The following is a 56,866-nucleotide window of genomic DNA, read 5'->3' as shown; positions in this document are numbered from 1 at the left end:
GAGCTGGTCGTGGACGGCCGACATCTTCGCCGACGAGCGGCGCCTCAACGAGTTCGGCGGGCAGGGCTGGGAGGTCGACCGGGTCGACCGGCGCGGCATGTTCGTCAGCCACCGGGACCCCGAGCGGCCGCAGCGCTGGGAGTACCGCCGGGAGACGGTGTGGCCCGAGGGCAGGCGCGCCGTGACCGAACGGCTCGCCCCGGACGGCTGGGAGCCCTGCGGCACCTGGTTCCTCTACGAGTACTTCAAGCGCCCCGGGGCCGCCTCCGCGGGCCCGGCGGCCGAGATCGGCTCACCGCCCCCGGCGCCCGGCGGACGGTTGTTCCTCAGCGTGCGGTTCCTGCTGCTCCTGGCGGCCTGGCTGCTCCTCGTGATCGCCGCCGGATGGGCCGTGCGGGGCGGTTTCGGCGGCGACGACGGCGCGGATTTCGCCGTCGGCACGGCGACGGGCGTCGGGGTGGTCGCGGGAGCCGCCCTCGCCCTGTGGGGGCTCGCCCGCCGCCGCTGACCGTCCGCCCGGCGGCTGTCCGGGTCGCGGAATCCGCCTGAGAGACCGCGGGCGGGGCCGTCAGCGGGGACGGTGGGACACGGGCTCCGCGTCATGGGGAAGGATCCCGCCGGCCGTCCCCACCCCGGAGGCGTCCGCGGCGAGGTCCGCGTCGCGGGGAAGGACCACCGTCACGACCAGGCCGCCGCCCTCCCGGGGACGGGCCGTGACGTCGCCGCCGTGGGCGAGGGCCACCGAGCGGACGATCGACAGGCCCAGCCCCGCGCTCCGCGCCGTGACCACGCGGTCGGCGCCGAGCCGGCGGAAGGGCTTGAAGATCGCCGGGACGTCGTAGGGCGGTACGGCGGGCCCGCTGTTGCCGACCTCCACCTCCACGTGCCCGGCGGAGACCGTACGGCTGGTCACCCGCACCCAGCCGGAACCGTCGCCGACGTTGTGCCGGATCCCGTTCTCGACCAGGTTGTGCACCAGCCGTTCCAGCAGCAGGGCGTCCCCCCGGGTGGGCGCGGGGCCCGCCGCCTCCCGTACGGTGACCCCCGCCCGTTCCGCCTCCACGGCGGTCTGCGTCACCACGTGGGACACCACGTCGGCCAGGTCCACCGGCGACCGGTCCGCGATCTCGTGCTCGGTGCGTGCCAGCAGCAGCAGCCCCGAGATGAGCTGCTCGTGCCGGGCGCTGATCTCCAGCAGGCTCTCGCCCAGCCGTACGACGTCCGCCGAGGCGGATCTGCGGTGCATGGCGAGTTCGACGAGGGCCCGGGTGAGCGTCAGCGGGGTGCGCAGCTCGTGCGAGGCGTTGGCGACGAACCTGCGCTGCCCGTCGAAGGAGCGGTCGAGCCGCTCGACCATGGTGTCGAAGGTGTCGGCGAGCTCCTTCACCTCGTCCCCCGGCCCGCGCAGGGCGATCCGCTCGTGCAGGCCGTGGTCGGCGACGGGGGCGGCGGCGATGCGCCGGGCGGTCTCGGTCACGCGGCGCAGCGGGGCGAGCACCCGGCCGGCGATCACCCAGCCGAGGCCCGTCGCGGCGGAGCCGACCACGGCCAGCGCGACGGCCCCCTGGGTGAGCAGCGACGTGACGGCCGCGTCGTTCAGCCTGTCCTTCTGCTCCCGCAGCCACTGCTCCGCCACCGGGCCCGTCAGCACGTCGCCGTCCTTGGCGATCAGCAGCATCCGCCGCTGTCGGCCGTCGGCCGAGGTGTACCGGTCGTCGAACGACTGTGAAAGCTGCTGGTCGAACAGCAGGTAGGTGACACCGAGCAGGGTCAGCCCCGCGACGAGGAAGACGGCGCCGTAGACGAGGGTGAGCCGGGCCCGCAGCGTGGGCGACCGGCGCGGCGGCGTACGGAAGATCATGCGATCCGGTATCCCGAGCCCGGCACCGTACGGATGACCTGTGGTTCGCCCAGTTTGCGGCGGAGCTTGAGGATGGTGAGACGCACCGCGCCGGTGAACGGGTCGGCGTACTCGTCCCACGCCTTCTCCAGCAGCCGCTCGGAGGAGACCACGGCCCCGTCGGCACGCAGCAGCTCGGACAGGACGGCGAACTCCTTCTTCGAGAGCGGGATGTACCGCTCGTCCCGGAAGACCTCCCGCCGCGCCGGGTCCAGGGTGATCCCGCCCCGTCTCAGGACCGGAGGGGCGGCCGGCCGGGAGCGCCTCCCCAGCGCCTGGACACGGGCGGCGAGCTCGGCGAACGCGAACGGCTTGGCCAGATAGTCGTCGGCGCCCAGGGACAGGCCGGTCACCCGGTCGCCGATCTCCGCGGCGGCGGTGAGCATCAGCACCCGCGTGGTCGACTCCGACGCGACCAGTTCACGGCAGACGTCGTCACCGTGCACGAGCGGCAGGTCCCGGTCGAGGACGACCACGTCGTAGTCGTTGACCGCGATGCGCTCCAGCGCGGCCTCGCCGTCGTGCGCGGTGTCGACCGCGTGCGCCTCCTCGCGCAGCCACTCCGCTATCGCGCCGGCCAGCACGCGTTCGTCCTCCACCACCAGCACCCGCATCGCGGTCTCGCGCCCCTCTCGTCGCCTACGGGGGAGATGGTGGCGCACGCGATGTTTGCTCGGCGTTAACGCCTGCCGCCCGGGGCCGATGGAAACGGCCCGGAAACGCGCCTCGCTGTTGCATCTGCTGTCGAACGCTCCGCCCCGGAGGCGGACGTTCCCAACACACCCGGCATCCCGGATGGCCGGCGCGGAGACGCCGGCTCCGGCGAGGAGGACGACATGCGATTTCCCGGCGCGCTGGCGGTGGTCCCGCTGGCGCTCACCCTGACTCTCACCGGTTGCGCGGCGGACGGCGACGACGGTCCAGGAGTGGCGTCCGCGAACGGCGGGGGCACGGCCGCCACCGACGCGCCCGCCGCCCGCCAGGCCGCCCCCACCATGGGGAAGGACGAGCGGAACGTCAGGTTCGCCCGGTGCATGCGGGAGAACGGCGTCCCCATGGAGGACCCCCAGCCCGGCAGGCCCGTCCTGATCAGGGGCGACGCGGGCGACAGGGGGACCGTGAGGAAGGCCGTGGAGGCGTGCAGGGAGTTCCAGCCGGCGGGCGGCACCGGAGCGGCCGGCGCCGACGCGTCCGAGAAGCTGCGCCGGCTCGCGCGGTGCATGCGGGACAACGGTGTTCCGGACTTCCCCGACCCCGAGCCGGGGGATGGCATACGGCTCGACAAGAAGCTCGCCGAGGACCCCGACTTCCCGGCCGCCCAGCGCAGGTGCGAGCTGGAATCGGGCGGCTCCTGATGGACACGGCCGCCACCGGCGACGGACCGGGCGCGACCACCGCCACCGGCGAGGAACCGGGCGCGGACACCGTTCTCCGGGAGGGGACCGGCGCGGACACCGTCCCGGGCGAGGGGCCCGGCGCGGGCGCCGGTCTCGGGGAGGGACCGGGCGCGACCACCACCGCCGCCCGGCCGCGCCGCCGGGGCGGGCGGCTCGCCGTACTGCCGGTTCTCGGGCTCGTCCTGGCCGGCGCCGCGGTGGCCGTGAACGGCGCGGGCCGGCCCGGCGGAGGCGGCGCCACCGGTACGGCGGCCGCCGCCCGCCCCCCGGCCACCGCCGTGGTGACCAGGGAGACGCTCCAGGAAACGCGCGAAGCCGACGGCGAACTCGGCTACGGACCCGCCACCGCGGTGGTGAGCCGCAGGCCGGGCACGGTCACCTGGCTCCCGGACAGCGGAGCCCGGATCACCCGGGGCCGCTCGCTGTACCGGATCGACGACGACCCGGTGGTGCTGATGTACGGCTCGCCCCCGGCGTACCGCGATCTGCGGCCGGGCGTCGAAGGACCGGACGTCGAGAGCCTGGAACGCAACCTCAGGGCGCTGGGCTATGACGGCTTCACGGTGGACGACGAGTACACCTCCGCCACCGCCGCCGCGGTCACGCGCTGGCAGGAGGACCGCGGCCTCGCCGGGACCGGCGTGGTCGAGCTGGGCCGGGTGGTCTTCGCCCCGTCCGCGGTCCGGGTGGAGAGCCTGGACGTCCAGGCCGGCCAGCCCGTCGCCCCCGGGCGGAAGGTGCTCTCCCACACCGGCACCGCCAAGGTGGTCACGGTGCGGCTGAAGGCGGAGGACCAGCGGATGGCCAGGAAGAGGACGAAGGTGTCGGTCGCCCTGCCCGGCGGCGGCACCGTGGGCGGCCGGGTCACCGAGGTCTCCACGGTCATCGTCCCGGGGGAGGGGCGGGACGCGGAGCCGGAGACCGAGCTGGAGGTGCTGGTCTCCCTCGACGGGCGTCGGGCCGCCGAAGGGCTCGACCGGGCGGCGGTGGACGTGACCTTCACGGCCTCCCGGCGGAGGAACGTGCTCGCCGTACCCGTCGCGGCGCTCGTGGCGCTGCGCGAGGGCGGCTTCGGCGTCGAGGTGGTCGAGGGCTCCGTCTCCCGCCACGTCGCGGTGCGGACCGGGCTGTTCGCCGGCGGCCGCGTCGAGGTCTCCGGTGAGGGCCTCGCCGAGGGCATGACCGTGGGGATGCCGGAATGATCTCACTGACCGGTGTGTCGAAGACCTACGCCGACGGCGTCACGGCGCTGGCCGAGGTGTCCCTGGAGATCGCCCGCGGCGAGCTCGTCGCCATCGTCGGCCCCTCGGGCTCCGGCAAGTCGACGATGCTCAACATCATCGGCACGCTCGACCGGCCCACCTCCGGAGAGGTGCGCATCGACGGGTACGACGTGTCGAGGCTGCCGGACCGGCGGCTCGCCGCGCTGCGCGCGACCGGGATCGGCTTCGTCTTCCAGCACTTCCATCTGGCCGCGGGGGTCTCCGCGCTGGACAACGTGGCCGACGGTCTCCTCTACGGCGGACTCCGCCGCGCCGAACGGCGGCGCAGGGCCGCGGCCGCCCTGGAACGTGTCGGGCTGGGGCACCGCCTCGGCCACGAGCCGCACGAGCTGTCCGGCGGCGAGCGGCAGCGCGTCGCCATCGCCAGGGCCGTGGCCGGGGATCCCCCGCTGCTGCTCGCCGACGAGCCGACGGGCGCGCTGGACTCGGTCTCGGGGACCGGGGTGATGGAGCTGCTGCGCGCGCTCAACGCCTCCGGTACCACCGTCGTGATCATCACCCATGACCGGGAGATCGCCGCCGCGCTGCCCCGGCGGGTGCCGATGCGCGACGGCCGGGTCGTCCCCGTTCCGGACACGGACACGGACACGGACACGGACACGGACACGGACACGGACACGGACACGGACACGGACACGGACACGGACACGGACACGGACACGGACTCGGACTCGGACACGGGCTCGGGCTCGGGCCACCGTACGGGCGGTGACGCGGGTCGTGGGGCCGGTCCGGGGCGGCGGCACGCCGGATCGGGGGCGATGTGATGATGGCTCCCGCCCCCGGCCGCGTGGAGCGGCCCGGCTCTGGCCACGCGGCCCGCCCCGGCTCCGGCCCTGTGGAGCGGCCCGGTCCGGTCCCGGCCAGGATGCGGCCCGGTGACGTGGCGCGGGTCGGCGCGGTCGGACTGCGCACCCGCCCGGCGCGGGCGCTGCTGTCGGCGCTCGGCATCGCCATCGGCATCGCGGCGATGATCGGCGTGGTCGGCATCTCGTCGTCGTCGGGAGCCGAGTTGGACAGCCGCCTCTCGGCGCTGGGCACCAACCTGCTCACCGTCTCGGCGGGACGGACCCTCCTGGGAGAGGAGGCCGAGATGCCCCTGGACGCCGAGGCGATGGTCGAGCGGATCGGGCCGGTGGAGTCGGTCTCCGCGGCCGGATATGTCGATACCGCCAAGGTCTACCGGAGCGAGGAGATCCCCGAGGCGCAGACGGGCGGGATCTCCGCCTACGCCTCCCGCCTCGACCTGCTCACGACGGTGGGCGCGACGGTGCGCAGCGGCACCTGGCTGAACGAGGCCACCCAGCGCCATCCGGCCGTGGTGCTCGGGGCGACCGCGGCCAGGCGGCTCGGGGTCGCCGGGGCGGGACCGGACACCCAGGTGGTCATCGGGGGCGTGCGGTTCACGGTCGTCGGCGTCCTCGACCCGGTGCCGCTCGCCGCCGAACTGGACAGCGCGGCGCTCGTCGGCTGGCCGGCGGCGGAGTCGGCGCTCGATTTCGACGGCCACCCCACGATCCTCTACACCCGTTCGGCGGAGTCGGGGCTGAAGGATGTCAGCGCGGTGCTGGCCGCCACGGCGAACCCGCGGGCGCCCAACGAGATCGACGTCTCCCGGCCCTCCGACGCACTCGTCGCCAAACAGGTCGCCGGTCAGGCGTTCGCCGGGCTCCTGCTGGGGGTCGGCGCGGTCGCGCTGCTCGTCGGCGGGGTCGGGGTGGCCAACACCATGGTCATCTCGGTGCTGGAACGGCGTGCGGAGATCGGGCTGCGGCGTGCTCTCGGCGCGACCCGCGGCCAGATCCGCACGCAGTTCCTCACCGAGTCGCTGTTGCTGTCCGTGCTGGGCGGGGCGGGCGGAGCGCTGATCGGGGCCGGCGTCACCGCGGGCTACGCGCTGTACCGGGGCTGGCCGGCGGTGGTCCCGGCCTGGACGGTGGCCGGCGGCCTGGCGGCGACGCTGGTCATCGGCGCGCTGGCAGGCCTCTATCCGGCGGTTCGCGCCTCCCGCCTCTCCCCGACGGAGGCCCTGGCCACGCCGTAGCCGGGGAGCTTCACCTGGGAATCCGCACCCGAGGAGCCGCCCTTCAGAAGTCCAGCCGGTAGTAGACCGACATCCGCCGCATCACGGGCAGGAGCCGGGCCGACGCCACGAGCGCCCGGTATCCCCGGCTCAGCCCGGTGTATCCGGGGTCGTCGAAGACACTCATGGACATCGTGCACCGCAGGCCCGGAGCGATCGTCTCCAGCTCCGCGCAGCCGTCGATGCCCCAGTGGAGGGTGGCCCCGGCCTTCCGGACGATCCGGTTGGCCCGCTGCATCCGGACGCCGAGCCTGCTGAAGCCGTCGAAGACGAACCGTCCGGAGGGGAAGCGGTCCACGACGCGCCGGAAGAGCGCCCGGCCCTCGTCCTCCTCCAGATACATGGTCAGGCCTTCGGCGACGACGAGGACCGGACGGTCGGCGGGCACCTCCGCGAGCCAGGCGGGGTCCGTCACGGACGCGGCCACCAGCTCGTAGCCGTCGCGCGTGGGATAGAGGTCCCGCTTGAGATCGATCACGGCGGGCCGGTCCACGTCGTACCACCGCACGCCCGGACCGGGATCGACGCGGTGCACCCGGCTGTCCAGGCCGCAACCGAGGTGCAGCACGGTCGCCTCGGGGTGGCCGGCGAGGAAGTCGCGGGTCCAGGAGTCGAGGAACCTGCCCCGGAGCGCGATGGTGACGTGGTCACCGCGGCGGACCCCTGTGTCGGCGGGGTCGAACTCGATCTCCCGCAGGGCCGCCACGGCCAGCGTGTCGCCCAGCATCGGACGCGGCGACCGGGCGTCCAGGGCCCTGCAGTACAGCGTGGCCAGCATGGTGGCCTCCGCACCGGAAAGGCGTGCCTTCGGCATGGGTTCACCGTACGCCCGCCTTCTCACGGACGCACGGTTTCCCGTACGCCGTCCGTGACGGTCACCCCGGCTCGCCGGTACGGACGACACGGCGCGGTGCGGTTCCGCGGGCGGGGGCGCCGGTCATGGGGCGTGAGAGCCGGCCACCGGACCGCAGAAGCGGAACCTGCGGAATTTCCGTGACAATTCACTGAAAACGCATGCGTAACCGTGTTCGCTCCCTTAACCTCGGCAAGGTCGAAGCGTCCATATGTCAAAGGAAAACGGCGTGGCGCAGTCGTGGACCGAAGTGCCGATGCGACATGTCGTCCGGGTGCGCCGGATGGATTCCGCGCCCGTGGAGGTGGCGGCGGACGCGCTCCCCGAAGGACTTCCCGCCGTTCTCACCTGTTCCGCCGACCAGGCACGGATCACCTGCGCCGCCGACGGGGAACGGATCACCCGTTTCCCCGAGACCGCCCGTTTCCCCGAGCGGGAACGGACCGGTCGTTTTCCCGGTGGGGAACGGGCCGGTCGTTTCGTCGACGAGGCGCGAACCGCGAGTGAGATCGTCGGCGCCGTCCTCGACGAGCTTGAGCGGGCCGTCGTCGCCCTCTTCCCGGCCTGGCCGCCCGGCGCCGAGGGCGTGGGCGGCGCGGGAGGCGCCGCGGTGCTCGCCGTACGGGAGCTCGCCGGGCGGATGGCGTCCGGCAGGCGCGCTCTCGTCCCCTTCCTGGCCGATCTCGCCGCGCGTTCTCTGATCGATGGAACGTTCCGAAATCCTCACCGGACGCCCGCCGAGGTGCGCGCCGCCGGTCTGGCCCTGGCGTACGCCGCGAGCTTCGGGCGTCCGCGCACGGCGGTCCTCGTCCGGGTCCCCGAACGGCTCTCCCTCGCCGGGGAGGAGAGGTTGGTGGAAGCCGGGGAATGGCTCATCCGTCATGGTGACCTGGGGTTCTGGATCACCGGGGCGAGCCCCGGGTCCCCGGGCAGGGTCCCGGCGGTGACCGTGGACCGGGGACCGTACCCGTCATGGGACACATCACCCGCGCCGTCCGTACGATCCGCGCCTGTCGTACGGCCCACACCACCCGCGCGGTCCGTGTCGGCTCCGGGCCTCTCCCCGTTCCACGGTCCGGGGGAGGCGCCCGTACGGCCCGCGCGACCGGCCGGATCCTCCGCCGAGGGGCGGCCGCACCCGGGCAGCACGGTGGAGTCCGCGCTGGAACGGGCGCTCGGCTCCTGCGCCTGGGCCGCGGGGCGGGCCTGGAACCAGACGTACCAGCCGGGGCCGCTGCTCAACCCCATCCGGGTGGACCTGCTGTGGCGGGCGGAGCGCTGCGTCGTCGAGCTCGACGGCCCGGAGCACCGCGGTCCGGAGAACCGCGCCCGGGACCGGGCGCGGGACGCGCGGCTCCGCGGCGACGGCTACGCGGTCCTGCGTTTCGACAACGACCGCGTCATGAACGACCTGCCCTCCGTACTGCGTGAGCTGAAGAAATTCCTCCAAGCCCGCCGTGGCCCGTCAGAAGGATGAGGACATGACCGAAAAAGAATTCCAGCTTCCGGAAATGGCGGTGCTGGTGGTGCTGATGGCGGAGACGGAGGGGATTTCCAACCCCGAACTCCAGGAGCGCTACGGCCTCAAACTCGACGGGAAATCACGTAAGAAGCTGAACGACCTCAAGCTCGTCGAGAGCCGCAAGCAGGGCCGCGCCTTCGTCCACACCCTGACCGACCACGGCTGGGCCCGGATGGGGGAGATGATCGAGGCGGGCATCCCGCTGCCCAGCGGCTCGGCCGGGGCGATGTGCCGCGTCCTGCTGACGGGGCTGAGCCGGTTCCTGACGCGGACCGGGCAGGCGCCGGCCGACTTCTTCCACCCCGGCAGCGACCTCTACCCGGGCGGCGACGAGGACGGCCCCTTGGAGGAGGCACCGGACGGCGCCGGACCTCCCGCCGGGGAGGCGGACGTCACCGAACGCATCCGCGCCGCCTACGCCGAACTCGCCCCCCGGCCCGGCGCGAGGGTCGGCCTGGCGCGGCTGCGGCCGCTGCTCGGCGGGTTCACGCGGGACGAGGTGGACCGCGCTCTCAAGGGGATGATCCACCTGCCGGAGGTCAGCATCGTGCCGGAGAACAACCAGAAGACGCTCACCCCCGAGGACAGGGCCGCGGCCGTGGTCATCGGCGACCAGGACAAGCACCTCATCTCGATCGGGGCGCGATGAGCGGCCGGGAGCTGGAGGCCCTCCAGGCGCTCAGGTTCAACTGGGCCGAGGGGCCGGAGGACGTCTGGAGCCCCTCGTCCTTCCACGTCGAGGCCCTGAACCCGGTGGTGGAGCGCCGCATCCTCGGCGGGCTCGCCGACGTGGTCCGCGGCGGCGCCACCAGCCCGATCGGCCTGGTCCTCCGGGGGCAGCGCGGCACCGGCAAGACCCACCTGCTCGGCTGGGTCCGTGAGCGGATCCAGCGGGAGGGCGGTTACTTCTTCCTGGTCGGCCTGCTGGACGCGCGGACCTTCTGGGAGAGCACGCTGCTGTCCATGCTGGACGGCCTCTCACGGGACGGTGACGAGGGGGAGAGCCAGCTCAAGGTCCTGCTGCGGCGGCTGACCGAACTGGCCGACGTGCCGCGCGGGGTCCGGCGGGAGGTGATCGGGAACCGCGGGGTGACACCCGGAAGCCTCGACGCCTTCGCCGACGCGCTGCGCCGGTTCAACCCGCACGTCGGCAAGGACGCCAAGGACACCCTGCGCGCCCTCGTCCTGCGCGCGGGCGCCGACCACCGCGCGCAGGACGTCGGCGAGGGGTTCCTTCAGGCACTGCCCGAGGAGGAGCCGGGCGGGCGGGCGGCCTGGGGCATCCGGCGGCTCCCGAAGACGCCGCAGGAGATCGTCAGGGACCTCTCCCGTCTCCTCGCGCTGACCGGGCCGTCCGTCATCGCCGTCGACCAGATCGACGTCCTCGTCGCGCAGTCCGCGATCTCCGGTGACAGCACGGCGGTGCACGACTGGCGCGACCTGATCGTGGCGGACCAGGTGGCGGGCGGCCTGATGGCGCTGCGCGAGGTCACCCGCAGGACCCTGACCGTCGTCTCCTGCCTGCCGCACACCTGGGACCTCATCGAGAAGTACGCCACCGACACCGCCCGCGACCGCTTCCGGCCGATGCCGGACCTCAAGCCGCTGCCCGACGCGGGCACCGCCCGCGCCCTGGTCGAGAAGCGGTTCGCCGCCCGGTTCGCCCAGCTCGATTTCACCCCGCCCCACCCGACGTGGCCCGTACGGCCGGCCGCCTTCGACGACGCCGGCGAGTACACCCCCCGGCAGCTGCTGATCAGGATCGACGAGCACGTCACCGGGTGCGTGGTCGACCAGGAGGTGCGCGAGCTGGACCGGCTCGACCGGACCGGGACTCCGCATCGGGAGCCCGTACGGCGGAGCCACGACTTCACCGGCATCGAGGCCAGGTTCGCCGAGCTGCGCCAGAAGGCTCATGTCCTCGACGCGCTGGACGCCGACGTCGAGGACGCGGTGATGCCCGCGCTGCTCGCGGCGGGGTTGTCGGCGTGGATCGACGGGCTCGGTGACGCCGGGCGACGGTTCAGCGTCGATCCGCCGCCCAGCAAGAGGCCGCCGCTGCACGCCCGCCTCCGGCTCACCCTGGACGAGGAGACCGAGGACGAGGCGCACTGGGCGTTCCGCGCCATCGCCGCCCCCCACCCGGTGGCCGCGCTGAGCCGCCTGCGCGCCGCCGCCGTGATGGCCGGGCTGACCGCGGAGGTCCCCCGCAGGCGGCTGTTCGTGCTGCGCGGGATCCCCTGGTCGAAGGGGCCCCGTACGGTCGCCGCGCTCGCCGAGTTCGAGCGGGCGGGCGGCAGGGTGCTGGACGTGGACGAGGAGGATCTCAGGATCCTGGCCGCGCTGCGGGAGCTGTACGCGGAGAACCCGCCGGACCTGCGGGCCTGGCTCGCCGCCCGGCGACCGGCCCGGGAGGTGGGGCTGCTGGCCGAGGCCCTGGACGACGCCGGGACGGCGCCCGCGCACACCGGTCCACCGGCCCCGGCTCCCGTGACCACCGGCCCCATGACCACCGGCCCCATGACCACCGGCCCCATGTCCCCGGCCCTCGTGACCGCCGGTCCCGGAGTCCCGGAATCCGTGATCGTCGAGACTCCGGCCATCGGAGATCCGACCGCTCGCGTGCCAGTCGCCGCGGCCGCCGGGCCCGCGACCGGCTTCACGGCCACCGTCCCCGTGACGGCCACCGCCCCCGCGACGGTCACCGCGGCCGACGGACCCGTAGGCGGGAGCATGGTCCCAGGGGCCGGGGCCGGGGCCGGGGCCGGCGTGCCGTACATCCCGCTCGGGGTCGCCGTCCTCGGGGGACGGCCCGTCGGGATCGAACTGGAGGCGCTCAGGAAGCACGCGGTGGTCTTCGCCGGTTCCGGCTCGGGCAAGACCGTCCTCATCCGCCGCCTGGTCGAGGAGTGCGCGCTCCAGGGCGTCTCTGCGATCGTGCTCGACCCGAACAACGACCTGGCGCGGCTCGGGGACGGCTGGCCGGAGCCGCCGGAGCGGTGGGGCCCCGGGGACGCGGAGAAGGCGGCGGAGTACCTCGCCGCCACCGACGTCGTCGTCTGGACGCCGGGCCGGGTCGCCGGACGGCCGCTCAGCTTCCAGCCCCTCCCCGACCTCGCGGCCGTCGCCGGGGACGCCGACGAGTTCACCGCCGCGGTGGACGCGGCCGTCTCCTCCCTCGTGCCGCGTGCCAAGCTCGACTCCAAGGCGAAAGGGGCCCTGATCGGGCAGGCCGTCCTCCGGGAGGCCGTCGCGCACTACGGGCGCGCGGGCGGTCAGGGCCTGCCGGGTCTCGTCGAGTTGCTGGCGGACCTGCCCGACGGGGTGAGCGGGCTCGGCGACGCCGGGCGCATCGCCGCCGGCCTGGCCCAGACGCTGAGGGCCGCGATGGTCAACGACCCGCTGTTCGCCGGCGCCGGGACCCCGGCCGATCCCGGCGTCCTGCTCACCCCGCCGCCCGGCAGGCGGGCGCGTGTGTCGGTGATCAGCTTCGTCGGCCTGCAGTCGGACGAACAGCGGCAGGGGTTCGTCAACCAGCTGCAGCTGGCGCTGTTCGCCTGGATCAGGAGGCACCCGGCCGGGGACCGCCCGCTGGGCGGGCTGTTCGTGATGGACGAGGCCCAGACCTTCGCGCCGTCGGGCGCGATGACCCCCTGCACGCGGAGCACGCTGGTGCTGGCCGCCCAGGCGCGCAAGTACGGGCTCGGGCTGGTGTTCGCCACCCAGGCGCCCAAGGGGCTGCACAACCAGGTCCCGGGGAACGCGGCGACCCAGTTCTTCGGCCTGCTCAACGCCCCCGCCCAGATCGAGGCGGCCAAGGAGATGGCGCGGACCAAGGGCGGGCAGGTCACCGACGTCTCCCGCCTGACGGCGGGCCAGTTCTACCTGGCCCCCGAGGGGAGGGCGTTCAGCAAGACGCGGGTCCCGATGTGCCTGACCCACCACCCCAGGGCCCCGCTCACGGCGGAGGAGGTCATCGCCAGGGCGAGCGGCTGAGAGCCGGCCCCCTCGTCGAGGCGCGCCCGTGCCTTTCGCTCGGGGTGCCGGGCCGGCTCCGGGACGAGGCGCGTCCCCGCGGACCCTCTCCCGGGCCGCGGGGACGCGCCCGCCGGAGCGGCGCCCCCGGGTTCCACTCCGTGGATCTCCGCCGTGCGGGGCGTTCAGGGGGCCGGAGAACGGAACCTACTCGGCCATGCCGGTCTCGACCCACCGCTCGAAGGCGGTGACCCACTCGGCCGGCCACGCCCCGTCACACGGCATGGTCCCGCCGCGCAGCCGCTTCAGGATCTCCTCCGCGTGCGTCCGCACGTCCTCGCAGGACCACAGGTCGAACGCGAACCGCATGGCGTTGCGGTCCTGCGGCCGGAACAGGGACTTGATGTGGGAACCGTAGGAGACCGCCTCGCCGTCGGCGGGCAGCGCCACCGGCTCCTTCTCCTCCTGTACGGCGAGGGCCGAGACGCGGGCTCCCGGCGTGGCGTCGCACACCCACCACCAGCGGGGCACCGGCATGTGCGCGGGCGGTTGCGCCTGCTGCTGGGAGTTCTCCAGCGCGATCCGCGACCCCCACTCCAGGTAGGCGACGAAGGCGGCGCGGAACTCGGCGTCCTGCGGCACCCCCGCCTGGTCCGCGGCCCGGCACATGAGCGCCACCCAGCGCGCCCGCTGGTCCTCGGTGAGGCACCTCCCCACGTGCTGGGAGATCATCCGCTCGTACCCGCCGTACCCCTCGCTGTAGGCGCGCGGGCCGCCGAAGACCTCGCCGAGCCATTTGGCGACCCTGACCGGGTGGTCGGGTGACATGCTCGCGAACAGCGGGCCGATCAGCGGGTCCTCGGGGACGAGTTTCCCGTAGAACAGCCGGGTCATCCGGGTGAGCGCGGGCAGCCCCCCTGCCCACTCGAACAGCGTGACCTCGGCGTCGGGGTCCGGCACCGGGTCCTTGAACGAGGTGTTCCAGTGCATGCCGCTGCAGAACGGCTTGTTGAGCGAGTGCCCGCACCGGCAGAGGCTGTAGTGCTCCAGCGAGGCGCCCTGGTTGCGCGGTACGGCGGCGCCGCCCTCACCGGTCAGGCGGACGCCCCCGGTGACGCGGTACGGCCCGTCCTTGGACACCTCGACGGCCGGTTCCCTGACCGGGTCGGCCACCTCGCGTGCCTCCTGGCCGTCGATCGAGAGGCCCAGCGCGCCCGACGGGCAGGCGCGCACCGCCGCGATGATCTCGTCCACCCGCCCGCCGCTGGGCGCGACGAAGGGCTCCTGGCCGAGCCGGAACACCGAGGAGATCCGGTCGGTGCAGAAGCCCGAGTGGGCGCAGATCCCCCGGTTGTCCAGCACTGTCACGCCGACGCCGGGGTAGGAGTCCTGGCGGTCGGGCACCCGCTTGGGGTCCTTGGCGCCGGAGAAGCCGATCCGGGAGTGGCTCCCGTCGCACAGGGGCTTGGTCTCCGACGTGCCGCACCGGCACAGGGCGACCTGGGGGCACGTGGCGATCCTCTCTCCCAGCCAGGAGTAGAGGGTGACGTTGGCCGCGAGGTAGGGGCCGTCCTCGGCCACCTCGATCCCGCTCTCGACCCCGGCCATCAGGCGGCGCAGCTCCGCCAGGCGCTCGGCTGCGGCGTCGGCTCCGGTGCCGCTTCCCGCGCCGCCCCCGCCTCCGCCCCCGCCCCCGCCTCCGTTCCCGCCTCCGTCCCCGCCCCCGCTTCCGGCGGCGGTCAGGAGGGAGAGCGCCTGGAGCGCGGCGGTCGCCTCCTGTAGCCCGGCGTCCGCCTCCCCCGCGGCCCGTGCCCGCTCCTCGGTCGCCGCCAGGGTGAGGATCCACAGCCGTTCCGAGGGCGTGCCGCCGGCGCCCTCGCCCGCGCCGCCGCCATCGCCCCCCGCCCCGCCGCCGTCCACACCGCCGCCGCCCGCGCGCACACCGTCGCCCGAGCCACCGTCGCCCGAGCCGCCCGGCCCGCCGTCCCCGCCCACGGTCCTCCGTAAGGGGGTGATCACGCTGTCGCGCAGTCGCCGTGCGACGTCCTCGCCGAGATCCGGTCCCTTCCCGCTCCGGATGTCGTGTTCGAGGCGGGACGCCTCCCGCAGCAGCGCGCTCAGCCTGTCGTGCGTCATCAAGTGACCTCGATCCTCAAGTCAGGTCTCTTGTCAGGAGATGAGTCAGGTCTCCTGCCAAGGAGATTTCACGTTCCTTGTCGTGGCGGCGCCTCCGGCCCGGGGGGTCTCGCCCAGCAGCGTGTGCAGCCGGTTCAGGACGATGAAGGCGTGCGCGGCCGACACGAGGGTGACGTGCCGGTGCCAGCCGCCGAACGACCTGCCCTCGAAGTCGTACAGGCCGACGAGCCTGCTGATGCGCTCCTGGTCCCGGTAGACCTGGCGGCCCAGGTTGGCGCAGGCCAGGAGGGACGGCACCGACATGCGGGTGAGGTTGGACACCCAGAAGCTGGGCCTGCCCTGGACCGAGTCGCGCCACTCCGCGATGAGGACGAACGCCCGCCGTCCCGGCGGCAGGTCGGTGCTGACCGGCGCGAAAGGGGAGACGGAGGGGTCCGGCTCCGTCTCGGCGCCGGGCACGTCGACGTGCATCGCGGCGGCCAGCACCCCCTGGTTCGCGTTCTGCTCGGTGTCCTGCCACTGAACCACCCTGCGTTGTTCCTTGAGGTACCTGGCCAGGGACTCGGCCGACTGCCCGGTCTCCTCGTGCCGCCGGCCGTCGCCCCATCCCGTGCGGGTGAACCGGGTCGCGCGGTTCACCCGGACGATGAACGGGATGCGCAGCCGGTGGAGCTCGGCGATCGCCTCCGCGGCGTCGGCCTCGCGGGCGTCCAGGACGACGGGCCGCACCGGCAGCCCCCAGTCGTTGATGATCGTGACAAGCGCGTCAAGACCTATCCCCCAAGGTGAGCCGCTCTTGACATCCGACGGAATGGCGGCGGAACGGCGCCGGAAGGCGTCGTCGGCCCAACTCGGCGGCAGGACGAGATGCCAGTCCATCGGGCAGCTCATCCCGGGCTGCGCCAGCCATATGCCGAGCGCGCGCTGACAGTTGACAGATTTTCCTAAATGAGAGACAAACTGTGTGTCAACTCCGACGGTATTGCTGCCCGCCTTGGGAATGACAAGCGGTGAGATGACCCACGAGGAGACCTTGAGATTTCCGCAGATAATCCTCGCCAGCCGACGGCGGACTTCCATCCATTGCCAGGTGGAGTTGCTGACGAACTGCTGGAGGTTCTGCTGGGAGGCGGGCTGGCGACAGGTGGCGGCTATGCTGCGCATTGATTTCCGCCCGTCGGAGACGAGAAGTCCTCGGATATACATCCACCCCCACCTGCGCTGATCTCGCCGGCTCAGTGAGCCCAGAAGTTCTCTGCAGAACTCCTCCAAGATCTCCTCCCTTACCAGGGGGGCGATATGGGACGATGATCCAAGCCGGCTTTGCCCCTGTTTTGTTGACGGCACCCGTGACCCCTTCCGTGCCCTTTGGTGCGTCTTGCCGATGCCGGATCGGCCACAGATCAAAGTACATCTGCGGTCTGTCCGTGTCGAGAAGCGCGAAAAATTTTCTAAATCGATCACCGATTGTCACCGCGACCGGAGAAGGGTGGCGCTCCGTTGTTTTGGGCCCTCTTGCGGACGGAGAACCGGCCCGGCCTTATTCTCCGGGAAATGCAGAACAGAACCGGTTCGCCGTCCATGACACGGACGGTGACAACCGGATGAACAAATGATGTGAATCTTTTTTCAGGGAAGCCGCTGCCCGGTCAGCGCCCGCGTGAGCGCCCGGATCCGGGAGGACAGCCCGTGCTCGGGGTGGGCGGTGACGAACGCCTCCCCGTCGCCGGCGAGCGCGAACTCCGCGAGCTCCGGGGAGTACGGCAGGACCGCCATGGGCACGTCTCCGTGGACCGACCGGGCCTCGTTCAGGATGCCGGGCTCGGCCAACGACACGGGCACCATGTTGACCACCAGGAACGAGGGCGACAGCCGCAGGGGCGGCCTGCCGCGGATCCGGTCCACGTGCAGGCTGACGTCGGCGATGCCGGCGCAGACCACCGCCTCCGTGGTCAGCCCGGCGGGGGTGTCCAGCAGGAGCAGGTCGAGGTCGAGCGCGTCGACCAGCCGCCGGCACCCCTCCACGAGCAGGCCGGGGTCATAGCCTCCGACCAGCGCGCCGGCCGCGTCCTGGGGACCGCGGATCGCGGCCACGGCGAACAGCGCGCCCTCGCCCCCGGCCGCCCCCGTCGGCAGGTGGTGGGCCGCGCGCGCGATGTCGCAGTCGCCGCACAGGTAGTCCGCCAGCGACCACGTCGCTGGCACGCCGAGCGCGTCGGCCAGGCCGGGCGACTGCATGGCGGTGTCCACGATGGACACCCGCAGGCCGCTCCGCGCCGCCGCGGCCCCGATGTTCACCGCCAGCGTGGTCTTCCCCGTCCCCCCGTACGAGGAGGAGACGCTCACGATCCGCATCCCCGTCACCGGCGCCTCCGCAGCGCCAGCATGGTGATGTCGTCCGACTGCGGCGCCCGGCCGGTGTGCGCCTGGACCTCCGCGAGGGTCCCGCCGACCATGTCGGCCGCCCCGGCGCCGGGCATGCCGCTCAGCAGCCGCACCAGGCGGGGCAGGCCGAACAGCTCCCCTTCTCCGTTCCTCGCCTCGGTGACGCCGTCGGTGTAGAGGAAGAGCGTGTCGGACGGCCCGAGGGTGACGCCGGCGATGGTGAAGGCGGCGTCGGGCCAGAGCCCGACGGCCGGCCCCGTCGTCCGGAGCAGCCGGTGCCCCCCGGAGCCGCGCAGCAGGATCGGCGGGTTGTGCCCGGCGTTGATGTAGAGGAGCCGGCCGGAGCCCGGGTCGGTCACGCAGAAGAACAGCGTGACGAAATACGCCTGCTGGAGGTGGTTGGCGGTGAGGTAGCCGTTGGCGGCGTGCACGGTGGACAGCAACGGCAGGGCGCCGATGCTGGGCGAGCTGAGGAAGACCTGCTGGCTGGGCAGCAGGAACGGCGCCAGGGCCCCGCCCGCCCACGGGTTCTGCGCCGAGAACCGCAGCAGGGTGCGCACCAGCGCCATGAACAGGGCGGCCCCGATGCCCTTGTCGCAGACGTCGGCGACCAGGAACGCCGTCCGCCGCCCGTTGGCCATGGAGAACCCGTCGTAGAAGTCGCCGGAGACCTCCCGGGCGGGCTCGAACCCCGCCGCCACCTCCCAGCCGTCGGGGCAGGGCAGCTCCGGCGGCAGGAACCCCTGCTGGATCTGCCTGCCGATCTTCAGGTCACGGTCCTGCTGGAGGAAGCTGAAGGCGGGGAAGGGACCGAGCTCGGCGGCGGTGCGGACCAGCAGCCTGCGCTGGTGCTCGCGTTCGAGCCGGTTGCGGACCAGCGCCGGGGTGAACGGCGGGACGAGGAAGCCCAGCTCGTGGCCCAGGTGCGCGTCCAGCGGGACGTGGTCGGGCCCGCAGAACAGCAGCACCCCCGGAGGTGTGCGCAGGTGCTGCCACTTCTGGCCGACCAGCGCCACCTCCTGCGCGGTCAGCGAGGCGTGCAGCAGCAGGAGGTCCGGTTCGAGGGCGTCGTGCGCCCCCGCGAGGACCTCGGGACCCGAGGAGAGCACTGGGCGGTTGCCGCACCCGGCCAGCGCGCCGGTCAGCTCGTGCGTCGCGCCGTCGGCGCCCTCCTCGGGTCCTCCCACGATCAGGAGCGTCAGCTCATCCATGGCGCCCGGCGGTCGTCGTGGGCGACCAGGTCGCGACCGGAGCGGCGGACGACGACGATCGTCCGGTTCAGCTCTCCGACGCGCTCGTAGATGAGCCGGTCGGCGCTCATCCTGGCGAGGCTCAAACCGAACCCTCCCACGGGCAGGTCGTCGGGGTCGACGACGGGGATCGGACGGTGTCCGGACGTCGGGTCGAACTCCGTCCCGAAGTCGACGATGAGGAACAGCACCCAGCCGTCGCTGACCGAGGAGTGCAGTTCGATCTCACCCGCCGAGGCGGGCGGGTAGCCGTGCGTGATGACGTTGGTGATCAGTTCGTCGACGGCGAGCCGCAACCGGTAGGCGTCCTTGTCGCCCAGGCCGGCGACGGACACGGCGCCGCCGACGAACTCCGCGACCGCCGCCAGCGAGGCGACGGTCGCGGGCACCCGTAGTGTCTCCATGCGGGCGGCGGGTCAGGCGGAGAACGACTCTCGGATCGTGATGGCGTGCTGTAATCCCGTCATCCGGATGGTCTCGGCGACGTTCTCGTTGGCGCCCTCGACGATCACCTCCATGTCGTCGCCCATCTTCTGCCGGGCGAAGACGAGCCCCCGCACCCCCGCGGAGGATATGTAGGAGAGGCCGTGCATCGCCAGGCACAGCTTCTTGGGCGAGCGGGTCGCCACCTGCTGGAGGATCTCGTGGAAGCTCGGCGCGGACAGCGCGTCGAGGTCGCCGCTCATCTGGATGGTGACGGTGTCGCCACTGGTGATCAGATCTGCCTGGAACATCTCGTATCCCCTGTCATCCGGTTCGTCACACGGTCTGCGCGCAGAGCACGACCGTCGAGCGGGGTCCGACGCGCAGGACGTGCTGGTCGTCCAGGGCCGGCTCCTCTCCCAGCGGGAAACTGCAGTCGACCGCCCCGGTGTCGGCGGCCAGGCGCCACAGCGCGCCGTCCGGCAGCAGGGGCAGCTCGACGTCGTGCTGCTCCCAGTGCGCGTTCGCCACGACGTACACGCAGTCGACGGCGTCGCCCAGCGGGGCGCAGCGCATGACGGCCATCAGCCGGCTGCCCTCCGACCAGTCGGGCGCGTAGGCGGTCACCCCGTGCCAGCTGATCTCCGGCAGGCCCGGCCGTACCTCGCGGCCCGTCGGGTGCTCGGCCGTGCGGACGGCCGGGTGGGCCGCGCGGAACCTGGCGAGGTCGCCGGTGAACCTCACCAGCTCGTCGGTGAGCGGGTTGGGCGTCCAGTCGACCCAGCTCAGGTCGCTGTCGTGGCAGTAGGCGTTGTTGTTGCCCCACTGCGTGCGGCCCCGCTCGTCCCCGGCCAGGATCATGGGGATGCCCTGGCTGGTGAGCAGCAGCGCGAGGAAGTTCTTGACCTGGCGGCGCCGCAGGTCGTTGATCTCCTTGTCGTCGGTCTCGCCCTCGGCGCCGCAGTTCCAGCTGTTGTTGTCGTTCGCGCCGTCCCGGTTGTCCTCTCCGTTGGCCTCGTTGTGCTTCTCGTTGTAGGAGACCAGGTCGTAGAGGGTGAAGCCGTCGTGCGCGGTGACGAAGTTGATCGACGCGGCCGTCGCCCGCCCGGCGTAGAGGTCGGGGGAACCGACGTAGCGGGTGGCCATCTCCCCCGCCACGCCGGTGTCGCCCTTGACGAACCGGCGGATGGTGTCGCGGTAGCGGCCGTTCCACTCCGACCAGCGGTGGTAGTTGGGGAAGGACCCGACCTCGTACAGGCCCGCCGCGTCCCACGCCTCGGCGATGAGTACGCAGCCGCGCAGCACCGGGTCGAAGGCCAGCTCCTGAAGGATCGGCGGGTTGGGCAGCGGGGTGCCGTCCACGTCCCTGGACAGGATGGCCGCGAGGTCGAAGCGGAAGCCGTCGATGCGGTACTCGACGGCCCAGTAGCGCAGGCAGTCGAGGACGAACTTGCGGACCACCGGGTGGTTGCAGTTCATCGTGTTGCCGGTGCCGCTGAAGTTGTAGTAGTACCCCTCGGGGGTCATCATGTACCAGACGTCGTTGTCCAGTCCCTTGAACGAGATCGTCGGTCCGTCGTGGTTGCCCTCGGCGGTGTGGTTGAAGACCACGTCGAGGATCACCTCGATGCCGTTGCTGTGACACTCGCGGACCAGCGCCTTCAGCTCGTCGCCGGCCATGCCGTACTTGCCGCTGGCGGCGTAGCCGGACTTCGGGGCGTAGAAGGAGACGGTGGAGTAGCCCCAGAAGTTGTACAGCCGCTCGCCGGTCTCCGCGTTGATCCGGCTGTTCTCGAACTCGTCGAACTCGAAGATCGGCATGAGCTCGATGGCGTTGACGCCGAGCGACTTCAGGTAGGGGAGCTTCTCTCGCAGCCCCGCGTACGTCCCCGGCGCGCTCACCCCGGAGCTGGGGTGCCGGGTGAACCCGCGGACGTGCGCCTCGTAGATGATGAGCTCCTCGCGGGGGATGCGCGGCGCGACGTCCTCACCCCAGTCGAAGTCGTGGAACATCAGCCGCGACCTGTGCTGGTAGGGCTCGGACCAGTCGGGCTCCCGGCCCCAGACCTCCCGGCCCACCACGAGCTTGGCGTAGGGGTCGGACAGGACCCGCTCCGGCTCGCCGGCCGGCCCCTTGCAGCGGAAGCCGTACTCCAGGTCGTCCAGGCCGTCCAGGTCGTAGACGATGAGCGCCCAGATGTGCCCGGTGCGGAAGGAGTCGGGGATCGGCAGCTCGGCGTACGGCTCGCGCTCACCGTGGTGGTAGAGCACCAGGCTGACCGCGGTGGCGTTCTCGGAGCAGACGGCGAAGTTCACCCCGCCGTGCAGGAAGGTCGCTCCGGGCAGCAGGGGGTTGCCGTGCCGTACGGGGAACCCGGAGATGCGGTGGGTGGGGTAGGAGTCGATCCGGTCCAGCATCGGACTGGTCATGGTGTCTCCGTCAGCAGTTCGGCCGCCTTGCCGAGGTCCTCGGCGACGGTGAAGAAGTTGAGGAAGCCGACGGCGCTCATGAGCATCCGGAGTTCCTCCGACAGTCCCACCACGGCCATCTGGCCGCTGGCGCACTGCGCCTGCCGGTAGGACAGCAGCATGACTCTCAGGCCGGCGCTGGACATGTAGCGCAGGTTCGACAGGTCGAGCGCCAGCAGCCGGTGCTCGGCCAGCGCCCTGCCGACATGTTCCTGGACCACGGGGGCCGTCCTGCTGTCCAGGTCGCCGGTGAGTGCGACCACCGCAAGCTCGCCCTCTTTCGAGACCGTGACGTCGAGTGTTCGCGTGGGCATCTCGTCTCTCGTCCTTACTTCTCGGACACGGGGGTCAGGGTGACGCGGATCGGAAGCCGATCCTGCGTGTCGGGGAGGTCCACCTGGAGCTCCTCGGCGTCGAACCGGTGGTACGGGTTCCCGTCGACCTCCACGGACTCGATCCGGATCGAACCCTGCGGCAGCAGGTCGGGGGCGACGCGCAGCGTGCGGTCGGGGAAGGCGCCCGGCACGGGCTTGAACCACAGGTTGAGCGGTTCCTTCTCGACGAGGAGGTTCGTGTAGACGGTGGCCAGGTAGCACAGCTCGGAGGAGTGGTACATGCTCATCGAGTGGCTGCCCTTGAACCGCTCGGTCCCGAGGAGGTACGGCATGCCGTCGGCGAGCACGTTGAAGTAGACGGCTCCCTCGTCGTGGTCGAGGAAGAAGGTGTTGTAGAAGGCGGAGGCGCGCCGGGCCTCCTGGAGGAAGTCCCGGTCGCCGGTGACGCCGGACAGGATGAGGTAGGCGAGGATCGCCTGCTCCTGCTGCCACCAGGCCTTGCGGTCGTGCCAGGCGAACCGGTGCCACCGGTCGCCGGCGGCCTTGGTCCGTTCCACGACGTCGTACCAGCCGCCGCGCTGCTGGTCGCTGCCGACCTCGGGCATGCGCCGGGCGATCCGCTCGGCCAGCTCCCGGTAGTCCTTCTTGCTCCGCAGGGAGTTCATCCGCATGAGGTTCCATGCGATCTTGAGGTTGTGGCCGACGACCGCGCGGTCCTGCTGCCAGGTGTGGCCGCGGTCGGGGCTCCAGTCCTCGTTGAAACGTTCCTGGACGAACGGGCTGTAGTCGTCCTCGGGGAAGTGCTCGGCGATCGTGTCGAACGTGCGCTCCAGGAAGTCGGCGTACTCCTCGCGGCCCGTCGCGAGGTAGAGGTTGATCAGGTAGGCGGGCGCGTGGTCGCCGACCGAGTTCCAGTTCTTCCTGGCGTCGTTGGGCGCGATGGAGGGGTGCCGCGGGTCCATGAAGATCGGGTCGATGTGGCTGAAGTAGCCGCCGCCCTTGGTGTCGCGGAAGTGGTTCTCGAACAGCCTGATCGTGCCCTCGGCGTCGCGCAGGATCGCCGGGTCCCCGTTGACCCGGTAGGTCTGCGTCGGCCCGGCCAGCGCGTAGATCTGCTCGTACATCGGGATCGCGTCGTAGTCGTCGGAGAACTCCGAGGTGAAGAGCTTCTTCTCCGGCCGGTCCTCCTGCACCTCGATGCCGTGGTACCAGTAGGTGACGTCGTGCATGGGGTCGGCGAACCGCATGTGCTCGCGCAGGTAGTCCACGCCGCGCTCGGCGGTGTCGAGATAGTCGTCCTTGCCGGTGAGCATGTACGCCGAGGCCATGCCGTACACCAGGCGGGAGATGGTGTCGGTCTCCTGCACGTGGCTCGACGTCTTGCGCCCGTCGAGCCGCAGGACGGTGCGGTAGTCGCGGTAGTCGACGGGGCCGGAGCCGAACTGCGCCTTGCGGTAGAAGGCGGCGATCCGGTCGAGCTGGTGGATCCACCAGTCCGGCTCCTCGAAGCGGTACTCGCCGGGCCGGCGGCCCACGAAGACCAGCCGCTTGGCGTCGAACTCCCAGCCGCGGTCCTGCGGGGCGTGCACGCCGTAGGCGAAGAGGTCCTGACCCGGCCTGATCATGTCGTCGCGGTGGTCGGAGGCGTCGAGGTAGGGGTATTCGAGGTTGCGCAGCACCTCCGCGGAGGTGGTGTCGTCCACGGTGACGTCGAACTCGCGGCCGTCGGCCGTGACGAGCCCGAACGTCCCCTTGTCGTCCATGGGGGTGGTGACCCTGCCCGCGATCAGGTCGCTGAACCGGAAGCTCACGTCACTCGGCATCTGCTCCGCCTTCGGAAGTCTGGTCCTTGAAACCTTGCGTTATCTCCACGACCGTGCCGTCGGGGTCCTTCACCCACACCGTGCGCCAGCCAGGGATGAAGTCGTCGAAGCACAGCGGGCCCAGCGACACCTGGGCCTGCGGGCCCATCCCGGCCAGGGCCTCGTCGATGTCGTCGGTCTGCAGGGCGATGTGCCGCAGCGTGCCGGCCGCGGTCGGCCCGTCGCCGCCGGGCGCGCCGTCCCCGGCCTGGAACAGCTCCAGGTAGACGTCGCCCTTGCGGAGGAAGAGGATCTTGGAGTCGCCCACGGGGAAGTCGGCCGCGCGGGCGAAGCCGAACCACCGGCAGTAGAACTCGGCGGTCACGTCCACGTCGTTGCAGTTCAGCGCGGTGTGAGACCACCTCATGCGGTCCTCCGCGGGTCCGTGCGCGACCACCTCATGCGGCGCTCCGTGAGGTCCGTGCGCGACCACCTCATACGGCTCGCTCCCCGCTCCTGCGCGCCGCCAGCTCGCCGAGCAGGGCGCGCGCGAACAGGTGGCAGTGGGCGCCGCTGCGGCCGGTGACGAGGTCCCCGTCGACCACGACGTCCTCGTCGCGGTATTCGGCGCCCATGTTCAGCACGTCGCCGACCAGGTTGTTGTGGCAGGTGACGGGGCGTCCGCGGACCGTCTCCGGCGCCTTGGCCAGCAGCCACATGCCGTGGCAGATGACGCCCTTGAGCACCTCGGGCAGGGCGAACGCCCGCCGCATCAGCTCGGTCGCCGGGGACGGGTCGAGCGGCTTCTCGCTGAAGCGGAGCCGGTCGGCGACCATGCCCGACGGCACGACGATCGCGTCGTAGGAGCGCAGCGCGTCGTCGTCCAGTCCCTCCAGCGACCCGTTCACCGTCAGCGGCGCCCGGTACTCGTGGCCGGTGAAGGTGATCTCCTGCTGTCCCCACAGCCGGGTCAGCAGGTCGAGGCGGATGCCCTCCTCGGCGAAGCGGCGCTGGTAGTAGAAAATCTCGGGCTCGTAGTAGTCGCTCTCCATCAGGACCGCGACGCGCGCTCCGCGCAGGTCAGCCACGGGAACCTCCCAGAATGAAGTCGGCGCACCGCTCGGCGATCATCTGGATCGCGGCGTGGGTGTTGCCCGAGGTCACCGCCGGCATCACGCTCGCGTCGGCGACGCGCAGCCCCTCGATGCCGCGCACCCGCAGCCTGGGGTCCACGACGGCGTCGTCGTCGCTCCCCATGCGGCACGAGCCGACCTGGTGGTGGTAGGTGTCGGCGCGCTCGCGGACGAACGCGGTGAGCGCCTCCCGGTCGGCCGTCGCCGGGCCGGGCAGGAGCTCGTCGCCGAGGACCTCGCCGAAGGCGCGGGTCGCGAAGATCTCCCTGGCCAGCTCGACGCCCTGGACCAGCCGGTCGACGTCGGAGCGGTCGCCCAGGTAGTTGGGGTTGACCAGGGGCGGCGCGAACGGGTCGGCGGAGGCCAGCCGGACCCAGCCGCGCGAGGCGGGCCGTACGACGCCCGGCAGGATGCTGACCGCGTTGGGGTGGCTCTGCCCGACGATGATGTCGAAGGGCACGTGGACGAACGCGATCTGCAGGTCGGGGGCGGGCAGGCCGCTCTGCGAGAAGGTGAACAGCGCGGCCTCGGACAGGTTGTTCGCCCCCGGCGGGACCGCCTCCCTCGTCTCCCGGATGACGCCGGTGAGCACGTGGTTGTGGAAGTTCGCCCCGACGCCGGGCAGCGGGAGGCGCACCTCGACGCCGGCCTCGCGCAGGTGGCCGGGGTCGCCGATGCCGGAGAGCATCAGGAGCTTGGGGGACTCGATCGCCCCGGCGCACACGATGACCTCGCGGCGGGCGCGGACCCTTCGCGGGCCGGTGCCGCCGGACTCGTCGAGCGCGCGCCCGGCGAGCCTGCGGCCCTCGCCGCTCTCCGGGGCCGGCGCCTCCTGGACGTACTCCACGCCCGTGCACCGCTCGCCCTCGAAGAGCAGGCCGGTGGCCCGTGCGCGGGGCCGCAGGGTCAGCCGCCCGTCGTTGAGGATCGGCTCGACGAAGCAGTGCATCGCGCCCCGGCGGCGGCCCCCCTCGGCGTTGATGTGGTGCCAGCCCGCGCCCGCCATGGCGGGCCCGTTGAAGTCGGGGATGATCGGGTGGCCCAGCTCGGCGCAGGCGTCGAGGAAGGTCCGGGAGTAGGGGTTGGGGTCGTGCAGGCCGGCGTTGGTGACGGTCTGCGGGCCGCCGCTGCCGGTGCCCTCCCAGGTCTTGTCCTCCTGGTCCTCCAGGCGCTGGAAGTACGGCAGGACGTCGGCGTACGACCAGCCCGCGGCGCCCTGGTAGGCCCAGTTGTCGAAGTCCGACTGGTGGCCGCGGATGTGCATCATGATGTAGAAGTTGCTGCTGCCGCCGACGACCTTGCCGCGCGGCTCGTGGGTGCTGCGCCCGCCCAGTCCCGGCTGGGGCACGCTGCGGTAGTCCCAGTCGATGTCCGAGCCGAGCAGCGTGAACCACAGCGGCGCGGCGTCCACCCCGGAGGGGATCCAGCTCCCGCCGGCCTCCAGCAGCAGCACCGAGCCCGCGCCCGACTCCACCAGGCGGCGGGTCAGCACCGAGCCGGCCGCCCCCGCGCCGACGACGACGTAGTCGAACTCCTCCTCCGCCATCAGCCCTCCATCCCGAGGGGCCCGCGGAAGGGCAGCGTGTCGTGGAAGTTGGCCATGTAGGAGATCCGGCCGTCCTCCAGCCGGAAGTAGTTCATGACCTCGGCCTCGATGGGCTCGCCGCCGGCGGTGACCGCGCTCAGGTGGGACACCACGCCCGCCTGGTCGCCGTCGACGACGACGTGGCGGGGGACGTTCCTGAACGAGCGGTACATCGCGGGGAAGCCGGCGACGGCCTCGCGCAGGGTGTCCTGGCCCTCCAGGCGGCCGGCGAGCTGCTCGTCGACCACGGCCTTCTCGGTGAACAGGTCGCACCAGCTCGACCAGTCGCCGGCGTTGGCGTACTCGTAGTAAAGGTCGATCGTCTCTCGTGTGCTCACAGCTCGGCACTCCCCGGCATCGGCTCCAGACGGTCCACGACGTACTTCCTGATCCGCGGGTGATCGGGTCCGTCGGCGGTGACCTCCCAGGTCTGGTAGGCGTCGAAGCCGATCCAGAGGCTGGTGGGCGCCGGCGGGTTCCAGACGCGGGCCTGCCAGTTCACGACGACCTGGAGGGTGGCCGCGCCGTCCCGCCACGCGCCGACCTTCACCGAGGTGACCCGGTGCTGCTCGTCGAAGAAGCGGTTGGTGACGGTCTCGTACCACTTGCGGAAGTCGTCGTGCCCGCGGGCGGTGGCCTCGGGGAAGACCATGACGAGGTCCTCGTCGCCGGCGAGGTAGTACCAGAGCCGCTCGATGTCGTCGTGCCGGTCGAGGGCGCGGTACCAGTTGGCCACCCATTCCTCGACCACCCAGTCGGGCGGGGTCATCTGCTTCACGTGCTCAGTCCTTTCCGTTCGGCGGAGGGGGGACGTCCACCGCGACGTCCACCAGGAACGGCTCGTCGTCGGCGAGCATGCGCTTGACGGCGGGGCCCACGTCCTCGGGCTCGGCCACCCGTACGGCCTGCACGCCCATGCCGCGGGCGAGGTCGGTGAACCCCAGGGGCAGGCCGCTCAGGTCGAAGGAGGAGGGGAAGGGGTGCGGCGCGACGCCGCGCTCCCTCCAGTACACGGAGATGTTCTCGTTGAGCAGTTCGTACCTGCCGTTGTTGCAGATCACGAACTTCGCGCCGATCCGCTGGTGCGCCGCGGTCCACAGCGCCTGGATCGTGTACATGCTGCCGCCGTCGCCGGTGAAGCCGATCACCGTCTCGTCCGGCATCGCGAGCTTGACGCCGATGGCGCCGGGGATGCCGACCCCGAGCGATCCGCCCCGGGTGAGGAAGTAGTGGCCGGGGCGGCGCGGCGGGAAGTGCCGCACCAGCGCGGGGCTCGACGTGAGCGCCTCGTCGAAGACGACCGCGTCGGGCTGCTGCGCGGCCAGCTCGGCGAGGAACAGCTCGTAGACGCTGTCGCCCCTGGCCGGGGCGGCCTGGACGCGGGGGCGGGCGGGCGCCGGGGGCGCGCCCCGCCGTACCAGGTCGGCGGCGAGGGCGGTGAGGGTGGCCCGCGGGTCGGCGACCAGGCCGAGGTCCACGGGGTGGTTCTTTCCGATCTCGTAGGCGTTCAGGTCGACGTGCACCACCCGCGCGCCCGCCGCGAACGGGGAGCGCATCGAGGGGAAGACCTCGGGGAAGACGTAGGTGCCGACGATGAGGACCGCGTCGGCCTCCCGGACGGCCGCCTCGCTCGCCTCGCCGAACATGTGCCCGAGCTGCCCCCGGTACAGGGGGTGGGCGGCGTCGATGTTGACGACGGAGCTGTCGGCCAGCCAGACCTCGGCGCCGAGCAGCTCCGCGACCCGGGTCAGCTCGTACTGGGCGCCGGCCTCGGCCACCCCGTCACCGGCCACGATGATCGGCCGTTCGGCCCCGGCCAGCAGGCCGGCGGCGCGCGCGACCAGCTCGGGCACGGGGACCGTACGGGTGTCGGGGATGACCGTGGGCAGGGCGGGCTCGTCGTTGGGCGCGTCCAGCACGTCGAGGGGCAGGGACACGAAGACGGGGCCGCACGGGGGAGTGGCCGCGATCTTGACGGCCCGGCGGAGGACCCGCAGCACCGACCCCGGCTCGACGACGCGGGTGGCGAACTTGGTCACCGGCCGCGCCATGCCGACCAGGTCAGCGGCCATCTGGGCGTCGAAGGCGTCGTAGCGCACGCCCGCCTCGCCGGCGATCACGACGAGCGGGGCGTGGCCGCGCATCGCCTGGTACATCATGCCGATGCCGTTGCCGAGTCCGACGCCGGAGTGCAGCTGCACCAGGGTGGGCCTGCGGGTGGCGCGGGCGTAGCCGTCCGCGAGGCCGACGACGGGGGCCTCGGCCAGGCCGAGGACGTAGCGGAAGTCTCCGGCGGAGCTCAGCGCGTCCAGGAGACCCTGCTCGACCGTGCCGGGATTACCGAAGACCGTGGTCATCCCGTCGGCGCGGAGCTGCTCCAGGAGCGCTGAGGTGCCGGTTCGCGTGGCGGCCACGGGCTACCAGCCGTAGCGCCGCAGGCCGTGCTCCAGGACCGCCACCATCTTCTCGCCGGTGGTGATGGAGTCCGGGGTGGAGCGGCCGGTGACGAACGGGTAGTCCACGATCACCGAGACGGGGTGGCCGACGTTGCCGTGGTAGCGGCCCTCGGGACCGGTCGCGTCGCGCAGGATGTACTCCAGCGGGTACGGCGGCGGCCCCATGTTGAAGTCGACGCCGATGAAGCCGGTGCCGTCCTTGTAGTCGTACTCCTTGCAGTGCCCGGTGACGTGCTTGCCCCAGATGATGCTCTTGCGGTCGTCCCAGTCGCGGGCGAAGGCGAGGCAGGCGACGCCGTAGCACTCGGCGCCGACGGGCTTGCCGGCCTCCAGGAAGGCCAGGATCAGGGCGTGCACCCGCTCGTTGTTGGCGAGGTCCACGATCGGGCCGCTGCCGCCGACGATGAGGATGGCGTCGTAGTCGGCGACGGTCGCCTGGAGCTCGGTGCGGGCGCGGTGGTAGGCCTCCAGTTCGCGCAGGTAGCCGGGCGAGCTGAGGTAGGGGCGCTCGGGCACCCAGGAGGAGATGTCGACGGGCTTGGCCAGCCGGTCGGACTCGTCCACCTCGCGGACGCGGCGGGCCATGTCCTCGGTGGTGACGGACCGGCCGAGCGGCGGGTCGAGGAAGCCGGGGTCCATGCTGGGCGGCAGCGCCCGGGGCCGCCCGCCGGTGGGCGTCGCCATCACGGTCTCGTACCCGTGGTCGTCGAAGACGCCGAGGGGTCCGACGAGTTCCTCGCCCCAGTAGCCGTACTCGGAAAGGATGATCAGGATCTTCTTGGTCACGGTGGACTCCGCGTGTCGGGGGACTTCCGGGCAGGGCTCACCAGGCGGGGCCGCTCACGCGGTCCCGCCCGGAGAGCGGGGTGGGGGTTCCTGCTGCTAGTCCTCGGAGACGAGGACCGCGGTCTGCCGCCAGATCAGGCCGTCCCTGAGCACCCAGGTGCCCACGTCCTTGTGGGACTGGTCGCCGATCCTGATCGTCGCGTAGTAGAGGATGATGTCCTCGCTGCCGTCGGCGGTCATGATGTCCTCGATCTGCGGGTTCATCTTCAGGTATTCGGCGAAGAAGTCCCTGATCTCCTCGCGGCCCCGGGCGACGGCGCCGGGCCGCATCACGACGGCGTCCTCGTGGTAATTGTTCATCATCGCGTCGAGGTCGTGCGCCTTCAGCTGTCCGATCTGCTTGTCGAGCAGCGCCGGAAGTTGCGTAGCAGACATTTCTCTCCCCTACCTGTCAGTGGGTAGCGCGCTTCACGCCGGTTGAGACCCGAACCGGCGGCGCTTCGAGATGACCGTTTTTCGCATCGGTCGTGCTTCCTCACGGAAACGCGGTTTAGGGGAGCTTGTCTAGAAATAGGGGGATACTTCTGGAGGTTTGCCCCTACACTCACGCGGGTTGCAGGTGGCCGGCCCTCTCCTCGATGACGAGCGCGGCCACCAGGAGCACCGCGAGGAGGCTCAGCTGGAGCACCGCGGACACCCCGCCGACCGGGATCGTGGCCAGCGCCAGCAGCGCGGTCAGCGCCCGCGCCAGACCGCCCGGCAGGCCCAGGATCATCCGGAACGCCGCCGACCCGAGCAGGAAGGCCGCCACCCCACCGGCCAGGGCGAGCTCCGCGCCGACGGACAGCGGGTCGCCCGGGTGCGCGACCGCCTTCTTCACCCCGGCCGACACCGCGATGATGCCCAGCAGGATCGGCATGTGGGCGTAGAAGAAGCCGAACAGCACCAGGCGGGTGCGCCGTACCTGGTCGGTCACCATGACCAGCGCGTTCTCCGCCCGTTCCAGGTCGGCGTGGAAGTACGCCCACCACAGGCTGGCGCTGAGCGCCAGCCCGATCAGCGCGGTCCCGATCGTCGGCGCGTCCAGCGGGCCGTGCCCGTTGCCGATGCCGACCGCGATGGCGACGACGGACTCGCCCAGCGCGATGATGACCACCAGCCCGTGCCGCTCGGCCACGTGGCCGGGGTGCAGCGGGAACCCCTCCTGGCCGGTCAGGTACGGCGAGATCCACATCACGAGCAGCGCGGCCCCCCACAGCGCGTACTTCAGCCCGCCGTCGGCCCCCGCCGCGAACAGGATCAGCACGGCGCCGGCGAGGTTCGTGGTGAACATCCGCAGGAAGCGCCAGGTCGACTGCAGGTACAGCAGGCCGTGCACGACGACGACCACGAGCAGCCCGATCGCGAAGCCCGTGCCCTTCTCGGCGAAGGCCCCGGGCACGGCCAGCGCGATGACCAGCCAGCCGGCCATCGCCAGCAGCATGAAGAACCGGCGGACCACCCGCAGCGGGGGGACGGCGTTGGTCACCCAGGCATAGCTGGCGAACATCCACCAGAGGACGCCGAACATCAGCAGCACCTGGGGGATGCTGCCGAAGTCGGCGGCCAGCAGGACCGTGAGCTGGGTGGCCGTGAAGACGAACACCAGGTCGAAGAAGAGCTCGATCGTGGAAACCCGCAGCTCTTCGTGGTCGGGGACGGGGTCCACGCGTTCGGTGAACCATTGGGGGAGCGAAATGTTCATGGGGACGATTGTCGGGGGAGTGTTCCCCCGGGTCCAATCCCGCCCAGGTCATTCATGGGAGTATCTTGCCGAGGTCATAAAGTCCGGCGTTCTAGATAATCAAGTGCGCCCGCCGCTCCGTCCCGCCATTGCCGCCTTCCGGAACTGCCGCCATCGTGTGCTTGAAATGCCCGGAAAGAGAAGGAGTGACCGAGATGGCCGACGTCCTCATTCTGATGACCAAGGCGAAGACCCTCGGCTTGCTGGACGGCAGACAGCACGCTTCCGGGTTCTGGGCCGAGGAGTTCGTCGTACCGTACGAGCGCCTCGTGGCCGAGGGCCACAACGTCGACATCGCCACGGTGGGCGGGGAGGCGCCCACCCCCGACGAAGGCAGCCTCACGCCCTACGTACTGGGCCTCACCAGGCCGGAGGGCTCACCCGACCACGACGAGGAGAACGTCGAGCACTACAGACAGGTGATCGGCTCCCTGCCGGCGCTGAAGGCGCCGATGGACGTCGGGGACATCACCCGGGAACGGCTCGCCGGATACGCGGGCGTCTACATCTCCGGCGGCCACGGCGCCATGGAGGACATGCCGCACAGCCCCGACCTGACCCGCGTGGTCCGCTGGATCCTCGAACTCGACCTCCCGCTGGCCGTCGTGTGCCACGGCCAGTCGGCGCTGCTGCCGCTGCGCGACTCCCACGGCCGCTGGCCGCTGGAGGGCTACCGGATGACCGCCTTCTCCCACGACGAGGAGATGGTCACGGACATGGCCGGCCAGCTCCCCTTCGTCCTGCAGATGGAGCTGGAACGGCTCGGCGCCCGCTACGAGAAGGCGGAGGTGATCTGGGACTCCCGCGTCGTCGAGGACCGCAACCTCATCACGGGCCAGAACCCCTACTCGTCCACGGCGCTGGCCGACGCCTTCGCCAAGCGACTGTCCACGGCGCGGTGACGGCCGTGCGGATCACCCTGACGGTGAACGGAGACCGCGTCGAGCTGGACGTCCCGCCGAACGTCCTCCTCGTGGACCTGCTCCGCGACACCTGCGACCTCACCGGCGCGAAGGTCGGCTGCGACACCGGCCAGTGCGGCACCTGCGTCGTACGACTCGGCGACCGCTCGGTCAAGAGCTGCCAGATGCTGGCCGTACAGGCCGACGGGACCGAGGTCACCACGGTCGAGGGCCTCTCCGAGGGCGGCGAGCTGACCCCTCTTCAGGAGGCCCTGTGGGAGGAGCACGGAGCGCAGTGCGGCTTCTGCGTCCCCGGCATGGTCATGTCCCTGACCGACCTCCTCGAACACGACTCCGCACCGGACGAGCAGGCGATCCGCGCCGGGATCGCGGGGAACCTCTGCAGGTGCACCGGGTACGGCGCCGTCGTGCGCGCCGTACAGAAGGTGAAGGACAAGTCATGACCACCGAGACGTTCGGCGCGGGCCTCAAGGACCGCGACGTCCCCGCGATGCTCCGGGGCGACACGACGTTCACCTCCGACCTCCGCCTCCCCGGCATGCTGCACATGGAGTTCGTGCGCAGCGAGCACGGCCACGCGCGGATCGACGGGATCGACACCGCCGGGGCCAGGGAGATGCCCGGCGTCGTCACCGTCGTCACCGGCGAGGACCTCGCCGGCAAGCTCATGCCGATGCCGTGCATCTGGATCCCCGGCGGCGTGGAGAGCCACTTCCCGCCCCACCCGTACGGCGTGCCCGGCGCCGGCCCCGTCCTCGCCGAGGGCGTGGTGCGGTTCATCGGCGAGCCCGTCGCCGCCGTCGTCGCCGAGACCGCCGAGCAGGCCAGGGCCGCCGCGCGGAAGGTCGCCGTCGCCTACACGCCCCTGACGGCGGTCACCACGCCGCGGCAGGCGCTCGCCGAGGGCGCCCCGCAGCTCCACGACACCGTGCCCGGCAACCTCAACGCCCTGTGGACCTGCGGCGACGCCGAGCGCACCGACGCGGCCATCGCCGAGGCCGAGGTCGTCGTCGAACTCGACCTGTACAACCAGCGGACGATCAACAACCCGATCGAGCCCCGCGCCGCCGTCGGCGACTACGACCCGGTCAAGGACGAGTACACCCTCTACGCCACCACCCAGTCGCCGCACAACCACCGCTTCCTGCTGTCCGCGCTGGTCCTCGGCATCCCGTTCAACAAGCTCCGCGTCATCGCCCCGCCCATCGGCGGCAGCTTCGGCACCAAGGGCTACCTCTACCCCGACATGCCGCTGGTGCTCTTCCTCGCCCGCACGCTGGGCCGGCCCGTGCGGTGGGCCGACACCCGCGAGGGCCTGATGCGCTCCACCGTCCAGGGCCGCGACCACCTCCAGCACGTCACCCTCGCCGGGACCCGCGACGGCCGGATCACGGCGCTGCGCTGCACCAGCTACGCCAACCTCGGCGCCTACCCCTCCACCATCGGCCCCGGCGTCGCCACCGCGCTGATGGGCCGCAGCGTCACCGGCCCCTACGCCATCCCGAACGCCTTCTGCGAGGTCCACGCGGTCTTCACCAACACGGTCCCGCTGGGCGCGCAGCGCGGCTCGGGCCGCGCCGAGGCGACCACGATCACCGAACGGGTCCTCGACCTGTACGCCAAGGAGATCGGCGCCGACCCCGCCGACATCCGGCTGCGCAACATGGTCCCGCCGGACCGGTTCCCCTACGACAACGGCCTGGGCTGGACCTACGACTCCGGCGACTACCCCACCGCGCTGCGCCGCGCCCTGGAGCTCGCCGACTACTCCAAGCTGGAGGTCCTCCGGCGCGAGGCGCGCGACCGCGGCAAGCTGCTCGGGGTCGGCATCGGCTCCTTCGTGGCGATCTGCGGCGTCGGCCCCTCCACCCGGATGCAGGCCGAGGGCATGCTCGGCGGCACCTGGGAGAGCGCGAACATCCGCGTCCACCCCAACGGCGAGGTCGCGGCCACCATCGGGTCCACCTCCACCGGGCAGAGCCACACCACGACCTTCGCGCAGATCGTCGCCTCCGAGCTGGGCATCGACCCGTCCGCGGTCACGGTCTTCCAGGCCGACACCCAGAAGGCCCCGTACGGCCAGGGCACCTACGGCAGCCGCTCCTACAGCGTCGGCGGCCCCGCCCTCGCCCTGGCGGCCCGGCAGGTCATCGCCAAGATGAGGACGGCCGCCGCCCACTTCCTCGGCGTGCCCGAGGACCAGGTCGAGTACGCCGATGGAACGTTCTCCGTACCCGGCAGGGAAGGGGCGTCGAAGACCTTCCAGGACATGGCCATGGCGCTGTGGTACGGCTGGAGCCTGCCCGCCGGCATGGAGCCCACCCTCGACGTCACCACCTTCTTCGACCCACCGGACTTCAACTACCCGTACGGCTCGCACCTGGCCGTCGTCGAGATCGACGAGACCACCGGCGAGGTGGAGATCGTCCGCTACGTCGCCGTCCACGACGTCGGCCCCATCGGCAACCCGCTGGTGGTGAACGGCCAGTTCGAGGGCAGCATCGCGCACGGCCTCGGCCAGGCCCTGATGGAGCGGGCCCGCTACGACGAGACGGGCGCCCTGCTGACCGCCGACCTGACCACCTACGCCATGCCCCGCGCCCATGACATCCCGCGGTTCGTCATGGACACCACGGAGACGCCGTCGCCGCACAACCCGCTCGGCGTCAAGGGCGCCGGCGAGATCGCGACGGTGCCGGTGACCGCGGCCGTGGCCAACGCCGTGTGCGACGCGCTGCGCGAGGTCGGCGTCCGGCACCTCGACATGCCGTACACCCCCGAGAAGATCTGGCGGGCCATCCGAGAGGCCAAGGGTTGATCATGGAGTTGCTGGACTACACGGCGCCGGCCACCCTCGACGAGGCGCTGGAGGCCCTGCGCGCCACCCCCGGCGCCCGCCCCATGGGCGGCGGGCACCGGCTGATCCTCGACATGAAGCGGCGGGCCCGGCGGATCCCGCTGCTGGTCGACCTCGGACGGCTGGACGAGCTGCGGGGCGTGCGCCGCGGCCCGGACGGCGGACTGGAGATCGGCTCCACGACCACCATCACCGACCTGGTCGCCGACCCGCTGGTGCGCGGCTCCCACGCCGGGGGACTGCTCGTGGACGCCGCGGCGGCGATGCCGGACGCCCAGGTCAGGAACCGGGCGACGGTGGGCGGCGCGGTGGTCGCCGGGGCCGACGTCGCCGCGGCGCTCATCGCCCTGGAGGCCGGGCTGCACCTGCGCGGCGGGGGCGCGCGGTCCCGCCGCGTCTCCGTCGAGCGGTTCCTCGCCGGTGAGGGACCCGCGGGCGACGAGGTGATCGTCGCCGTGGAGATCCCCGCGACGACGGCCCGGGGCGCCTACGAGAGGCTGGCCGAGCCCGCGGCGCTCTCCTCGCTCTGCGGCGTGGCGGTCAGCCTGACCTTCCGCCCCGGCGGCGCGGTCGGCGCCTGCCGGGTGGCCGTCTGCGGCGGGCCCGGCCCGGCCCGCCGGGTCCCCGAGCTGGAGGACGCCGCGGCGGCCGCCTCCGGGAACGGCTCCGAGCCCCGGCTCGACGGCGTCTTCGAGTCCGACGACGTCGCCTCGGGCGAGTACCGGGCCCACCTGGCCAGGGTGCTCGCCCGGCGGGCCGTCGCCCGCGCCCGCGACCGGGACCCGGCCTGACCTGCCGCCCCGGCGCATTCCCCCGCGTCCCCGGCGCGGCTCCCGTCCCGAGCGGCCATCCCGGCACCACCCCCCGCGTCCCCGGTACGGCCCGGCCGGGGACGCGGGACGGAACCGGGCCGCTCCGCATCCCACCGGAGGTTCGAAGATGATCGTCGAGTACATCCGCTACCGCGTCCCCGACCCCGGGGAGTTCGAGGCGGCCTACCAGCGGGCGGTCGTGCCGCTGGGCAAGTCGCCCTGGTGCCTGGACTACGAGCTGTCGAAGTGCACCGAGGCGGCGGACGCCTACATCCTTCGCATCGTCTGGACCTCGGAGGAGGACCACCTGCGGGGCTTCCGCGGGAGCGAGTTCTTCGGGGAGTTCTTCGCCGAGATCCGGCCCTACGTGTCGGACATCGAGGAGATGCGCCACTACCGGCCGGTGATCACGAAGACGTGACCCACGGGGCCCGCCCCGGCCGCCGCAGCCGCGCGGTCACCGAAGCCGTCCGGCCGCCCGGCTGCCCGGCTGCCCGGCCGCCCGGCCCGGCCGGTCACCGGGCCCGGCCGGGCCTCCGCGACGCCCGCGGGACCGCCCGTCCCCGGGGCCGCCCGGTCACGGCGCGGTGCGGCCGGCGGACGGCCGTCCGGTCCAGGCGGACGACCTGCCGCTGCCGCTGGACGGAGCGGATCTCGCCCCCGGCGTGTTCCCGCTGCCCGCCGCTCTGTCCGCCGGTCTGTTCCGCCGGTGACCGGCCGTCGCCCTCCGCCGTCTTCCCGGCGCCGGGCCGCGGCCTCCGATCCGTGCCGCGTCCCGGCGAGGCGGGCCGCGGCCTCCCACCCGGCGACTGCTCGCCCCGCACGGCGGAGGGAAGGGGAACGCACCCGATGCCCAGCCCGATGGGGTTGTCACCGACGTCGATGGTGGCGACCACGTCATTGTTCACGGAGTCGATCACCGAGACCGTGTCCGAGCCCTGGTTGGCGACGTAGATCCGGGTGGAGTTCGGGAGGATCGCGAGGCCGCGGGGCTCGTTCCCGACCTGGACGACGTTGATGGGGGTGAGCGTCTTGTTGTCGATCACCGACACGATGTTGAAGTAGGCGCTGCTGAAGTAGATGAAGTTCCCGTCGGGGGAGGAGATCGCCTGGCGGGGGGACTTCCCGGTGTCGAGCGTGGCGGCGACCGTGTCGGTCCTGGTGTCGATCACCGACATGGTGCTGGAACGGAGGTTGGTGACGTAGAGGAACCTGCCGTCCGGGGTGAGCGCCAGCCCGAACGGCTCCTGCCCGACGGGGATGGGGACGGCCTTGGTGACCCTGTTCGTGGCGGTGTCGATCACGAACACCGTGTTGGCGACGGCGTCGCTGGTGTAGACGCGCCTCCCGTCGGGGGTGATCGCCATTCCTATGGGCGCCAGGCCGGTGGGGACGGTGGCGACGACCTTCCCGGAGATGACGTCGATCACCGAGACGGTGCCGGTGCCGAAGTTGGCGACGTAGGCGCGGGAGCCGTCGGGGGTTATCTCCACCGCTATGGGCGTGGCGCCGACGGTGATGGGTTTGATGACGGTTCCGTCGACGGTGTCGATCACCGACATGGTGCCCGCGCCGAAGTTGGCGACGTAGGCGCGGGTGCCGTCGGGCGTGACCTTCACCGCGCTGGGGCCGAGACCCACGGGGATGGTCCTGATGACGCGGCTGGTGGCGGTGTCGATCACCGAGACGGTGTTGGAGCCGAAGTTGGTGACGAAGGCGCGGATCCGGCAGTTCCCCGCCGCGACGGGGCCGGGCACAGGGGAGCCGGGTGCGGCTGGGTCGGGTGCGACAACGGCGCCGGGCACGGGCGAGACCGGGCCGGATGCGGTTGGGACGGGGCCGAACGCGGCGGAGGCGGGCGCGGCGGGCGCGGAGACCGTGACCGTCGTGGCCGTCACGGTCGCGGCGAGCATGGCGAGGACCCGGCGGCCGTTCCCCGGCCGCCGGGCCGCACGTCGTCTTACCCACCGGTGCGGCGCCGAAGCCGCCGCGTCGATGCCCCCCACCGGACCTTTGTACGGAGGACGCCGTCCCGGGACGGGGGCGACACGCGGGCCGGTGACGTTCCGGTGACGGGCTTTCCCATCCCATCACCCGGCTCACCAGGGATCGCCTCGCGTCTTTATGTCATGACATATGTACGTCCTATTGATTTGAAGTAAATCTGTCGTTACCTTCATGGGCAAGAACATCCCCCAACCGAGGAGGCGCGATGCGTCCCCTGTCCAGGCTTCTTCTGGCGGCCCTCACCTGTTCGCTGGCGGGAGGGCTGGCGATGCCCGCGTCCGGCCGGGCCGTCCCATCCGTGGCAGCCAAGGTGGAGACCCCCGCCCTGTACGACGACGAGGCGGGCGGCGAGGCCAACGGCGACGACCCCGCGATCTGGGTCGACCCCTCCGACGACGAAGACAGCGTTGTGATCGCCACCGCCAAGAAGGCCGGACTCCTCGTCTACGACCTCGACGGGCGGCAGCTGCAGCACATTCCCGCGCCCGCGGCCCCGGGGCCCGACGACGAGGCCGGGCGGTTCAACAACGTCGACGTCACCTACGGCTTCGGCGGGCGGGACCTGGCCGTCGTCTCCGACCGCGGCCAGGACAGACTCCGGATCTACGCCATCTCGGACGGCCGGCTCACCGACGTGACCGACCCGGCCGCGCCGTTCGTGTTCAACGCCACCCAGCAGCAGGTCAACGACGCCGAGACCGCCTACGGCCTGACCACCTGGAAGGACTCGACCGGCACCTACGCGCTGGTCAGCCGCCGCCACAAGACCTCGGTCGGCCTGGTCAAGCTCATCTCCAAGCCGGGCGGCAAGATCGGATACCAGCTCGTCAGGACGTTGGACCTCCCCGCGTCGTTCACCCTGCCGAACGGCCGGACGTGGACGCCCTGCCTGGAGCCCGGCGTGCAGCCGCAGGTCGAGGGCATGGTCGTGGACCAGGAGAAGGACGTTCTCTACGCGGCCCAGGAGGACGTCGGCATCTGGCGGATCCGGGCGGACCTCACCGGAACCCCCACACTGGTGGACAAGGTCCGGGAGTACGGCGTGCCGGGCACCTACGACCCGGTGACGGACGAGTGCACCCCCGGCGCGGACCCGGGCTACGGTGGCAAGCACCTGACCGCGGACGCCGAGGGACTCACGATCTACTACCGCGAGGACGGCAAGGGCTACCTGCTGGCCTCCAGCCAGGGCGACAGCACCTTCGCCGCCTACCGCAGGGAGGGGTCGAACGCCTACCTGGGGCAGTTCCGGGTCGGTGACCACGACGGCATCGACGGCGTCGAGCACAGCGACGGCTCGACCGTGCTGAACGTCCCGCTGGGGGACTTCGACGAGGGGCTCTTCGTCGCGCACGACGGCGAGAACACGCCGGCCGAGCCGGGCCGGGAGATCACGAACTTCAAGTTCACCGCCTGGGAGGACATCGCCGAACCGCTCGACCTGGACGTGGACACCGACGGCTGGGACCCGCGTGACTGAGTGACCTGAGGGACGAAGGCCCCCGGCGCCCTGGTGCCGGGGGCCTTCGCGTGCCCGCCCCGGTTCAGGGCCGTACGCCGGGAGACCGGAGCCGTACGGCCCGGAGCCGGGGCGGAGGCCGGGAGGTCAGGGCTGGGCGCCGGGAGGTTCGCCGGACGCCGGAGGTCCGTCCGAGGCCGGGATCGGACGCCAAGAGGTCCGAGGCCGGGGCCGGGGCCGGACGCCAAGAGGTCCGAGGCCGGGGCCGGACGCCAAGAGGGGAGCACCCCCATCGGGGTGCTCCCCTCGCGCGTGCGCCGCCCGCCGGCGGATCAGCCGTGGTTGACCCGCCAGAAGTCGGAGATGGCCTGGCGGCCGCGCAGGTCACCGAGGAGCGCGGCGGGATCGGTGTGGAAGAGCTGTCCCTGCCAGTCGGGCAGACCGGGCGGGACGACCAGCGGCTTGACCGTGCTGTTGCCGGAGACGCCGCCCTCGCCGATCTCGTGCTTGACGCCCTCCTCGGTCATGATGAAGTGGACGTACAGCTTGGCCGCGTTGGGATGCTTGCTCTTGGTGGCGATCCCGACGAACTTGGGATAGCTGAAGCCCGCGAACGGCGCCATGCCCTCGCACGTCTTCTGGGCGTACCCCTTGTCCTCGTTGTTGCGGAACTTGGAGATCGACATGAAGCCGATCTTCTTGTCGGTGGCGTTGGGCGCGCCCACCGCTCCGGAGATGTCCTCGTCGGAGCCGGTCAGCACCGGCCGGTTGGCCGCCATCCGCTTGATCCACTCGTGGGCGGCGCTCTTCTCCTTGATCTCCAGGGGCTTGCCGTACTTCGCCTGGTACGCCTCCTGCAGCGCCTGGTTGCCGTGCGCGTCCAGCTGGGTGAAGAACGACAACACGGTGGGCTTGCCCAGGGGGTCCTGCATCACCAGCTTGCCGGCCCACTCCGGCTCGGTCAGGTCCCACACGTTCTTCACCGGGCATCCCTCAGGCGAGAGCTTGGGGTTGTAGGCGAAGACCGTCGCCTTGGAGAGGGCGAGCAGCGGATTCCGGCTCTCGGCCGGGATCTGTTCCTTCAGGTCGGCGGGCACCCAGGTCCGCGCCACGCCCTGCGGGATCAGCTGGCCCACCAGGACCCCGCCGTCCTCGTACATCGCCGCGTCGATCGTGACGTTGTCCGCGGCGTGCTCTCTGATCATCTTCTCGGCGGTCTGCGGGGTGTCGGACTTGACCCCCTCCATGGTGATGCCGTACTTCGCGGTGAACGCCTTGGCCACCTCTTCGATGTCACCACTGGAGTCGTAGACCAGCAGGCTGCCTTCCTTCTTGGCGGCGGCGACCAGGGCGTCCAGGTCGAGGGTCGCGTCCATCGAGGCCGCGGGAAGCGGCTGGGCGGCCGTCGCCGCCGCCGACGGGGCGTCGGTGGCGGTGGAGGGGGCGCAGGCCGCGACGGCCAGCGCCAGCAGTGCCATGGGCACGATCTTCCGGGTACGCCTCAAGTGGCGTCACTCCTCTTGCCTCTCGGGGTGATGGGCGCCGCCCAGAGCCCCCGATCCGGCGCCGCGGTTGCTCAACGATGAACGTCATGTGAATATTTTGTCAAGACATACTTACTTGCCTGCGGTATCCGGAACACTTCCGTAACCAGGCGAGGCCGGACGGTTTGACCGTTGGTCAGGACATTCTGATGTCAGTTACCGTTTTCCTGTGACTGTGACGAGATTGGACATCGACCTCGATCGATCGAGCCCCGTTCCGCTCTACTTCCAGATGGCCGAGCGGATCGCGGAGGCCATCCAGAACGGCGAGCTGTCCCCGGGCACCCGGCTCGACAACGAGGTGCAGCTCGCCGACCAGCTGGGACTGTCGCGCCCCACCGTCCGCCAGGCCATCCAGTACCTCGTGGACCAGGGGCTGCTGGTCCGCAAGCGCGGCGTCGGCACCCAGGTCGTGCACGGGCAGGTGAAGCGGGCGGTCGAGCTCACCAGCCTCTACGACGACCTCCGCCGTGCCGGTCAGCAGCCGGAGACCCGGGTGCTGTCGATCGACACGGTCCCGGCGGAGGAGGACATCGCCGGCGTCCTCGGCGTCGCGCCGGGCACTCCGGTGCTCCGGCTGGAGCGGCTCAGATACGCCTCGGGGGAGCCGCTGGCCCTGCTGCACAACTGGCTGCCGGCCGGTGCGGCGTCCCTGACCGCCGAGGCGCTCCAGTCGAGGGGGCTCTACGAACTGCTGCGCTCGGCCGGCGTCCGGATGAGGGTCGCCAACCAGCGGATCGGCGCCCGTGCCGCCACCCCGGCCGAGGCCCGCCTGCTGGAGGAGCGCCGCGGCTGCCCCCTGCTGACGATGGTCCGCACGACCTACGACGACCAGGGCCGGGCCGTGGAGCACGGCTCGCACGTCTACCGGGCCTCCCACTACGCGCTGGAGGTCACGCTCGTAGAGCGCTGAGGGCGCTGAGGGCACCGGGGCGCGGGGCGCCGGGGACGGCCGGGCGGGGCGCCGGCCGTGTGGCGCCCAGTGGCTCTGCCAGATGTCAGTTCATCCGAATGTCAGGACAAACTATTGACTAGCTCTTGATGGTCCTTTAGAAATGGAGTCCCCTGGACGAGGAGCCATCATGCGTGTGGGTTTGCTGGGCCTTGGTCGGATAGGCCTCTTCCATGCCACCACCCTCTCGACGCTCGCCGACGAACTCGTCGTCTCCGACGTCGACCGGGCCAGAGCCGAGGATGTGGCGGCGCGGCTCGGGGCCCGGGTCGGCGATCCCTTCGACGCGGACGCGGTGGTGATCGCCACCCCGACGTCGACTCACGCGGAGGCGCTGCTCCGGGCGTGCGAGCTGGGAGTGCCGGCGTTCTGCGAGAAACCCGTGGCGCCCGGTGTGGCGGAGACCCTGCGGGTGGTCGAGGCCGTCGAACGCAGCGGCACCCTCGTGCACATCGGATTCCAGCGGCGTTTCGACGCGGGCTACGCCGCCGCGCGCGAGGCGCTGCACGGCGGTGAACTGGGTGAGGCGCACCGCGTCCACCTGGTGACCGCCGACCCCGCGCCGCCGCCCGCCGAATACGTCGCGCTCTCCGGCGGCATCTTCCGCGACTGCCACATCCACGACTTCGACATCCTGCGCTGGGTCACCGGACGCGAGGTGGACGTCGTCTACGCGACGGGCGCCAACCGGGGTGAGGACTTCTTCGCCGAGGCCGGTGACGTCGACACCAGCTCCGCGCTGATGACCATGGACGACGGCACGCTGGTCACCCTGCAGGGCTCACGCCACAACGGCGCCGGATACGACGTGCGGATGGAGATCGCCGGCACCCTCGCGACCTGGGCGGTCGGGCTCGGCGATCGGGCCCCGCTGCGCTCGGTCGAGGGCCTGACCCCGGGCGGCGAGCCGTGGCCGGACTTCCTCACCAGGTTCGACGCGGCCTACGTCGCGGAGATGGAGGCGTTCCTGGCGGCGGTGCGCGGTGAGCGCGAGAGCCCCTGCACGGTCCAGGACGCCCTGGCCGCCCTGTACATCGCCGAGGCGGCGGATCTGTCCCGCCGTACCGATAATCCGGTTCGTCTTCTGGAGGTTGCCAAGTGAGGATCGCCGCCGCCCCCATCTCCTGGGGTGTGTGCGAGGTGCCCGGCTGGGGCCTCCAGCTCACCCCGGACCGAGTCCTGGCGGAGATGGCCGAGCTGGGCCTGACCGCGACCGAACTGGGCCCCGACGGGTTCCTGCCCCCGGAACCGGAGGACCGCGCCCGGCTGCTCGACCGGTACGGCCTGCGGGCGATCGGCGGATTCGTTCCCGTCGTCCTGCACGATCCCGGCCGGGACCCGCTCGCGGAGCTGCCGGCCGTACTGGACTCCTTCCCGGCGGACGCGGTGGTCGTCCTGGCCGCCGCCACCGGCGCCGACGGCTACGACGCCCGCCCCGTCCTGGACGCCGAGGGCTGGCGGACGCTTCTGGGCAACCTGGACCGGATCCACCGCGAGACGTCCCGGCCGGTCACCCTGCACCCGCACGTCGGGACCATGGTGGAGACCCGCGCGGAGGTGGACCGGGTGCTGGACGGCAGCGGGGTCCCCCTCTGCCTGGACACCGGTCATCTCCTGGCCGGTGGGACCGACCCGCTGGACGTCGTCCGCCGGGCCCCCGAGCGGATCGCCCACGTCCACCTCAAGGACGTCGACGCCGCGCTCGCCGGGCGGGTCCGGGCCGGGGAGATCACCTACACCGAGGCGGTGCGGGCGGGGATCTACCGCCCGCTCGGCCGGGGGGACGTCGACGTCACCGGCATCGTCACCGGCCTGACCGCGGCCGGATACGCCGGCTGGTACGTCATGGAGCAGGACGTCGTCCTCGCCTCCGAGGACGCGGACCCGGCCGGCGACGTCCGCGCGAGCCTGGCCTTCCTGCGGGGGATCACCGCATGAGCGCCCCCGCGCACGGGCCCGGTACACCGGCCCCCGCCTTCGAGGTGCTGACCATGGGACGGGTCGGGGTGGACATCTACCCGCTGCGGGTGGGCGTGCCGCTGCGGAAGGTCACGTCCTTCGGCAGGTACCTCGGCGGCAGCCCCACCAACGTGGCCGTGGCCGCGGCCCGGCTGGGCCGCTCCAGCGCGGTGATCACCCGCACCGGGGCCGACCCGTTCGGGGAGTTCGTCCACGACGCGCTGGCCGAGTACGGCGTCGACGACCGCTACGTCACGGCGGTGCCGCACCTGCCGACCCCGGTGACGTTCTGCGAGATCCGCCCGCCGGACGACTTCCCGCTCTACTTCTACCGCTACCCCAAGGCCCCCGACCTGGAGATCCTCCCGGAGGAGCTCGACCTGCCCGCGGTCACCGCGTCGGCGCTGTTCTGGACGACCGTGACCGGGCTGTCGGCCGAGCCGTCGCTCGGCGCGCACCTGGCCGCCTGGCGGGCGCGAGGCCGGGCCCGGCACACCGTGCTCGACCTCGACTACCGGCCGATGTTCTGGCCGGACGCGGAGACCGCCCGGGAACGGGTGCGCGCGGCACTGGGGCAGGTGACCGTCGCGGTCGGCAACCTGGACGAGGCCGAGGTCGCCACCGGCACGCGCGATCCCCGCGCGGCCGGCCGGGCGCTGCTGGACGCGGGGGTGGAGTTGGCGATCATCAAGCAGGGAGCGGCCGGGGTGCTGGGCATGACCGCCGGCACGACGGTGGAGATACCGCCCGTCGAGGTCGAGGTGGTCAACGGGCTGGGGGCGGGCGACGCCTTCGGCGGCGCCCTCTGCCACGGTCTGCTGGCGGGCTGGCCGCTCGCGCGGACGCTGCGCTTCGCCAACGCGGCCGGGGCGATCGTGGCCGGACGGCTGGCGTGCGCCCCCGCGATGCCCACGGTGGAGGAGATCGAGGCCGTCCTGGCGGGCGGATCCCCGGAGCCGCTGGCCGGCTCCCTGCGAGGAGGCGTCGCGGATGCGTGAGGACCACTACCGCCGCCTGCGCGACGACCGGGCCTGGCACCCGGAGCGGGTGGCCGAGGCGGCCGCCGTGCGTCGGCGCAGACCGCTGCTGACCGACCGGGACCGCCTGCTGATCATCGCGGCCGACCACCCGGCCAGGGGGGCTCTCGGCGCGGCCGGCCACCCGATGGCCATGGAGAACCGGACCCTCCTGCTGGACCGGCTCATGACCGCGCTGGCGCGGCCGGGCGTGGACGGGTTGCTGGCCACCCCCGACATCGTCGAGGACCTGCTGCTGCTCGGCGCCCTCGACGAGAAGATCGTCATCGGTTCGATGAACCGGGGCGGTGTGCAGGGGGCGGCGTTCGAGTTCGACGACCGCTTCACCGCCTATGACGCCGACTCTCTCGTGGAGATGGGCCTCGACGGCGGCAAGATGCTCTGCCGGATCGCGTTGGAGGACGCCTCGACCGCGGCCACGCTGGCGAGCTGCGGGCAGGCCGTCACCCGGCTGGCCCGGAACGGCCTGATGGCGATGGTCGAACCGTTCTGGTCCAAGCGCGTCGAGGGCGTGGTGCGGCACGACCTGTCACCGGAGGCGATGATCCACGCCATCAGCGTCGGCCAGGGGCTCGGTGCGACCTCCGCCCGCACCTGGCTGAAACTTCCGGTCGTCGAGGACATGGAACGCGTCCTGGCCGCCACGACGCTGCCGGTCATGCTGCTCGGAGGCGACCCCGGGCCCGACCGGATGCTCGACACCTGGGACAAGGCGCTGCGCCTGCCCGGTGTGCGGGGCCTGGTCGTCGGCCGGGCACTGCTCTACCCGCCCGACGGCGACGTGGCGGCGGCCGTGGACGCCGCGGTGAGCCTTCTGGAGACGGCATGACGTACATCCCGAGCGGCTCCGCCGCCGCGCCCCCGTGGACGGTGGAGATCACTCCCCGGACGGCCGGCTGGACCTACGCGGGACTGCGGGTCGCCGATCTGACGGACGGTCCCGTGGAGTTCGACACCGGCGACGAGGAGATGCTGGTCCTGCCGCTGTCGGGTTCCTGCGAGGTCGTCGCCGCCGGCCGGAGGCTGTCACTGTCCGGGCGCACGTCGGTCTTCGACGGGGTGACCGACTTCGCCTACCTGCCGATCGGGACGTCCGTCCGGATCACCGGCTCGGGCCGTTTCGCGCTCCCCGCCGCCCGCGCCACCCGTTCCCTCCCGGTCCGGTACGGCGCGGCGCGCGACGTGCCCGTCGAGGTGCGCGGGGCCGGGCAGGCCACCCGCCAGGTCAACAACTTCTGCGCGCCCGACGCCTTCGAGTGCGACAGGCTGGTCGCGGTGGAGGTGCTGACCCCGGGCGGCAACTGGTCGTCCTACCCGCCGCACAAGCACGACACCGCCTCGGCGTGCGAGGCGGTGCTGGAGGAGATCTACTACTTCGAGGGCGGGCCCGGCTACCAGCGGGTCTACGGCGGTCACGAGACGCTGGCGGAGGTGGCGGGCGGGGACGTGGTGCTCGTGCCGCGCGGTTACCACGGCCCGTCGATGGCCGCCCCCGGCTACGACCTGTACTACCTCAACGTGCTGGCCGGCCCCGCGGAGAAGCGGACCATGGCCTGCGCCGACGATCCCCGGCACGCCTGGGTCCGCTCCTCCTGGGCCGAGCAGACGATCGACCCGCGCGTGGCGCGCCGCGTCACCGAGATCCGGAGCGGACTCACCGGAGGTACCCCATGAGGCTCACCACCGCGCAGGCGCTGGTGCGGTTCCTGGCCAGTCAGTGGTCCGAGCGCGACGGCTTCGAACAGCGCCTGGTCGCCGGATGCCTGGGCATCTTCGGCCACGGCAACGTGGCCGGCGTCGGCCAGGCCCTGGTCGAGCAGGGCGCCGGGGTCGGCGGCGCGCTGCCCTACTACCCGGCCCGTAACGAGCAGGCCATGGTGCACACCGCGGCCGGCTTCGCCCGCACCCGCAACCGGCTGTCCACCCTGGCCTGCACGACCTCGATCGGCCCCGGCGCGACCAACATGGTCACCGGCGCGGCGCTGGCCACGATCAACCGGCTGCCGGTGCTGCTGCTGCCCGGCGACGTCTTCGCCACCCGCGCCGCCGGCACGCTCCTGCAGGAGCTGGAGGACCCCCGCTGCCCGGACGCGTCGGTAAACGACGCCCTGCGGCCGGTGTCGCGGTTCTTCGCCCGGATCGACCGGCCCGAGCAGCTGCCCACGGCGCTCATGTCCGCGATGCGGGTGCTGACCGACCCCGCCGAGACCGGCGCGGTCACCCTGGCCCTGCCGCAGGACGTGCAGGCCGAGGCGTACGACTGGCCCGAGGAGCTGTTCGCCCGCCGGGTGTGGCACGTGGCGCGGCCGGTGCCCGAACCGGCCGCGCTGGCGCGGGCGCTGGAGATGCTGCGCCGCTCCCGGCGGCCGCTCGTCGTGGCCGGCGGCGGCGTCGCGCACAGCGGGGCGTGCGAGGCGCTGGCGGCGTTCGCCGCCCGGCACGGGGTGCCGGTGGCCGAGACCCAGGCGGGTAAGGGCGCGCTGCCGCACGACCACCCGTGCGCGGTCGGCGCGATCGGGCACACCGGCACCGCCGCGGCCAACGCCCTGGCCCGCGAGGCCGACCTGGTCATCGGGGTGGGCACCCGCTACACCGACTTCACCACCGCCTCGCGCACCCTGTTCGGCCGGGCGGCGTTCCTCAACGTCAACGTCACCGCCTTCGACGCCGCCAAGCACGCCGGGGAGATGCTGGTGGCCGACGCCCGCGAGGCGCTGGAGGCCCTGCGGCCGGACGGCTGGCGGGCCGAGGCCGGCTGGACCGACCGGGCGGCGGGCCTGGCCGACGACTGGCGGGCCGAGACCGACCGGATCTACGGCGGGACCGAGCTGACCCAGCCGGTGGTGCTCGGCGTGCTCAACGAGATCGCCGCGGACGGCGTGGTGGTCAACGCCGCCGGGTCGATGCCCGGCGACCTGCACAAGCTGTGGCGGGCCGCCGATCCGGGCCGCTACCACGTGGAGTACGGCTACTCCTGCATGGGATACGAGATCGCCGGCGGGCTGGGGGTGAAGCTGGCCGCGCCGGAGCGGGAGGTGTTCGTGCTGGTGGGCGACGGCTCCTACCTGATGATGTCCCAGGAGATCGTCACCGCGGTGCAGGAGGGCGTCAAGCTCGTCGTGGTCCTGGTGGACAACCGCGGCTTCGCCTCCATCGGGAACCTGTCGGAGGCGGTCGGCGCGCACCGGCTGGGCACCGCCCACCGGATGCGCGGCCCCGCCGGGGAGCTGGACGGCCCCTACCTGCCGGTCGATCTGGCGGCCAACGCCGCCAGCCTCGGCGCCGACGTGCTGCGCGCCACCGACCGGGAGTCGCTGCGCGAGGCGCTGCTCACGGCGCGGGCGGCCGGCCGGACCACCGTCGTGTACGTCGAGACGGTCCCCGGCCCGGCGCCGGAGACCACCGCCTGGTGGGACGTCCCGATCGCCGAGGTGTCGCGGGACCCGGTGACCCGGGCCGCGCGGGAGCGCTACGAGGACGCCAGACGCGACCGGCGCCCCTACCTGTGATGGGCTGGACGGCGGCGTTCGCCGCGACGGCGATCCTCTTCGTGCTGATCAGCGGGGCCAACGACGGGGCCACCCTGATCGGGCTGGGGCTGCGGTTCCCCCGCGCGCCGGGATGGGCGGTCACCGCGCTCCTCGCGGCGGTGCTGTTCGCCGGGCCGTACGTCATGGGCGTCGCGGTCGCGCGGACCTTCACCGGGAGGCTCACCGAGCTGGACGCCCCCGGCGGCGCGGCGGCGTTCCTGGCCGGAGTGGTGATCGCGGTGGCCGTGGTCGCCGTCCTGTCCGGCCGGGGACTGCCGACCAGCCTGACACTCGCGGTGATCGGCGGCATCACCGGGGCCGGGCTCGGCTCAGGACTGCCGGTGTCGTGGTCGGGGCTGGCCGCCGTGCTGGCGGTCGGGCTCGGCGCGCCCCTGGTCGGCCTGGTCCTGGGCTACGCGCTGGGGGCCGTCTCGCGCCGGGTGCCGTCCAGCGAGGGGATGCCCCGGCTCGTGCTCGCCGCCCACCTGCTGGCCTACGCGGCCCAGTGCGCCGCCTACGCGGTGAACGACGGCCAGAAGATGATCGCGGTGGTGAGTGTCGCGGTCCGCGTGGGCCACGACGGGCCGGGAGCGGTCGGGCCCGTCGAGGTCCCCCCGGCGTGGATGGCCGTCCTGGTGGCGCTGTTCCTCGCCGGCTCCCTGAGCAGCCTCACCCGCGTGGGGGAACGGCTGGGCCGCGGGCTGGTCATCACCCGGCCGCTGCACGTCGTCTCGGCCGAGGCGGCGGCCACCGGTGCCGTCCTGGGCAGCTCCGCCCTCGGCAGCCCGGTGAGCATGACCCAGTCCATCACCGCCGGAGTCATCGGCGTGGCGGCGAGCGAGGGAAGCAGGAGGGTGCGATGGCAGAGCGTGCTGGGCATGGGCACCGCGTGGCTGGTCACGCTCCCGGCGTCGATGACGCTGGGGTGCCTGGCCGGACTCGCGCTGAGGTTGCTGTGAGCGGCGCGGCCGGGCGAGCCCGGCGGTTCACCCGGGTCTGGGACGACCTGCGGGGCCGGTCGGGACGACGGGTGATGGACCTGGTCCGCAGGCAGATCGTCGTCGCGCGGACCGGGGCCGTGCTCGCCTGCTCGACGGCCTCCGGCGAGACCGACCGGTCCGCCGCGCGCACCCGGATGGCCGAGGTGGAGCACGAGGGCGACGCGGCACGGGCCGAGCTCATCCGGGCCCTGCGGCGGACCCTGGCCACCCCCATCGACCGGGAGGACCTGTTCCGGCTCTCCCGCTCGGTCGACGACGTCCTGGACCACCTGCGCGACTACGTGCGCGAGGCCGACCTGTTCGGCCCGGCGGACCTCTCCTTCGCGGCCGAACCGCTGCAGGCGGTGATCGGCGGACTCGACGAGCTGGACCGGGCCCTGCCCAAGGTGTTCGACGACCCCGGCTCGGTCACCGTGGCCGTGCTGGCCACGCGGAAGGCGTGCAACCGGGTCCGCCAGCTCTACCAGACCCGGCTCACCGAGCTGTTCGCCGGACCGCTGGAGATGGACACGCTACGTGAGCGTGAACTGCTCTCACGCCTGGACGCGGTGGGCCGGCGACTGGGCGAGTCCGCCGACGCGCTCGCCGACGCGATGCTCAAACGAAGTCACTGACCACGACAGACCCCGCCAAGGAGCGAAGTCCGCAAGACGGGCGGACCACACACCGCGGTGCCCCCCGTGACCCCCCGAAGGAAGTTTCCATGGCTGTTCTCACCAAGACAGAGCCGCCGCCCGCCCCGCCGAGACGGCGCAGGCTGGTGTACCGGCTCCGCGTACTGCGCCACGACCCCACCGCCGTGCTCGGCCTGATCCTCGTCATCCTGCTCGCCTACCTCGTGGTGGCGCCCCTGATCGCGGTGATCTCCGACGCCTTCCGCCTGCAGTACGGCGACGACGTGCACGCCGGGCAGCGGGCCGGCGAGTGGACCGGCTACTACCTGTGGCGGGTCTTCCGCTCCCAGATCAGCGGCCTGCTGTTCTGGGAGCCGCTGCTCAACACACTGGTCGTCGCGGTGGGCACCACGTTGTTCGCGCTGATCCTCGGCGGCGGCATGGCGTGGCTGGTGACGCGGACCAACGTGCCGGGCCGCAGATGGCTCGCCGGCGCGCTGGTGGTCCCCTACATGCTGCCGTCGTGGACCTTCTCCCTGGCCTGGCTGTCACTGTTCAAGAACGAGCGCGCCGGCGGACAGGTCGGCTTCCTGCAGGCACAGGGCGTCCACACACCCGACTGGCTCGCCTACGGCGCGCTGCCGATCATCGTCACGCTGGGGCTGCACTACTACCCGTTCGTGCTGCTCCTGGTCGGCAACGCGCTGCGCCGCATCGACGTGCAGCTGGAGGACTCCGCGAGGGTCCTCGGCGCCCCGCGGCGCGTCGTCATCCGGCGGATCGTGGTGCCGCTGATGCTCCCGGCGCTGTCCTCGGCCGTGCTGCTGGTGATCGGCCGGGTGCTCGGAACGTTCGGCACGCCGTACGTCCTGGGTCTGCCCGCCGACTACCGGGTGCTGTCCACCGGGCTCTTCCAGTCGATCCGGGATCGCAGCACCGGTGTGGCCTCCGTGATCGCCACCGTCATCGTGATCATCGGGGTGCTGATCGTCTTCACCGACATGCGGCTGATGCGGGAGCACCGCCGGTTCGTCACCGTGGGCGGCAAGGGGGCGATGGACCGGCTGAGCGACCTGCGTGGCCGGCGCTGGCCCGCCTTCGCGCTGGGCCTGTTGGTCTTCGTGGTGAGCGTGCTGGTGCCGGTGCTCACGCTGCTGCTGTCCACGGTCACCCGCACCCCGCTGGACCTGTCGACCTTCACCCTCGACTACTGGTTCGCCGAGCGGCTGCCCGGAGCGGTCGGCTTCCCGCACGGGGTCCTGCGCGGCTCCGAGCTGTGGGAGGCGGCCTGGAACTCGCTGCGCGTCGTCGGCCTGGCCTCGCTGGTCTGCGCGGTCGCCGGCCTGCTGGTCGGGTACGTCGTGGTGCGCGGGACGGCCCCACGGATCGCCGGTTTCCTGCGCCAGGTCTCCTTCCTGCCCTACCTCGTCCCCGGCATCGCGTTCGCCGCCGCCTCGCTGTCGCTGTTCGCCGTCGCCCGCGGTCCGGTCCCCGCGCTGTACGGCACGACGTTCCTGCTGATCCTGGTGATGGCCGTGACGCACCTGCCGTACAGCTCGCGCTCGGGCATCGCGGCGATGACGCAGCTCGGCCGGGAGCCCGAGGAGGCCGCGCAGATCGCCGGGGCGTCCTGGTGGCAGCGGATGCGCCGGATCGTCTTCCCGATCCAGAAGGGCGCCCTCGTCACCGGCGTCGTGCTGCCGTTCATCTCCGGACTCAAGGAGCTCAGCATTGTGATCATGCTCACCACCACGGGGACGCAGTTGCTGACGACGCTCTCGATCGGTCTCGTGGACTACGGATACACCCAGCTCGCCAACGCGGTCGTGCTCATGATCGCGTTGGTCTCCTTCACCATGACGTACCTGACCCAGCGCCTGACCAACAGCAGCCTGGCGTCCGGTCTAGGAGGATAGATGCCGGCCATCACGTTGCGCGGAGTCGCCAAGAGCTACGGCGGCGGCGACTACGCAGTGAAGAACCTCGACCTCACCGTCCCCGACGGCGCGTTCATGTGCCTGCTCGGCCCGTCCGGCTGCGGCAAGACCACCACGCTGCGGATGATCGCGGGACTCGAACAACCGACGTCGGGCACCATCGCCGTCGGCGACCGGGTCCTCGACTCCGTCGAACGCGGCCTCTACGTCCCCCCGGAGAAGCGCGGCATGGGGCTGGTCTTCCAGAACTACGCGCTCTGGCCGCACCTGTCGATCCGGGAGAACGTCGAGTTCGGCCTGCGCATGCGCAAGGTCCCCGCCGCCGAGCGGCGGTCGCGGGCCGAGGCGGCGCTGCGGATGGTCCACGTCGACGCCGCCATGGACCGCTACCCCTCCCAGCTCTCCGGCGGCCAGCAGCAGCGCGTCGCACTGGCCAGGATGCTGGCGGTCAACCCCTCGGTGCTGCTGCTCGACGAGCCGCTGTCCAACCTCGACGCCCGGCTCCGCCTGGAGATGCGCGCCGAGCTCAAACGCATCCACGAGGAGTCCGGCGCGACGATCGTCTTCGTCACCCACGACCAACTGGAGGCCCTCACCATGGCCACCGACATCGCCGTCATGAACGAGGGCGAGCTGCAGCAGCTCGCCGCCCCGATGGACATGTACGCCAGGCCGGCCAACCGGTTCGTCGCCGAGTTCGTCGGCAGCCCGCCGATGGCGATCGTCGACGCCGGCCCCTCGCCCACCGGGCTGGCCGCCTCCCTGCTGCGCTTCGCGGAGTCCCGGGGGACGCGGGTCCCGCCCGCCGCCGTCGGCATCCGGCCGGAGGCCCTGCGGCTGGACTCCCCACCCGACTCCGCCTGGCGGGAGGAGGCGCTGGTCGAGGCCGTGCTGCCGGCCGGCTCCTCCTGGACGGTACGGCTGCGCGTCATGGACACCGAGCTGTACGCGCTCTCCTACACCCCGGTCCAGGCCGTCCCCGGTGACGTGCTGACCTGCTGGACCGAGGAGATGCACCTGTTCGACGCGGACGGCGTGCGGATCCCCTTCCAGGACCCCGCCGAGGGTCCCTCCGGGGACTCTGCCGGGGACTCCTCCGCCGACAGGGTGGAGGCCGGCGCGTGATCCGGCCCAAAGCGCTGCTGCTGGACTTCGGCGGAGTGATCGTGGAGACCGCCAGGCGTCCCTCCTGGGCGGCCGAGCTCGCCGCGGAGGTGCACGAGATGCTCGGCCGGGCCGGCTTCACCGGCCTCCGCGCCGACGAGGTCGAAAGCGACATCAGAGCGGGCGCGCGCGCCGACTCCTACTGGAAGGACTCCACCTCCCGGCAGCTCGCGCCCCGGGAGATGACGCACCGCGGGTTCTGGGCCGACTACGTCGCGGCCGACTGGCCGGAGCAGGCCCGCGCGCTGGTGACGGCCGAGGCGACCCCGCTGTGCCGGCGGATGGGGGAGCTGCGCAGCGACCGGAAGATCCGCCCCGGCATGGAGGACCTCCTGGCCGCCTGCCGGGAGCACGACGTCCGGCCCGCGGTCGTCAGCAACGCGCTGTGCGGGACCGTCCACCGCGACTATCTGGCCGCAGGCGGTCTCGACCGCGAGATGGCCGTGCAGGTCTACAGCGACGAGGTCGGCGTCCGCAAACCCAACCCCGAGATGATCTGGATCGCCTGCCGGGCGCTGGGCGTCGACCCCGGGGACGTCTGGTACGTCGGTGACAACCACGACCGCGACGTCGTCTGCGGCGCCCGCGCCGGGGCGGGGGCCACCGTGCTGATGGTGTCCCGCAGCACGGAGGAGATCCCGTACCCGGTGCGGCAGCGTCCCCACGCCACCGTTGAGAACCCGTACGGCCTGCTGAGCCTCCTGGAGGAGACATGGACGTGAACACCTCGCGAGAGCTGGCCGCCATCGCGGTCGAGGCGGCCAGGGCGGTCGGCGACCGCCTCAGGGGCGCCTTCCGCTCCCGCCCCGAGGTGCGGACCAAGCGTGACTTCCACGACCCGGTGACCGAGCACGACAAGGCGGCCGAGGAGCACATCCGCGAGATCCTCGACCGGCGCTGCCCGGACAGCGTCGTGGTGGGCGAGGAGGGCGGGTCCCGGGGGGAGGGCGCGGTCAGCTGGTACGTCGACCCCATCGACGGCACCGCGAACTTCGCCGCCGGCCTGCCGTTCTTCTGCACCTCCATCGCGGCGGCCGTGGACGGCGAGGTGGTCGCGGGCGTCGTCTACGACCCGGTCCGCGACGACGAGTTCACCGCCTGGCTCGGCGGGGCCTTCTGCAACGGCGAGCCGATCCGCAGCTCCGGGGCGCGCACCGACCGGGAGGCGATGCTGCTGTCGAGCTACCCCAGCCCGCGCGACCTGGGATGGGAGGGGGACGCGGCGCTGCACCGCTTCGCCCGGATGGTCGGGGCCTTCGCCTCCACCCGCCGGCCGGGCAGCGCGGCGCTGAAGCTGGCGCACGTCGCCGCCGGATGGGCCGACGTCGCCTACGGCACGCACGTCAACGCCTGGGACGTGACGGCCGGGTCGCTGCTGGTCAGGCAGGCCGGGGGCGTCTACATCCCGCTGGCCGGCAGCGTCTTCGTCCCCGGCGGCTACCTCGCCTGCGTCGGCGGGTTCGACCTCGCCGGCTCGGTGATGGCCGAGGTCGCCCCGGAGGGGTGGGACGCGTGATCCGCTGGATCGTCACCGACCTGGACGGCACGCTCGTCGGGCGGGACCTGGCCATGGTGCCCGCCAGCCGGGACGCCCTGCGCCGCTTCCGCGAGGCGGGCGGAGAGGTGGTCATCGCGACCGGGCGGATGGAACGGTCGGCGCGCCGCTACTACGACGAGCTCGGCCTGGAAGGGGCCGCGATCCTCTACAACGGCGCGCGGACCGTGAACCTCGCCATGGGATCCGTGCTGCGCTCCCGCCACCTGCCGGAGACGGCCTGGAAGACGCTGCTCGGCATGTTCGGGGAGCTTCCCGAGGGCGTCCACCCGGTGGTGTTCTCCGGTGGTGAGGCGCTGGCCGTGCACGACGCGCCCGAGCTGCGCGACTTCGCCCGGCGGGACGGCATCACGCTGCGCGACCCCGGTGACTGGGCGGCGGTGCCGCCCGGCGGGGTCACCAAGTGCATGCTGATCGGTGACCGGCTGCCCGACTGGCGGATCGAGGGGACCGTCATGGTGCGGTCCGAGGCGACCTACCTGGAGGTGCTGCCGCCGGACGCGACCAAGGGAACCGCTCTGCGGGAGCTGGCCGCGGCCCGGGGCGTGCCGATGGCGCACATCGCGGCCGTCGGGGACAACCCCAACGACATCGACATGATCGCGGCGGCCGGGCTCGGGGCCGCGGTCGGTGACGGGCACCCCGACGTCCGGGCGGCGGCCGACGTCGTGGTCGGGGCGTGCGCGGACGGAGCCGTCGCCGAGGTGGTGGAGATGGCGCTCAGGGCCGGCGCGCGGCCCTGAGACCGGGCCCGGGGCGCCCGCCAACATCCGGCACCGGGGCGGCGGGCACCGTCAGGCCCCGGCACCCCCGGCACCGGGGCGGCGGGTACCGGCCGTCGCCCCGGCCCGGCACCTGGATTCGTCAACGTGGAGACCGGCGCGCCGCGGGCGCGCGGAGGACAGCGCGCCGTGGGCGCGCGGGAAGCGGGATCGTGAAGAACATCACCCACTGGATCGGTGGAGCCGCCGTCGAGGGCGGCGACGGCACCGCCGACGTCTTCGACCCGGCGACGGGGAAGGTCAGCGGACAGGTCCACCTGGCCGGGGCCGAGCAGGTGGACGCGGCCGTGGCCGCCGCGGCGGCGGCCTGGCCGGCGTGGCGGGACGCCTCCCTGGCCAAGCGGTCGCGGGTGCTGTTCCGCTTCCGTGAGCTGATGCACGCTCACCGCGACGAGCTCGCCCGGCTCGTCTCCGCCGAGCACGGCAAGGTCCACTCCGACGCCCTGGGCGAGGTGGCCCGCGGGCTGGAGGTCGTGGAGTTCGCCTGCGGCATCCCGCACCTGCTCAAGGGAGGCTTCTCCGAGGGCGTCTCCACCCGCGTCGACTCCTACTCCATCCGCCAGCCGCTGGGCGTGGTCGCCGGGATCACCCCGTTCAACTTCCCCGTCATGGTGCCGATGTGGATGTTCCCCATCGCGATCGCCTGCGGCAACACCTTCGTGCTCAAGCCGTCCGAGCGTGACCCGTCGGCGTCGCTGCTGATGGCCCGGCTGTGGCGCGAGGCGGGCCTGCCCGACGGCGTCTTCAACGTCGTCCAGGGCGGCAAGACCGCGGTGGACCGCCTGCTGGCCCACCCCGGCGTACGGGCCGTCTCCTTCGTCGGCTCCACCCCGATCGCCCGCCACGTCTACGAGACCGGGACCGCGCACGGCAAGCGCGTCCAGGCGCTCGGCGGCGCCAAGAACCACATGCTGGTGCTGCCCGACGCCGACCTGGACCTGGTGGCGGACTCGGCGGTGTCGGCGGGCTTCGGCTCGGCGGGCGAGCGCTGCATGGCGATCTCGGTCGTGCTGGCCGTGGACCCGGTGGGCGACGAACTGGTCAAGAAGATCACCTCCCGGGTCGCGGAGCTGACCGTCGGCCCCGGGGACGACCCGGCCTCCCAGATGGGGCCGCTGGTCACCGCCGCGCACCGCGACAAGGTCGCCTCCTACCTGGAGACGGGCACCTCCGAGGG

At 72.3% G+C, this 56,866-nt stretch carries 52 protein-coding genes (1 of these 52 cut by a window edge); 29 read left to right on the top strand and 23 right to left on the bottom strand.

The features are described 5' to 3' along the window. Nucleotides 1-508, top strand: partial view of a hypothetical protein gene (locus tag ACFYSC_RS33745; RefSeq protein WP_389969676.1) — the 3' portion only. 221 nt of this gene lie to the left of the window's left edge; only the last 508 of its 729 coding nucleotides appear in the window; its start codon lies off the left edge, out of view; the stop codon is at nt 506-508. Between the two features lie 60 nt (nt 509-568). Here ACFYSC_RS33745 and ACFYSC_RS33740 read toward each other — a convergent pair whose 3' ends face one another. Together ACFYSC_RS33740 and ACFYSC_RS33735 are read right to left on the bottom strand one after the other, a co-directional pair. Next, nucleotides 569-1,861: a sensor histidine kinase gene (locus tag ACFYSC_RS33740; protein WP_389969674.1), complete on the bottom strand. Its 1,293-nt coding sequence runs from the start codon at nt 1,859-1,861 to the stop codon at nt 569-571. After that, a complete protein-coding gene (locus tag ACFYSC_RS33735) occupies nt 1,858-2,514 on the bottom strand; it encodes a response regulator transcription factor (RefSeq protein WP_389969672.1) in 657 nt (218 codons plus the stop codon). The genes ACFYSC_RS33740 and ACFYSC_RS33735 overlap by 4 nt, the downstream gene beginning before the upstream one ends. Before the next feature lie 222 nt (nt 2,515-2,736). On the opposite strand from ACFYSC_RS33735, the gene ACFYSC_RS33730 reads away from it, so the two are divergent. The 4 genes from ACFYSC_RS33730 to ACFYSC_RS33715 all read left to right on the top strand — a co-directional run bounded on the left by ACFYSC_RS33730 (nt 2,737) and on the right by ACFYSC_RS33715 (nt 6,624). Further along, on the top strand, nt 2,737-3,255 hold the full coding sequence (locus tag ACFYSC_RS33730; RefSeq protein WP_389969670.1) for a hypothetical protein: 519 nt from the start codon (nt 2,737-2,739) through the stop codon (nt 3,253-3,255). Continuing rightward, nucleotides 3,255-4,499, top strand: a complete 1,245-nt coding sequence (locus ACFYSC_RS33725; protein ID WP_389969668.1) for a peptidoglycan-binding protein — start codon at nt 3,255-3,257, stop codon at nt 4,497-4,499. The genes ACFYSC_RS33730 and ACFYSC_RS33725 overlap by 1 nt, the downstream gene beginning before the upstream one ends. Further along, complete coding sequence (locus tag ACFYSC_RS33720) at nt 4,496-5,347, top strand: ABC transporter ATP-binding protein (protein ID WP_389969666.1); 852 nt, start codon at nt 4,496-4,498, stop codon at nt 5,345-5,347. The genes ACFYSC_RS33725 and ACFYSC_RS33720 overlap by 4 nt, the downstream gene beginning before the upstream one ends. Nucleotides 5,348-5,448: 101 nt before the next feature. Next, nucleotides 5,449-6,624 carry an ABC transporter permease gene (locus tag ACFYSC_RS33715; protein ID WP_389969664.1) on the top strand — a complete coding sequence of 392 codons (1,176 nt, stop codon included), beginning with the start codon at nt 5,449-5,451 and terminating at the stop codon, nt 6,622-6,624. 43 nt (nt 6,625-6,667) lie between these two features. On the opposite strand, the gene ACFYSC_RS33710 is transcribed toward ACFYSC_RS33715, so the two are convergent. Then, complete coding sequence (locus tag ACFYSC_RS33710) at nt 6,668-7,477, bottom strand: class I SAM-dependent methyltransferase (protein ID WP_389969662.1); 810 nt, start codon at nt 7,475-7,477, stop codon at nt 6,668-6,670. Between the two features lie 268 nt (nt 7,478-7,745). Between ACFYSC_RS33710 and ACFYSC_RS33705 the strand changes: the two genes are divergently transcribed. Genes ACFYSC_RS33705 through ACFYSC_RS33695 form a run of 3 tightly spaced genes read left to right on the top strand, consistent with a single transcriptional unit; the run spans nt 7,746 to nt 13,034 of the window. Further along, complete coding sequence (locus ACFYSC_RS33705) at nt 7,746-8,993, top strand: DUF559 domain-containing protein (protein WP_389969660.1); 1,248 nt, start codon at nt 7,746-7,748, stop codon at nt 8,991-8,993. 4 nt (nt 8,994-8,997) lie between these two features. After that, complete coding sequence (locus ACFYSC_RS33700) at nt 8,998-9,687, top strand: hypothetical protein (protein WP_389969659.1); 690 nt, start codon at nt 8,998-9,000, stop codon at nt 9,685-9,687. Beyond that, nucleotides 9,684-13,034: an ATP-binding protein gene (locus tag ACFYSC_RS33695; protein WP_389969657.1), complete on the top strand. Its 3,351-nt coding sequence runs from the start codon at nt 9,684-9,686 to the stop codon at nt 13,032-13,034. The genes ACFYSC_RS33700 and ACFYSC_RS33695 overlap by 4 nt, the downstream gene beginning before the upstream one ends. A 186-nt stretch (nt 13,035-13,220) precedes the next feature. Here the strand turns inward: ACFYSC_RS33695 and ACFYSC_RS33690 are convergent, their stop codons facing one another. The 18 genes from ACFYSC_RS33690 to ACFYSC_RS33605 form a co-directional block, all read right to left on the bottom strand. Further along, the gene (locus tag ACFYSC_RS33690) at nt 13,221-15,149 is read right to left on the bottom strand and encodes a CDGSH iron-sulfur domain-containing protein (RefSeq protein WP_389969655.1); all 1,929 of its coding nucleotides are present in this window, start codon (nt 15,147-15,149) and stop codon (nt 13,221-13,223) included. A 45-nt stretch (nt 15,150-15,194) separates the two neighbouring features. Beyond that, nucleotides 15,195-16,496, bottom strand: coding sequence for an IS701 family transposase (locus ACFYSC_RS33685; RefSeq protein WP_389969654.1), 1,302 nt, complete (start codon nt 16,494-16,496; stop codon nt 15,195-15,197). Nucleotides 16,497-16,778: 282 nt separating this feature from the next. After that, nucleotides 16,779-17,495: a MinD/ParA family protein gene (locus ACFYSC_RS33680; protein WP_389969652.1), complete on the bottom strand. Its 717-nt coding sequence runs from the start codon at nt 17,493-17,495 to the stop codon at nt 16,779-16,781. A gap of 14 nt (nt 17,496-17,509) precedes the next feature. Beyond that, nucleotides 17,510-18,745 carry a PP2C family protein-serine/threonine phosphatase gene (locus ACFYSC_RS33675; RefSeq protein ID WP_389969650.1) on the bottom strand — a complete coding sequence of 412 codons (1,236 nt, stop codon included), beginning with the start codon at nt 18,743-18,745 and terminating at the stop codon, nt 17,510-17,512. Beyond that, nucleotides 18,733-19,173: an ATP-binding protein gene (locus ACFYSC_RS33670; protein ID WP_362933771.1), complete on the bottom strand. Its 441-nt coding sequence runs from the start codon at nt 19,171-19,173 to the stop codon at nt 18,733-18,735. Before ACFYSC_RS33670 ends, ACFYSC_RS33675 begins: the two co-directional genes overlap by 13 nt. 27 nt (nt 19,174-19,200) lie before the next feature. Continuing rightward, entirely contained in the window at nt 19,201-19,518 is a 318-nt protein-coding gene (locus tag ACFYSC_RS33665; RefSeq protein ID WP_389969648.1) for an STAS domain-containing protein, read from the bottom strand. A gap of 25 nt (nt 19,519-19,543) precedes the next feature. Beyond that, entirely contained in the window at nt 19,544-21,637 is a 2,094-nt protein-coding gene (locus ACFYSC_RS33660) for a glycogen debranching protein (RefSeq protein WP_389969646.1), read from the bottom strand. Continuing rightward, nucleotides 21,634-21,990 carry an STAS domain-containing protein gene (locus tag ACFYSC_RS33655; protein WP_179822198.1) on the bottom strand — a complete coding sequence of 119 codons (357 nt, stop codon included), beginning with the start codon at nt 21,988-21,990 and terminating at the stop codon, nt 21,634-21,636. The genes ACFYSC_RS33660 and ACFYSC_RS33655 overlap by 4 nt, the downstream gene beginning before the upstream one ends. Before the next feature lie 14 nt (nt 21,991-22,004). Further along, nucleotides 22,005-23,834 (bottom strand): AGE family epimerase/isomerase, encoded by a 1,830-nt coding sequence (locus ACFYSC_RS33650; RefSeq protein WP_389969643.1) that lies wholly within the window; start codon nt 23,832-23,834, stop codon nt 22,005-22,007. Beyond that, nucleotides 23,824-24,240, bottom strand: a complete 417-nt coding sequence (locus ACFYSC_RS33645) for a VOC family protein (RefSeq protein WP_389969641.1) — start codon at nt 24,238-24,240, stop codon at nt 23,824-23,826. The genes ACFYSC_RS33650 and ACFYSC_RS33645 overlap by 11 nt, the downstream gene beginning before the upstream one ends. A gap of 67 nt (nt 24,241-24,307) precedes the next feature. Continuing rightward, nucleotides 24,308-24,901 carry a DJ-1/PfpI family protein gene (locus ACFYSC_RS33640; RefSeq protein WP_389969639.1) on the bottom strand — a complete coding sequence of 198 codons (594 nt, stop codon included), beginning with the start codon at nt 24,899-24,901 and terminating at the stop codon, nt 24,308-24,310. Then, complete coding sequence (locus ACFYSC_RS33635) at nt 24,894-26,492, bottom strand: GMC family oxidoreductase (RefSeq protein WP_389969637.1); 1,599 nt, start codon at nt 26,490-26,492, stop codon at nt 24,894-24,896. The genes ACFYSC_RS33640 and ACFYSC_RS33635 overlap by 8 nt, the downstream gene beginning before the upstream one ends. Then, on the bottom strand, nt 26,492-26,869 hold the full coding sequence (locus tag ACFYSC_RS33630; RefSeq protein ID WP_389969635.1) for a nuclear transport factor 2 family protein: 378 nt from the start codon (nt 26,867-26,869) through the stop codon (nt 26,492-26,494). Before ACFYSC_RS33630 ends, ACFYSC_RS33635 begins: the two co-directional genes overlap by 1 nt. Continuing rightward, nucleotides 26,866-27,309, bottom strand: a complete 444-nt coding sequence (locus ACFYSC_RS33625; RefSeq protein WP_389969633.1) for a nuclear transport factor 2 family protein — start codon at nt 27,307-27,309, stop codon at nt 26,866-26,868. The genes ACFYSC_RS33630 and ACFYSC_RS33625 overlap by 4 nt, the downstream gene beginning before the upstream one ends. A gap of 4 nt (nt 27,310-27,313) precedes the next feature. Then, a complete protein-coding gene (locus ACFYSC_RS33620) occupies nt 27,314-28,945 on the bottom strand; it encodes a thiamine pyrophosphate-binding protein (protein WP_362933795.1) in 1,632 nt (543 codons plus the stop codon). A 3-nt stretch (nt 28,946-28,948) separates the two neighbouring features. Then, nucleotides 28,949-29,773 carry a type 1 glutamine amidotransferase domain-containing protein gene (locus ACFYSC_RS33615; RefSeq protein ID WP_362933798.1) on the bottom strand — a complete coding sequence of 275 codons (825 nt, stop codon included), beginning with the start codon at nt 29,771-29,773 and terminating at the stop codon, nt 28,949-28,951. A 96-nt stretch (nt 29,774-29,869) separates the two neighbouring features. Next, nucleotides 29,870-30,208 carry a nuclear transport factor 2 family protein gene (locus ACFYSC_RS33610; protein WP_362933801.1) on the bottom strand — a complete coding sequence of 113 codons (339 nt, stop codon included), beginning with the start codon at nt 30,206-30,208 and terminating at the stop codon, nt 29,870-29,872. 169 nt (nt 30,209-30,377) lie between these two features. Then, nucleotides 30,378-31,517, bottom strand: a complete 1,140-nt coding sequence (locus ACFYSC_RS33605; protein WP_389969630.1) for a low temperature requirement protein A — start codon at nt 31,515-31,517, stop codon at nt 30,378-30,380. Between the two features lie 194 nt (nt 31,518-31,711). Between ACFYSC_RS33605 and ACFYSC_RS33600 the strand changes: the two genes are divergently transcribed. The 5 genes from ACFYSC_RS33600 to ACFYSC_RS33580 all read left to right on the top strand — a co-directional run bounded on the left by ACFYSC_RS33600 (nt 31,712) and on the right by ACFYSC_RS33580 (nt 36,569). Next, the gene (locus tag ACFYSC_RS33600) at nt 31,712-32,458 is read left to right on the top strand and encodes a type 1 glutamine amidotransferase domain-containing protein (RefSeq protein ID WP_389969628.1); all 747 of its coding nucleotides are present in this window, start codon (nt 31,712-31,714) and stop codon (nt 32,456-32,458) included. Between the two features lie 5 nt (nt 32,459-32,463). Then, on the top strand, nt 32,464-32,922 hold the full coding sequence (locus tag ACFYSC_RS33595; protein ID WP_362933811.1) for a (2Fe-2S)-binding protein: 459 nt from the start codon (nt 32,464-32,466) through the stop codon (nt 32,920-32,922). Then, nucleotides 32,919-35,297 (top strand): xanthine dehydrogenase family protein molybdopterin-binding subunit, encoded by a 2,379-nt coding sequence (locus ACFYSC_RS33590; protein ID WP_389969626.1) that lies wholly within the window; start codon nt 32,919-32,921, stop codon nt 35,295-35,297. Before ACFYSC_RS33595 ends, ACFYSC_RS33590 begins: the two co-directional genes overlap by 4 nt. A gap of 2 nt (nt 35,298-35,299) precedes the next feature. Further along, entirely contained in the window at nt 35,300-36,127 is an 828-nt protein-coding gene (locus ACFYSC_RS33585) for an FAD binding domain-containing protein (protein ID WP_389969624.1), read from the top strand. A 148-nt stretch (nt 36,128-36,275) separates the two neighbouring features. After that, nucleotides 36,276-36,569, top strand: coding sequence for an antibiotic biosynthesis monooxygenase family protein (locus ACFYSC_RS33580; protein ID WP_389969622.1), 294 nt, complete (start codon nt 36,276-36,278; stop codon nt 36,567-36,569). Between the two features lie 94 nt (nt 36,570-36,663). Here ACFYSC_RS33580 and ACFYSC_RS33575 read toward each other — a convergent pair whose 3' ends face one another. Next, nucleotides 36,664-38,154 carry a beta-propeller fold lactonase family protein gene (locus ACFYSC_RS33575; protein WP_389969620.1) on the bottom strand — a complete coding sequence of 497 codons (1,491 nt, stop codon included), beginning with the start codon at nt 38,152-38,154 and terminating at the stop codon, nt 36,664-36,666. 206 nt (nt 38,155-38,360) lie between these two features. Here ACFYSC_RS33575 and ACFYSC_RS33570 point away from each other — a divergent pair, with 206 nt between their 5' ends. Continuing rightward, nucleotides 38,361-39,635, top strand: a complete 1,275-nt coding sequence (locus ACFYSC_RS33570) for a phytase (protein WP_389969618.1) — start codon at nt 38,361-38,363, stop codon at nt 39,633-39,635. A gap of 311 nt (nt 39,636-39,946) precedes the next feature. Here the strand turns inward: ACFYSC_RS33570 and ACFYSC_RS33565 are convergent, their stop codons facing one another. After that, nucleotides 39,947-41,119, bottom strand: a complete 1,173-nt coding sequence (locus ACFYSC_RS33565; protein ID WP_389969616.1) for an ABC transporter substrate-binding protein — start codon at nt 41,117-41,119, stop codon at nt 39,947-39,949. Nucleotides 41,120-41,327: 208 nt separating this feature from the next. On the opposite strand from ACFYSC_RS33565, the gene ACFYSC_RS33560 reads away from it, so the two are divergent. From ACFYSC_RS33560 to mmsA, 15 genes are all read left to right on the top strand, one after another. Next, nucleotides 41,328-42,071: a GntR family transcriptional regulator gene (locus ACFYSC_RS33560; protein ID WP_389969614.1), complete on the top strand. Its 744-nt coding sequence runs from the start codon at nt 41,328-41,330 to the stop codon at nt 42,069-42,071. A gap of 169 nt (nt 42,072-42,240) precedes the next feature. After that, a complete protein-coding gene (locus ACFYSC_RS33555; RefSeq protein ID WP_389969612.1) occupies nt 42,241-43,212 on the top strand; it encodes a Gfo/Idh/MocA family oxidoreductase in 972 nt (323 codons plus the stop codon). After that, complete coding sequence (locus tag ACFYSC_RS33550; protein ID WP_389969610.1) at nt 43,209-44,048, top strand: TIM barrel protein; 840 nt, start codon at nt 43,209-43,211, stop codon at nt 44,046-44,048. Before ACFYSC_RS33555 ends, ACFYSC_RS33550 begins: the two co-directional genes overlap by 4 nt. After that, on the top strand, nt 44,045-45,067 hold the full coding sequence (iolC, locus tag ACFYSC_RS33545) for a 5-dehydro-2-deoxygluconokinase (RefSeq protein WP_389969609.1): 1,023 nt from the start codon (nt 44,045-44,047) through the stop codon (nt 45,065-45,067). Before ACFYSC_RS33550 ends, iolC begins: the two co-directional genes overlap by 4 nt. Continuing rightward, nucleotides 45,060-45,935, top strand: a complete 876-nt coding sequence (locus tag ACFYSC_RS33540; protein WP_389969607.1) for a deoxyribose-phosphate aldolase — start codon at nt 45,060-45,062, stop codon at nt 45,933-45,935. Before iolC ends, ACFYSC_RS33540 begins: the two co-directional genes overlap by 8 nt. Continuing rightward, complete coding sequence (gene iolB, locus ACFYSC_RS33535) at nt 45,932-46,780, top strand: 5-deoxy-glucuronate isomerase (protein WP_389969605.1); 849 nt, start codon at nt 45,932-45,934, stop codon at nt 46,778-46,780. The genes ACFYSC_RS33540 and iolB overlap by 4 nt, the downstream gene beginning before the upstream one ends. Further along, nucleotides 46,777-48,615, top strand: a complete 1,839-nt coding sequence (iolD, locus tag ACFYSC_RS33530; RefSeq protein WP_389969603.1) for a 3D-(3,5/4)-trihydroxycyclohexane-1,2-dione acylhydrolase (decyclizing) — start codon at nt 46,777-46,779, stop codon at nt 48,613-48,615. Before iolB ends, iolD begins: the two co-directional genes overlap by 4 nt. Continuing rightward, the gene (locus ACFYSC_RS33525; protein WP_389969601.1) at nt 48,615-49,595 is read left to right on the top strand and encodes an anion permease; all 981 of its coding nucleotides are present in this window, start codon (nt 48,615-48,617) and stop codon (nt 49,593-49,595) included. The genes iolD and ACFYSC_RS33525 overlap by 1 nt, the downstream gene beginning before the upstream one ends. Beyond that, nucleotides 49,592-50,251, top strand: a complete 660-nt coding sequence (locus ACFYSC_RS33520; protein ID WP_389969599.1) for a DUF47 domain-containing protein — start codon at nt 49,592-49,594, stop codon at nt 50,249-50,251. Before ACFYSC_RS33525 ends, ACFYSC_RS33520 begins: the two co-directional genes overlap by 4 nt. Before the next feature lie 89 nt (nt 50,252-50,340). After that, on the top strand, nt 50,341-52,167 hold the full coding sequence (locus ACFYSC_RS33515; protein ID WP_389969597.1) for an ABC transporter permease: 1,827 nt from the start codon (nt 50,341-50,343) through the stop codon (nt 52,165-52,167). Next, a complete protein-coding gene (locus ACFYSC_RS33510; protein ID WP_389969595.1) occupies nt 52,168-53,313 on the top strand; it encodes an ABC transporter ATP-binding protein in 1,146 nt (381 codons plus the stop codon). After that, nucleotides 53,310-54,074: an HAD family hydrolase gene (locus ACFYSC_RS33505; protein WP_389969593.1), complete on the top strand. Its 765-nt coding sequence runs from the start codon at nt 53,310-53,312 to the stop codon at nt 54,072-54,074. Before ACFYSC_RS33510 ends, ACFYSC_RS33505 begins: the two co-directional genes overlap by 4 nt. After that, nucleotides 54,065-54,868 carry an inositol monophosphatase family protein gene (locus ACFYSC_RS33500; protein WP_389969591.1) on the top strand — a complete coding sequence of 268 codons (804 nt, stop codon included), beginning with the start codon at nt 54,065-54,067 and terminating at the stop codon, nt 54,866-54,868. Before ACFYSC_RS33505 ends, ACFYSC_RS33500 begins: the two co-directional genes overlap by 10 nt. Next, the gene (locus tag ACFYSC_RS33495) at nt 54,865-55,650 is read left to right on the top strand and encodes an HAD family hydrolase (RefSeq protein ID WP_389969589.1); all 786 of its coding nucleotides are present in this window, start codon (nt 54,865-54,867) and stop codon (nt 55,648-55,650) included. Before ACFYSC_RS33500 ends, ACFYSC_RS33495 begins: the two co-directional genes overlap by 4 nt. Before the next feature lie 188 nt (nt 55,651-55,838). After that, nucleotides 55,839-56,866: CoA-acylating methylmalonate-semialdehyde dehydrogenase (mmsA, locus tag ACFYSC_RS33490; RefSeq protein ID WP_389969753.1), on the top strand; the 1,028-nt coding region annotated here is incomplete at its 3' end.

Source organism: Streptosporangium sp. NPDC004379 (assembly GCF_042873875.1).
Taxonomy (GTDB): domain Bacteria; phylum Actinomycetota; class Actinomycetes; order Streptosporangiales; family Streptosporangiaceae; genus Streptosporangium.
Note: the sequence above shows the minus strand (reverse complement) of the source record. Positions and strands in the feature narration are given on the sequence as shown.

Bases quoted from the DNA above. Each gene is read 5' to 3' on its own strand.
- ACFYSC_RS33540 (WP_389969607.1), top strand. From the start codon at position 45,060: ATGCGTGAGGACCACTACCGCCGCCTGCGCGACGACCGGGCCTGGCAC.
- ACFYSC_RS33525 (WP_389969601.1), top strand. From the start codon at position 48,615: ATGGGCTGGACGGCGGCGTTCGCCGCGACGGCGATCCTCTTCGTGCTG.
- ACFYSC_RS33740 (WP_389969674.1), bottom strand. From the start codon at position 1,861: ATGATCTTCCGTACGCCGCCGCGCCGGTCGCCCACGCTGCGGGCCCGG.
- ACFYSC_RS33695 (WP_389969657.1), top strand. From the start codon at position 9,684: ATGAGCGGCCGGGAGCTGGAGGCCCTCCAGGCGCTCAGGTTCAACTGG.
- ACFYSC_RS33690 (WP_389969655.1), bottom strand. From the start codon at position 15,149: ATGACGCACGACAGGCTGAGCGCGCTGCTGCGGGAGGCGTCCCGCCTC.
- ACFYSC_RS33700 (WP_389969659.1), top strand. From the start codon at position 8,998: ATGACCGAAAAAGAATTCCAGCTTCCGGAAATGGCGGTGCTGGTGGTG.
- ACFYSC_RS33730 (WP_389969670.1), top strand. From the start codon at position 2,737: ATGCGATTTCCCGGCGCGCTGGCGGTGGTCCCGCTGGCGCTCACCCTG.
- ACFYSC_RS33610 (WP_362933801.1), bottom strand. From the start codon at position 30,208: ATGTCTGCTACGCAACTTCCGGCGCTGCTCGACAAGCAGATCGGACAG.
- ACFYSC_RS33710 (WP_389969662.1), bottom strand. From the start codon at position 7,477: ATGCCGAAGGCACGCCTTTCCGGTGCGGAGGCCACCATGCTGGCCACG.
- ACFYSC_RS33580 (WP_389969622.1), top strand. From the start codon at position 36,276: ATGATCGTCGAGTACATCCGCTACCGCGTCCCCGACCCCGGGGAGTTC.
- ACFYSC_RS33570 (WP_389969618.1), top strand. From the start codon at position 38,361: ATGCGTCCCCTGTCCAGGCTTCTTCTGGCGGCCCTCACCTGTTCGCTG.
- ACFYSC_RS33515 (WP_389969597.1), top strand. From the start codon at position 50,341: ATGGCTGTTCTCACCAAGACAGAGCCGCCGCCCGCCCCGCCGAGACGG.
- ACFYSC_RS33555 (WP_389969612.1), top strand. From the start codon at position 42,241: ATGCGTGTGGGTTTGCTGGGCCTTGGTCGGATAGGCCTCTTCCATGCC.
- ACFYSC_RS33660 (WP_389969646.1), bottom strand. From the start codon at position 21,637: ATGACCAGTCCGATGCTGGACCGGATCGACTCCTACCCCACCCACCGC.
- iolB (WP_389969605.1), top strand. From the start codon at position 45,932: ATGACGTACATCCCGAGCGGCTCCGCCGCCGCGCCCCCGTGGACGGTG.
- ACFYSC_RS33725 (WP_389969668.1), top strand. From the start codon at position 3,255: ATGGACACGGCCGCCACCGGCGACGGACCGGGCGCGACCACCGCCACC.
- ACFYSC_RS33500 (WP_389969591.1), top strand. From the start codon at position 54,065: ATGGACGTGAACACCTCGCGAGAGCTGGCCGCCATCGCGGTCGAGGCG.
- ACFYSC_RS33605 (WP_389969630.1), bottom strand. From the start codon at position 31,517: ATGAACATTTCGCTCCCCCAATGGTTCACCGAACGCGTGGACCCCGTC.
- ACFYSC_RS33665 (WP_389969648.1), bottom strand. From the start codon at position 19,518: ATGTTCCAGGCAGATCTGATCACCAGTGGCGACACCGTCACCATCCAG.
- ACFYSC_RS33635 (WP_389969637.1), bottom strand. From the start codon at position 26,492: ATGGCGGAGGAGGAGTTCGACTACGTCGTCGTCGGCGCGGGGGCGGCC.
- iolD (WP_389969603.1), top strand. From the start codon at position 46,777: ATGAGGCTCACCACCGCGCAGGCGCTGGTGCGGTTCCTGGCCAGTCAG.
- ACFYSC_RS33585 (WP_389969624.1), top strand. From the start codon at position 35,300: ATGGAGTTGCTGGACTACACGGCGCCGGCCACCCTCGACGAGGCGCTG.
- ACFYSC_RS33645 (WP_389969641.1), bottom strand. From the start codon at position 24,240: ATGAGGTGGTCTCACACCGCGCTGAACTGCAACGACGTGGACGTGACC.
- ACFYSC_RS33655 (WP_179822198.1), bottom strand. From the start codon at position 21,990: ATGCCCACGCGAACACTCGACGTCACGGTCTCGAAAGAGGGCGAGCTT.
- ACFYSC_RS33650 (WP_389969643.1), bottom strand. From the start codon at position 23,834: ATGCCGAGTGACGTGAGCTTCCGGTTCAGCGACCTGATCGCGGGCAGG.
- ACFYSC_RS33510 (WP_389969595.1), top strand. From the start codon at position 52,168: ATGCCGGCCATCACGTTGCGCGGAGTCGCCAAGAGCTACGGCGGCGGC.
- ACFYSC_RS33715 (WP_389969664.1), top strand. From the start codon at position 5,449: ATGCGGCCCGGTGACGTGGCGCGGGTCGGCGCGGTCGGACTGCGCACC.
- ACFYSC_RS33735 (WP_389969672.1), bottom strand. From the start codon at position 2,514: ATGCGGGTGCTGGTGGTGGAGGACGAACGCGTGCTGGCCGGCGCGATA.
- ACFYSC_RS33590 (WP_389969626.1), top strand. From the start codon at position 32,919: ATGACCACCGAGACGTTCGGCGCGGGCCTCAAGGACCGCGACGTCCCC.
- ACFYSC_RS33600 (WP_389969628.1), top strand. From the start codon at position 31,712: ATGGCCGACGTCCTCATTCTGATGACCAAGGCGAAGACCCTCGGCTTG.
- iolC (WP_389969609.1), top strand. From the start codon at position 44,045: ATGAGCGCCCCCGCGCACGGGCCCGGTACACCGGCCCCCGCCTTCGAG.
- ACFYSC_RS33675 (WP_389969650.1), bottom strand. From the start codon at position 18,745: ATGGATGAGCTGACGCTCCTGATCGTGGGAGGACCCGAGGAGGGCGCC.
- ACFYSC_RS33720 (WP_389969666.1), top strand. From the start codon at position 4,496: ATGATCTCACTGACCGGTGTGTCGAAGACCTACGCCGACGGCGTCACG.